This window comes from Vibrio superstes (assembly GCF_003569005.1).
In the GTDB taxonomy this organism is placed as follows: Bacteria; Pseudomonadota; Gammaproteobacteria; order Enterobacterales; family Vibrionaceae; genus Vibrio; species Vibrio superstes.
The window spans coordinates 57,672-115,342 of record NZ_BCUR01000001.1; the positions used below are offsets into that span (position 1 = coordinate 57,672).

Genomic DNA, 57,671 nt, shown 5'->3' on the forward strand with positions numbered 1-57,671 from the left:
TGTTGCTGATTTTGGTACGGTAGAAAAAGTGTGGAATGGAGATTCGCTTGCGTTATGGCAAGAGAGTGAGCAGCACAGTGCGCTACTGACCGCTAAGGTCTCTGAACGACATCCCAATTATGCTATGCGAAAAATGAAGGTAGCGGGGCATGCGCTATGGGTTCCTGATCAAGCGTTTGAGGACAAGCAGGACGAATGTATGCGCATTAGGATTGATGCTAGAGATGTTTCTGTGACACTGTCACCTGTTGTTGGCAGCTCAATTCGAAATGTAATCCCCGTGCAAGTAATTGACATGGAAGAATTAAACGATCACTCTTGCCTGTTAACTTTAGCGTTGAATGAAGAACTAGCGTTAAAGTCGATACTGACTCAATGGGCTACAGCAGAATTGAAGCTTCAGAAAGGCAGTAAAGTTTTTGCCCAGATCAAAGGCGTGAGTTTTACACAGCAAAACCTTGCTACACACTAAATCTTAAATCTTAAATAGAGCAATAAGCCACTATTTTATTTCGGCAATAAAAAACTCGAGCTGAACTAACAACTCGAGCTCACTTTAGGCGATAGCTTCTTAGTCTTTTAGAAAGACACTATTGAAATCGCGCTTAAGGATAGGGTCACGACGAGCTTTCTTCATTTGCTTGACCATGTCCTTAATACAGTTGAACAGAACTTGGTCTAACAATTGTGCTTTGTAAGCGTTAGTTTGTTCTTCCGTCATGTTTTCAGGAATGTTAAGCGTTGGGAACTCTTCTAGTAGTCCAACACCTGCAAAGGCTTGGCTTACTGAGGTTAGAGCGTGAAATTGCTCGAAGTTGTCTACTACATTCTGTGCACTGGCTGGCAGTTCGTCCCACGCTTTGCGTACTTCTGCTTCACCGGCCTCATGTATAGAAACAACCATTTGGAACATCTGCTCAGGTACTTCATCAAACTCGATGACCTGACGCAATTCCGCTGATACTTCGCTTAGATCGATGGTTTGATCTTCAATTATTTCTGACATAAGGGCATACCTTGTATTGATGGTCACCTTATCGTAAAAAGTTACCTAAAAAAGTCAAACTATAAACGCGTATTGGGTGATGGGTGCTCAATAAATAAGGCGTCGAGCTTATATGTTGGTGGCTATTTGTACTACAGGGTGGGTATTTGTGCAAAATGACATTGAATACCTTTATCTAGATTGAACTCGAGGCGTACTATACTAATCTTGAACTTATTGTAATGGTTAACAATAAAGTTTAATTTTTAGTCACAAAAGCTAAATGGAAACAGTTGTTCAAATGGAGTTGATTTGAAACAGTACGCACTCATTCCGCTAGTGTTGCTTGCTAGCTCTTATGCTAAAGCTGACGAAACCTTGCAAAAAGTATTAGAGCAAACCTTTGCGACAGCGGTTCTGCTCAGTGACAGTGATGCCATCTCGTTTGGTTTTAAAGACTTCGACCCGAATGATTTCGTTACTGATAATGATAATATAGGGACTGAAGAGTCACTAGAGCTGCGTAAACAAATTTCTATTTACACCATTCCTTACACCTTTGATTTGAACGACTTATCTTTTGATAACAAAAGTTTGAAGCAAAACGTTACTGTTGTGGGATCTTATCTTAGAACCAAGCGCGACCTTTCTTTTGGGGATGATCCAACTGACCCAGAAGATACTGCGAGGGAAGAGACATATACTCTAGCAGCTCAATATTGGGTTCAGTACCCACTGTCTAAGAATTGGAGCCTTAATACAGGGCTGGGCACCAATTTAATGTACTTTCGAAATGAATACACCTATCGAAACTCACTCACTACTTCTTTTAGAGATGTGCTTGATGGCTATGCGTTTAATACAGATGCATGGGCGTTAACCTTCAAACCTAGCGTAGAATTTCATTATGATCGCGAACATGACTGGGGCCACTGGGAAGCCTTCACTGAAATGAAGTACTTCTATGGCTTTGGCTGGGGTGAGGCTAATGAAGGTGATGTCGGTAACCCCGAAGGGTGGTATTGGATTAACGGCGTAAAGGGATTTTATGATATCGCGCATTGGGGCGGATATGGGCAAACCGTCTATAGCAGCATTCGCCGTATCGATGTCGGTAAGGACCTGCGTGAACCGATGGGTACTGCTCATTACTATGAATGGAGCTTAGGCTGGCTCGTATCTCCTCCCTTCTTGAAGGACTATTTAGATAATGTTGGTCTTGGCATCAACATCAACTACGGAAGTAGCTTAAAAGGTGGAACCTTAGTCCTACTGATTAACGAAGATTAGTGATTTAATTTTTGGCTATTCGCTATAACCAAGTAAATGTTTTGTTGCTTGTGTGTTGCGTTATCATGTCCCCATCACTCTTTTAAGTCGATATGTAGTTTTAATACAAAAAACACCCGTATCATCTTCAAATTCTTGATATTAATCCTCGCCTTTAAACCTTGTTTAACATAGATTTAGTATCAGTAAGTCTAAGATTTTTGGAGATTTTATGGGATGGTTTAGTCGTCTCTTTGGTTCGTCTGAAGCACCTAAACAGGCTGTTGTAGAACCAATAGAGTACAAAGGATATTTAATTTACGCTGAACCCATTGCTGAGGGTGGCCAGTACCGCATTGCTGGACGCATTACACTGGGTGAGGGCGGTTCAACTAAGACTCATCGCTTTATTCGTTCTGACTTACTTGGCAATGAAGGTGATGCCAATGAATTGATGATCAAAAAAGCACAAATGTTGATCGACCAAATGGGTGAAACCATCTTCAACCACTAAGCTCAGGCTAGCTAGTCTGATGAGTGCTCTGTAAGACAATGAGATGTTGTTTTCTTACAGATATTGATGATATTTTTTCTGAATTGGTGGTGCAGATAAAAGTGGTTAGCTTTTATTGGTGGGCCAAGGAAGACTTTTTAATTTTGTTTTTTATTTTTGTGCCAATAGTAGGGAATAGCTATGCAAATTGGTGTGCCTAGAGAAAGCCTCGCGGGTGAAACACGCGTAGCTGCAACGCCTAAAACGGTAGAGCAGCTTATAAAACTGGGATTTGACGTCTCAATAGAAGGGGAAGCAGGGGCGTTAGCCAGCTTCGACAATCAAGCGTTTGAAAGTGCGGGAGCAACTATTGTTGATCACGCTGCTGTTTGGAACGCGGACTTAATTCTGAAAGTAAACGCACCTTCTGATGAAGAGATTGCGCTTCTCAAGGATGGTGCGAGCCTGGTTAGCTTTGTATGGCCAGCGCAAAACCCTGAATTAATGGAAAAGCTTTCGAGCAAGAACATCAACGTGATGGCAATGGATGCGGTACCTCGCATTTCTCGTGCTCAAGCGTTAGATGCATTGAGCTCAATGGCGAACATCGCAGGTTATCGTGCTGTAGTTGAAGCCGCTCACGAATTTGGTCGTTTCTTCACAGGTCAAATTACCGCTGCAGGTAAAGTTCCGCCGGCTAAAGTCTTGGTTGCGGGGGCGGGTGTTGCAGGTCTTGCAGCTATCGGTGCTGCGGGAAGCCTTGGCGCTATTGTTCGTTCATTTGATGTTCGTCCTGAAGTAAAAGAGCAAGTTGAATCTATGGGCGCTGAGTTCTTGGAAGTGGATTTCCAAGAGGATACTGGCGCTGGTGACGGCTATGCAAAAGAAATGTCAGACGAATTCAACAAGAAAGCGGAAGAGCTTTACGCTGAACAAGCGAAAGACGTTGATATCATCATTACAACAGCACTTATCCCAGGTCGTCCAGCACCTAAGCTAATTACCAAAGAAATGGTAGATAGCATGAAGTCGGGTAGTGTGATCGTTGACCTTGCAGCTGCTAATGGCGGTAACTGTGCTTACACAGAAGCAGACAAGGTAATTACTACGGCAAATGGCGTTAAAGTCATTGGTTATACCGATATGGTAGGTCGCCTACCGACCCAGTCTTCTCAACTTTACGGTACTAACATTGTCAATCTGCTTAAACTGCTTTGCAAAGAGAAAGATGGCAACATCGATATCGACTTTGAAGATGTAGTGCTTCGTGGTGTGACGGTAGTGAAAGAAGGTGAAGTTACTTGGCCTGCGCCGCCAATTCAGGTTTCTGCACAGCCACAGGCTGCACCTAAAGCAGCACCAGTAAAACCAGAGCCTAAAAAAGATGAGCCAGTCTCACCGGTTAAGAAGCTTGCTGGCCTTGTCATTGGCCTTGGTGCATTTGCATGGGTAGCTTCAGTAGCACCTGCTGCATTCCTAGCTCACTTCACTGTATTCGTGCTGGCTTGTATCGTAGGTTACTACGTAGTTTGGAACGTAACGCACGCTCTGCATACCCCGCTAATGTCGGTGACTAATGCCATTTCGGGCATCATCATTGTGGGTGCATTGCTACAAATAGGACAAGGTAATGGTGTCGTAACCTTCCTTGCATTTATTGCCGTGTTAATTGCTAGCATCAACATCTTCGGTGGCTTTACGGTCACTAAGCGTATGCTAGAAATGTTCCGTAAAGACTAAGGAGTAATATATGTCTGCAGGATTAGTTCAAGCCGCATATATTATTGCTGCTGTGTTCTTTATTATGAGCTTGGCGGGTCTTTCTAAACAAGAAACGGCTCGTTCAGGTAACTATTATGGTATTGCAGGTATGGCTATTGCCTTGCTTGCAACTATCTTTGGCCCACATTCGAGCGGTATTGCTTGGATTCTTTTGGCTATGGTTGTTGGTGGCGGTATTGGTATTCATTATGCCAAGAAAGTTGAAATGACCGAAATGCCAGAGTTGGTTGCGATCCTACACAGTTTCGTAGGTATGGCAGCAGTACTAGTAGGCTATAACAGTCTTTTAGACGCACCAGAAGCAGCAACTCATGCTGAGCATGTGATTCACCTTGTTGAGGTATACCTTGGCGTATTCATTGGTGCAGTGACATTTACTGGTTCTATCGTTGCCTTTGGTAAATTGCGTGGCATCATTTCTTCGTCTCCACTGAACCTTCCGCACAAGCACAAGCTAAACCTTGCTGCTATCGTAGTTTCAGCACTATTGTTGAAATGGTACTTAGGTGGCGATGGCGCTCTATTTCCATTGTTCCTAATGACTCTGATAGCGTTCGCTTTTGGTTACCACTTGGTGGCTTCAATCGGCGGTGCGGATATGCCAGTAGTGGTTTCAATGCTTAACTCATACTCTGGTTGGGCAGCAGCTGCGGCAGGCTTCATGCTAGCAAACGATCTTCTGATCGTTACCGGTGCACTAGTAGGTTCGTCAGGTGCAATCCTGTCTTACATCATGTGTAAGGCAATGAACCGTTCATTTATTAGTGTTATCGCAGGTGGCTTTGGTCAAGAAGTTGCAGTATCTACTGGTGACGAAGAGCAGGGTGAGCATCGAGAATCAACCGCTGAAGAAGTGGCTGAAATGCTTAAGAACTCTAAGTCAGTGATCATCACTCCTGGATACGGTATGGCAGTAGCGCAAGCTCAGTACCCAGTGCATGAGATTACCGATAAGCTTCGTGCTCAAGGTATTGAAGTGCGCTTCGGTATTCACCCAGTAGCGGGTCGTTTACCTGGTCACATGAACGTACTACTAGCAGAAGCTAAAGTGCCTTATGACATCGTATTGGAAATGGATGAAATCAATGATGATTTCACTGAGACTGATACTGTACTGGTTATCGGAGCGAACGATACGGTTAACCCGGCTGCACTTGAAGATCCAACAAGCCCAATTGCTGGCATGCCAGTACTTGAGGTGTGGAACGCACAGAACGTAGTTGTGTTTAAGCGTTCAATGAATACTGGTTACGCTGGCGTTCAAAACCCGCTTTTCTTCAAAGAAAACTCATCAATGCTATTTGGTGACGCTAAAGACTCTTGCTTGAAGATCATTGAGCATCTTTAAGGCTGTTAGTTAGCGCAAAAGGGAGCTTCGGCTCCCTTTTTTATTTGTGTCCTTTCCTACAGGTAATCGTAATCACACTAAGTAAGTGATCAGAAATCGCGTAGGAAAAATTCTCGAGGACGAGGCAGAATTTTTCGATAAGTCGTTATTCTACAATCAAAAATTCTGACGCAGTCATCGAGTATTTTAACAAACTAGGATGACCAGTTACTTAGTACGATTGGTATAAGTGTCATTTCATTGTCAATAATGGCGTACGGTTTGGAATGCCTGACTGTTTACGCGTATAGTTAGCACATTCAAGTTAAAACATGTTGTACTCTTTGAGAACTTTACTTCTATTCATAAGCTTAGTGACTGTTAGCCCAATGCTAGCGGCGAAAACACTACCCCAAAGGTTAGATACTTTGGTGAGCTTATTTGTGTTTGAAGATGCGAAAGATGTGTATGACATGCAAGTGATTCAAGCCGATTTCCCGACGTCTTTAATCAATCCAAATTCTATGCTGCCACAGACCAGCAAATATCCTTTAAAAGATATACAGTTGCTGTATCAACTAGACCAAAGCTGTAAAGGCAAGCTACCTCTTAGCCCAACAGTTACCGAGCCATTAGTATTTACGCGGGCCATGTGCAGAGGCACCAAACTACCTCTAAAATGGTTTGCTCGTTCAAATCATATTCATCCCGGCGGCGGCACCTATGCGGCTCGCTACGTGAAAGCCCATCCAGACCGTTTTGATGAACTGCAACAGTACATGCACATCAATGAGAGACAATTGGCAGAGCCTGATAGTCTGCTAGGGCGGTTGCAACTGATGCACCGTGATTCGATCTCTGCCTTGCTGTCAGGCGCACCTATGATGTTACAGGGTAACGAATTTTGGCTAAGAAAGGGCGACAGTTACTTTGTGTTTGACGTGGAAACGCTAGAGCATAATGCCAAAGAGGCTGAGTTAAGCTTCAGCCCTGTATCGCAAGTGAGTGAATGTTTCTTTGAGCGTGGCAATATTTGCTGGCAACAACACGACAATAGTCACCTGATAAAGAATCTTCTTTATGCCTTAGTGCTTTTGAACTTGGCTTTGATTATTGGTTGGTCTGTTTATCGCTGGAACAGTAAGCGAGAAGAGATGCGCAGTCGTATGCTCATTCTACAGATACTCACCCATGAATTACGCACTCCTATCGCAAGTTTGTCTATGACAGTTGAGGGATTCAGGAGAGAGTTCGAGCACTTACCAGAAACGGTTTACGATGAGTTTAGGCGTTTATGTGAAGACTCAAGACGTCTCAGGCAACTTGCCGAGGCCAGCAAAGATTATCTGCAATCAGATAACCGTCCTTTAGCGACCGAACATCTGCCATCAATGCAAGAGTGGCTCGATTATAAAGTTGAAAACTATTCAGGGAACGTCTCTCTGAATATAGAAAAAGATATTGAGGTGCGGGTCAACATCTATTGGCTTGGTACCTGTATTGATAATTTGGTCAATAATGCAATTAAGTATGGTGTGGGCAAGGTTGAACTTTGCGTACATCGAAATGACAACACGCTCATCATTGAAGTGCAAGACGAAGGCAACCTAAGCGCAAAAGATTGGAAACAATTGAGAAAGCCGTTTGTAAGTGAAGCGGGTCTTGGACTTGGGCTGACTATTGTTGAATCAATGGTGGGACGAATGGGGGGAAGCATGAAACTTGTTGGTCCCCCTACTAAATTTGTAATGGAGATCCCTTGTGGAACAGACACTACTACTCGTTGAAGATGATAAAAACCTGGCAGATGGCTTATTAGTGAGCCTTGAACAAGCAGGCTACACCTGCCTACACTCTGAAACTATCGCAGACACAGCAGCGCTGTGGGAAAAAGCGGACCTAGTTATTCTTGATAGACAACTGCCAGATGGTGATTCAATTTCTAAGCTCGCAGAGTGGAAAGAAATTAAATCAGTGCCGGTTATCCTTTTAACTGCATTAGTCACGGTTAAGGATAAAGTATCGGGTCTGGATGCGGGTGCTGATGACTATCTCACTAAGCCCTTTGCTGAAGCTGAACTGTTTGCTCGTATTCGTGCTAACTTACGAAGCCCAGGCAGTGAGGCGGGAACCGATGATTCTAAAGTCATCACTGACAACCTAATTATCGATAAGGCCACGCGCGAAGTCGATTACAATGGCGCTAGCATTTCACTGACACGCACAGAGTTTGATCTGCTGATGTTCTTGGCAAGTAACCTGGGCCGCGTATTTACTCGTGATGAATTACTTGATCACGTATGGGGTTACAACCACTTCCCAACGACGCGTACCGTTGATACTCATGTGCTTCAACTTCGTCAAAAATTGCCCGGTATCGATATCGAGACATTGCGTGGCGTTGGTTACAAGATGAAAAGCTAATGAAACCGCTGTTAACCGCGTTGTTACTTTTTCCTGTAGTAGTTCCTGCAACTACCCATGCGCAATGGTTTGAAGAAAACAACGCTGTCACACGAATGCACAAGAAACTGCTCGAAGATGATTTGAGTGGCATGTTTGATCTTATGGTGCAGGTATGGCAACAGGAATCTACGGATAATCTTGAACCACATCTAGAGTCGCTGCTTAAGCAGGCCACCGAAAAAGATTGTGGTAAAAGCCTGATCTCTGAAGGTTTACCTACTTGGCTAGACTCAATCACCATAGAAAAGGTATCGGTGCAGCGACCAGGTCGTTTGTCTCATAAGCTGAGACTGCAAATCGTCTCTGAAGAGTCACTATCTCAGGTGAGATTAACCTTATGGCCTGATACTAGTATCTCTAAAGAGGTTGTAGACCAAGATGCGTTTGAAACTATTACTGACGAAAAGCGTACCTTACAACAAACAGAAGCGACTTACAGTTTAAATAGAGCCCTTAAATCCGGTTTGTATCAGCTGTCTATCGAAGACAAAGCCCAGAATAAATGGTCACATTGGATTGTTATCACTGAAGCCGACCCTGTGCATGTCGTACGTTGGGACTCGCAAGACAGTTGGGCGGTAGACAAGAAGCGCTTACTCAATCGCTACTGTCCATTGCCTGTACAAGAGGTGACGGTGTATGACTATAAAGATGGTCAGTACTTATCGGTATGGAATAAGTCGTATGAGTCTAACTATCCTGTTAAACTGCCTCGCAACGCTGTAGAGCCTGAGCGATATGTTGTGAGCGTATCTATGACGCAGTCACAATGGCAGGGGCCGATACTGTTTAAAGATAAACGAACCATCAGTAAGACTATCGACTATACAGAAGAGTAGGGTAGAGCAATTCGGAGTAATTATGTTAGATGATTTACCACCACTAAGTCATGAAGAACAGCAGAAAGCTGTTGAACGTATTCAAGAGTTAATGGCCAGTGGAATGAGTACAGCACAAGCAATCAAGCAAGTAGCTGAAGACATTCGAGCAGAGTTTAAAAAGGACCAAGAGCAGTAATGCTCTTGGTTTTACTTATGCAAATATAACGCACTATAACTAAATATTTTTAATGCTGTTATCAACACGTATCCACGACATAACGTTAAATTGCACAATATTCTGTATGAGCTAAAGGTTTGTGTTTGCTTGTAAAGTCCTTTTGTAACAATGACTTATGCCTATTTGTTTGGCTATGTGGTGAGCAACATGTAAGTTAGTTACATTAGGTCGGGGGTGTCTAGTGTATTATCCTGTACGAATTTCAAACGTTACATTAGTTTGTACTTACTATGGGCTTGGGTACTATTAATACAGGTTATGAATTAGCCAGTTCGGTTTTATCTACAATCTTCGTTAACCTAGGTTGACCATAATGTGGCGTTCTGTAACAGAAAGTCTTAACACGGTGGAGCCACGAATCCTCTAGAGTCTGCGTGTGTTCAACCGGTTAATTCCATCCAAATTACACTGTAACAAATCTCTGTAATTGCTTAGTTTCCACAGAAGTTGTTGTGCTTTAATCAGAGGAAAAATGGTGTAATGATAGTGAGATAGCTGAAAGTCATGACTGGAGTATTAGATGACGCTAAGAGTTGTACCTGAGCTTTACTGTCAAAACATAGAGGTTAACAAGCAGTTCTTTATTGAGGTGCTGAATTTCTCCGTTAAGTACCAACGATTGGACGAGAAGTTTTTATATCTAACCAAAGATGGTGTCGACTTAATGCTGGAAGGCATTGATGGGAAGAGTCGCAAGTGGTTAGTAGCCGCCGCAGAATTTCCATTTGGCCGAGGAGTTAATCTTCAGTGGGATGTGAAAGATATAGACACGCTATATAGGCACGTATCTCAGGTTGCACAAGATTCTATATACCTAGAACTAGAGACAAAGTCATACCTCTGCGGTGCACATAACGCAGTGCAAAAACAATTTGTCGTCCAAACACCCGACGGTTATCTATTTAGGTTTTGCGAGGACGTGCTAGATTAAATTTTTAAGGTATTGCGTCACGAAATTCACCATAAGATAAAACCATCGCTATTTTTACCCATGACAACACACTAGAACGGCTGCCAACTAGTAATAATGAGTAAATACAGCGCTATGTTAACGGATCACAATTAAATGCGCATAATCAATGTTATGTTAAATATGATTTTGTGAATAGCAAGTGAATCCCTGTAACTCCTCCTCCTCTATCTAGGCCTAGTAGTCTTTTTCTGCTTCTGTCCTTGAACTGTGTTCCAGCATTCTACTAAGTCATGTCATCATTGAGTGATTTTGCGTACTCATCAGTTGTACTGACAAATGATTTTACATCGATCTCTAACCAACACGTGCTGGTTGGAGAGCTTCGACTTAGTTGATTCTTACTCTTTCGGTAACCTACTCCTTAGTACCCGTAACAATATCGATAACCTGTTTGATGCAGTGTTCTTCGAATGGTTGCATTGCGACAATTCCATTAATAATCACGCCAATAGAGAAATGGAACTGCTTTCACGCAGGGCTGTATATATAAACAGTATCACTGGCATTGAGGTAGTTCCAACCATATTAAGGCAGGTCGAATGATTCTTTGCTATCACAAACGTAAGATTCGTATACGCCAAGGGTTTGAACATGGGTGACAATATGGCAAGTGAGAGTCGTAGCGGCGCTCTTAAGGCACTATCCGTTTAATCCCACTAATCAGGGCTTTTCCATTCCGAAGCCCTTTAATTTCCCGCTACTGATCCTTCGCTTTATTTACTGCTTTAGAAATGCAAAAAAATTCAGTTTTAGAACACTCAGATCAATAAGAGCATAAACTGTCCAAAATATAGGTTGAATTACTCACGCAAACGTTTACTATACGCGCCAAATTTAATATATCGAAGCTGTATATGTTTGGTGATTTGGACCAATCGTTTCTACCCTGGAACCTAACTCTGGGACTACAGTTTTCCGGTGCTCATTTTTGTTATGCAGCACCCACCACTCACATGGGCTTCGATGTCTTGTTCCATTTTTATGAAATGGATCAACTACCTAATTGTTTTAGTTAATTAAGGTTATATTGTGAGTCAAGAAACCCTCATCCAGCCAAGCCCGAGTAGTACTTCGGTTATCGACCGTCAGTTCAAGATCAGCGAGCGTAAATCTAGCATTGGTACAGAGTTGTACGCAGGTTTCATTACCTTCTTGGCGATGAGCTACATCCTCGCAGTCAACCCTGCCATTTTAGGCGATATCCCAGGTATGGATCGCGGTGCAGTGTTTACAGCAACCGCTATTGCGGCAGCTATTGCTACCTTGATTATGGGTGTGTTTGGTAACTACCCTGTTATGTTGGCACCTGGCATGAGCATGAATGGTTTCTTCAAGGGCGTATTGTTTAGCGGCTCTGTGGCGCTTTTATGGCATGAGGCTCTTTTTGGTATCTTCCTATCAGGAATCATCTACCTTATCTTCTCTTTAACTAAGATAAGAAAGACCATGATTGAGTCTATTCCGGAAGATCTCAAGCTTGCAATCACCGTCTCTCTGGGCCTATTCATTGCCTTTCTTGGCCTTAAAAACGCAGGCATTATCGTAGCAAACCCGTTCATTCTTGTCAGTATGGGCGATATTAAAGAGCCTCAAGTACTGATTGCTTACATCAGTATCTTTGTTGCGCTTGGCTGTATGATACGAGACATTAAGCTAGCAACCTTTATCTCATTTGTTACCTCTATCGTACTTACCATCGCTGCCGATGTCTTTATGGGTACAGCTAACGCACCAATCCCTGATTCACTCGTATCTATGCCACCAAGCATGGCGTCAAGCTTTGGTGCAATCTTTAACTTTTCAGCCTTTACACCTGAAAAGCTTTTTGACCTGTTATTTATCGTCATCATCTTCTTTATTGTCGACTTCTTTGATGGGTTAAGCACCATCGTTGGTGTAGGTCGCGATGCCGGTATCATTGATAAAGACGGTAAGGTACCAAACGCAAAGTCTGCACTGGTTGCCGATGCTGGCGGTACTGTGATTGGTACTGTATTGGGCACAACCTCGATTACCGCTTTCTCTGAGTCCGGTATTGCGTCTTCTCAAGGTGCACGAACGGGCCTAGCAGCAGTGGTAGTGTCAGGCTTATTCCTTGTATCTTTATTCTTGTTCCCACTATTTTCGATTTTCTCTACTGCAATCGTTGCGCCAGCAATGGTGGTTGTAGGTATCTATATGGTTGGAAGACTAGGTAGCATTCAATGGGAAAAGAAAGAGTCGCGCATTGCCGCCTTCTTTACCATCATGTTTACTATTCTTAGCTTCTCGCCTGCGAACGGCATGGCAATGGGCTTTATCAGCTACTCTTTCTCTATGGTTGTTGCGGGTAAGGGTAAGGAAGTCCACCCAATCATCTATGGTTTATCAGCAATCTTTGTTACTTACTTGGTATTAATGTAACCGCTAGTGACGCTGTCACCTAGGTAACCATTTGATAACTAATAAAAAGGGCGATACTAGTGTATCGCCCTTTTCGATTCTAAAGTAATGAACTCAGCCACCCGCCAACTTAACAGTATGACCTTTCTTCTCTAAATGCGCTTTGATTTTGTCTCGACTGTCACCTTGGATCTCGATAACACCGTCTTTTACTGAACCACCACAGCCACACACCTTTTTAAGCTCTGCAGCCATTAGTTTGAGACCCACGTCGTCCATATCTAGGCCAGTTACAAGACAAACGCCCTTGCCTTTTCTGCCCTTGGTTTGACGTTGAATACGCACAACACCATCGCCCTTTGGACGTTCTACTTTTTCTTCTTCAGGCTTGATGCGCCCGACTTCCGTTGAATATACAAGAGACATAACGTGCCTTATTTGTGAACTTATGAGCCAATTTTACCACTGATCTATCACAAGGTTAAACACCGTTATTTTAGCCACTTGAAGAATTGTCGTTAAATAGTTCTTCCAATCAGTATTTTAACCGTTATTATAAACACTACACCTCACTTAGTTATAGTGCATCAAAATGAGAAAGAAGTGCATTCCAATCACTGATCCACAGTTAAAGCAGCAAAGCTGTGTCTTATTCAATAAGCGCATAATGCTAGACGACTTCGACACCCTTACTCAGCAACAATACAGTCGGAACTCTCTGCTCTCTATGTTTAACGACTGGAATCACTTTGTAGAGTTTTGTGGACAGCGCAAGGTAGCCGCTCTTCCCGCCTCCACTACTGCAGTGCGCCTATTTCTTGAAAAGCAAAGTGAAAACAGAAAATACGCCACCTTAAAACGCATGGCCATAACTCTAAGTCTTGTGCATCGATTTCACGAGTTCCCCGACCCTTGTAACCACCGACAAGTGAAGATGTTACTGGCTCAACTACGCTTGGATAAAAAAGGCGACGCTAAGCAAGCGGAGGCTTTTAACTCTCAGCACCTAAAAGAGATTCATCAGCAACTCGACTCTGAAAGTAGCCTTAAGCAATTAAGAGACGCCGCCATTTTATCTGTGATGTTTGAATGTGCCATGAAACGAAGTGAGCTAAGAGCCCTACTATTTCATCAAGTACAGTTTGAATTGCTGGACGACAGCCCAATTAATATCAGCATTAACGACAACACCTATCAACTTTCATCGGCCAGCAGTGAAATCGTTAAGCGTTGGTTACTAATGATTCCAGACCACCTAGGTCCTATTTTCAGACGTATCGACCGCCATGGAAATATAGGCGATGACGCATTGGATGCATCGTCGATCTATCGAGTATTTCGAGCCACAGAATCACAACTGGGGCTATCTCTTAAATTATCTGGTCAATCGGCCCGCGTGGGTGCTGCCAAAGAACTGGCTAAACAAGGCTATGGGGTCAAGGATATTACTGATTTTGGGCGTTGGATAAGCCCAGCAATGCCCGCGCAATACTTGGGTAAACAGGTATTGGCAGACAGTGAAAGGCTAAAATTCAAGGTCATAAAACCTTGGGATTGAGTTACACCAATAGTACTAAATAACTGTTCACCTAGCAGGTTAAAACCCTCGATAACAGCGGTAGGGTTTTATATTGTAGAATAACTACTTTTCGAAGAATCCTGTCTTGCTGTCTAAGCTGATAAGTTATGGAGGATTCTAAGCACTGCTTAGATCCTTTTTTATGCTTTAAATTCAGTACATTAGAATTGAACTTTCAATTCTATTCCGTAGGATGATGAAAAATAACACAATAAAAACAATTACTTAATTGTTGAACTCGAAAAGCTAACTACAATTATCTATTCGAAAATTGATGTATGGTTAGGTTTATGGGAATAGTCATTGATACTGATACCACCGGTCTTGGACTGGACTCAAACACCCCATATTTAATTCAAAATGCAATCTACCCTACAGAGTGCTCTAACTTATTTCCTTCCAAGTATTATTTAGCGAAAAAGCATCAGGTAAATACAAGCTGCAACATATCCTTACATATTACAGGGGTATGCGTCGCATGTTCTTTCTTGTTGTATTGAGTAAGTTGTCGACATTTTTCATTCTTAATAGTTAATTTATAACTCATTGTTTTATATTGATTTAACCACATAATATTCCATTTCTAATGAGGTTAAATTCATTTGGGTTTATCGATTGAGTTAGATTTTTTAGCACGTCACATTCACCCGCTGAATATATTTGCATAGAAATGCGAGGTTAGTTTAATTTTTATCCACATTTCCTGTCTAGAGTGAAGCGAACAGCATTCTAAATAAGGATATGTCTATGAAGTTATTAAGGAAAATACTCGCTACGTCTCTCGCTCTTATTGCACTACCCAGTGCAGCAGTCAGCTTCTCAACCCCTGTGGCTGAAGAAGATTATGAAAACCACATTGTGCATTTCTTGTCGAAAGGGCGAGGTGACCAAGATAAAATGGGTACATGCTCCGGCATGTTGATGGGCGGCAAATATCTACTTTCGGCAGGTCACTGTTTTGATGGTGACATTGTTGATGTGGAGATTTTTCAGGGCGTAGACCGTTACTCCCCTGATGCATCTTATAAACGTGTTGGTCAGGTGTACCAAGCTTCTCGTACTTTTGGTGCAAATCTGGCATGGCAATACTACTTGCAAGAGCTCTTTTCTCGCTGGGTAGAACCGATCAACCCATCCGCGTTATCGGGTGATGTTCGAACTCTGTGGACCTCTGAATGGTGGTATTCTCAGCTTGAATATGGCATCCCGTGGCTGCTTTCTTGGTCAGACGAAGATAAGGCTAATCCAATCAGGCAGCATCATAATGATAACGATTTTGCTTTCTTAGTTTTGGATGAATCGGTACCCCATCATTCTGGGTTGTTGATTTCGCCGCTATTGGATTTGCAAACAAGTGAACTTCATTTTACGGAGGAAGATGAGTTTGTGTTCCGTGGATACGGGTATGAAGCTCGTGAACCCGCTACGCCCTCTCAGACGCTAAGAGAAGGGACGATGCGTATGTATCGACCTTACTTGCAATCGCATATCGTCGTGTCAAGTAGTCAACCAGCAGCAGGTCAAGACCGAATTGATATGTGTGATGCGTATTCCACTGAATGTTTCTTTCGACCTCAGTCATTCATTGACTTGGTGGGTATTGATACAGGGTTAGGTTATCCAGCGAGTTTGCCTGGTGATAGTGGTGGTGCGATTACGCGCGGCGACTATTATTTCGGTAGTATGTATGGTGGCGATAAATCCCCCATTGATGGGAAATACCTTTCGGTGTTCAGTGACGTATCCTACTTGATGGATTGGTTTAGCGGGTACATTCAGGACGTTGTTTATCCAAGTGATATTGGTGTAACGATTGCTGAGGGAGATTCGCAAGCGCATGAAATTAAAATTCCAGTGCAGAACTTCACAGATGATGATTTAGTGGTATCGAAAGCCTCTGTTCAGGGCGCTGACTTTACGCTACTCGAAGATTGTGAAGGGATTTTGAGAGACACCGAAGGTTGTATGATCACGGTGCTGTTCAATGGCAGTTACGATCCGGTAAATAGTGAGGTGTTCTCAACCATTAATCTAGGGATTACAGGAGCAAACGCCCTGCCAATCTCGGTACGATTTAAGGCTGAGGATGTTGTTGATCCTCCAGAAGTTCCGGATATTTCATGTGATGAAGACCCGTGGCAACCAGGTTGCTTCGATATGTGTGACTTAGACTGGTATGCGCCAGGCTGTCCGCCAGTTGAGTGTTCTGTGGATCCGTATCAAGACAAATGTACTGATACGTGTGAATTCAATCCTCTAGCTGATGAGTGTACTGACAGCGTTCCTACCAATCCAGATAATGGTAATGATGGTAACTCAGGTGATTCAGATGACTCAGGTGGTTCGGGTGGTTCGGGGTCACTGGCTATACTAACGTTGCTGATAAGTATGCTAGCTCGTAGAAGACTACGAGAGTCAGAACGATCCGTAAGTCTGAGCCAATAACGGCTAGGGTATTATTAATCGTTCGAGTAAACACGTAAACACAGCGCCGACTATAGTCGGCGCTTTTTTTAAAGGGTTACATTCCATTTCTAGCATTGGGAACTCGTTCTCTCGGTGTTATACCCGCAAGTCGAGTGAAAGATGAGACTTCTGGCTAGATCACTTGATATATAATTGATTAAAAATTCAAGTTAGTAACTTATCTATCTGATTTTATTGAATAAAACAAAATCACCCTACGCCTAAATACCAAATTAATATTATTAAGTAATTGATTTTATAGGTATAAAAAAGGACCTAAGTAAAACTTAGATCCTCCATAACTTATCAGCCTACTTGCTGTCGAGTATTTTTCTAGCGCTACTTTTGATCATTGACCTAGTGTGATTGATATTGCCTTCTAAAGCGCCGTTTTCACCGCTTGAGCTAGGTAGTCAGAAAACACGTGGCCGTTGTTGCTCAGCATTTTAGGGAACATAGAGATCGGCGTCATTCCAGGGAAGGTATTCACCTCATTGAGGTATATCTCTCCCTCTTCAGTTAGGAAGAAGTCTATTCGAGAAAGGTCTTTAAGGCCCATCTGAACGAAGACTTTACGCGAGTATTCCGCAATTAGTTCAAGCTGCTCTTCAGTTAAACCCTTTGCAACAATCTCAGTCGTTGAGTGACTGTCTGAGCTGTACTTCTCTTCATAAGAATAGAAGGTATCTGAAGGTGCAATCACCTCACCTGGTGGCGTGATGAACAGCTCACCTTGGTATTCGTAGGCTGCAACCTCAAGCTCCCTTGGTTTTACGGCTTTTTCCACCAGAACTTGCTCTGAATAGTTAAATGCATCGCTAACCGCACGCTCAACGCCTTGAACATCGGTGACCTTGTAACAACCAACCGATGAACCTTGGCGAGCCGCCTTAACAAATAGGCCACCCCAGTCGTTAAAAGCATCCTCAGTCTTCTGCACACTGATTTGATTGTTCTCAGTTAGAAACAAATAAGGTGTGTTCTTAACACCTATTGCGTCATACCAAAGCTTAGAAGTGATTTTATTAAAGCTGTTACTGCTCGCTTCTGGCCCACAACCAAAGTATGGAATCCCTGATAGTTCAAACAGTGACTGTATATCGCCCGTTTCTCCAGGGTAGCCATGAATACAAGGCACAATGTAGTCAATCTTACAGCGATCGTTTCCTTCCACGAGCTCAGCCGAATGTATGTCTAGATAGCAATCTTGGGCTTGTTGATTACGCCAGTTTTCGCTAGTGATCTCAACGCGAATAACGTTAAAACCTGTAGTAGTTTCCAGTTGCTGTTGTACATAGTCAGCTGAAATCAAAGACACCTCATGCTCTGAGGAAGCGCCGCCACAAAGCAAAAGAATATTAATGTTCGACATCTAGATAAACCCAATCAATCTTAGTAATAGTTATTTTAACAGCTGAAAACTGTCTGTTGCTGCTAATTCTTTGTCAGTAAAGTTTTTAACGAATGGCTTAAGCTTTTGCAATCCTTCAGGCAGTGCGGCAACCGCAGCTTTAGCTTCATCGTAATCACCGAAATCACCCATCAAAACAGAGTAAACTGGCTTGTCGTTGATCTCTTTTGCTTGCAGCCACAAAGCAGACTCCGTATTCAGCGCTTTAGCAAAGGCTTTGGCTTTTTCTTCATCTGAGATAGTGGCAAGCTGAATTGAGAAGCCTTCCGTCGGTGCTAGCGCAGATGTCTTTGCAGGCGCTTCTGATTCTTTAGCCACTTCTTCTGTATCTGCAGCATCTTGCTCTTTAATTTCAGAAGCTTCTTCTTCAACGATAGCAACATCTTCTTCCACGATTTCAGCTTTGTTCTCATCGACTTCAGTTTGATTGGTCTGATAGTTCTCTTGATAGCTTTCTGATTGAACGTCAGATTCGTAGTCGCTTGAACTACATGCAGCCAATAATAAAGCCAATGACACAATTGCGGTTTTTTTCATTTTTGATTCTCTTACGCACTTAGTTGTGAAAATCATGCCCATCATCGGTTGCATAATCAAGGGTAAGCGGGTGTCTAAATGCAATTTGACGTGATCAACGGCTCAGTTTTCAGCCTTTAACTACTGAAGTGGCTAAAAATGTCACACTAGTTACTGAAACAGCTTTAAAATTAAACAGATACCATACAGAGGAATGACAAGTATGAGCCCGATGGATTCGCTGTTTAACCCAAATGCAATTGCCGTGATCGGTGCGTCAAATCGACCGATGTCTCCTGGAAAGGTCATTGTTGATAACCTCCTTCACTCTGGCTTTAATGGCACCGTTTTGCCGGTAAATCCGAACCACACCTCAGTCTCTGGTGTGCTGTGTTATCCAAACCTTGAATCACTGCCGTTGATCCCAGAATTGGCCATTATCTGCATCGACCATCAAGAGCTCACGACGTTGTTTGACGATCTTGATAACAAAGGAATTCGAGCCGCTATTTTGATAGCCAACTCGCTGTTTGATGAAGCTCACGCCAACGAGATCAAACGCCTCTCTAAACAGCACAATATACGCATGATTGGTCCAAATAGTCTTGGTATTTGTATGCCTTGGACTAACCTAAATGCCTCTCTTTCACCCGTGAGCGTACAACCGGGCAAAATCGCCTTCATTTCCCAGTCTGGTGCAATTGCTACGACGGTTCTCGATTGGGCAAATGACAAGCAAATAGGCTTCTCCGCATTTGTATCTATTGGCAGTATGGCGGATGTCAATGTCTCTGAAGTCATTGATTACCTATCTATGCACAGTAAGACGGAAGCGATTCTTTTGTATGTGGAGCATATTCAAGATGCTAGACGATTTATGTCAGCAGCTCGTGCGGCCGCTCGTAATAAGAGAGTATTAGTTCTAAAGGGAGCCCGCTCCCAAGTGGGCAAAGATCTATCTATGTTGCACCATGGGGGAAGTAAGTCTCTCAACATAGTGTATGACTCTGCCTTTGACCGCTGCGGTTTGTTGCGGGTGCATTCCACCCATGAGCTGTTTGCCGCTGCGGAAACTCTGACTCACTCCATCCCACTTAAGGGGAAACGACTAGCAATGATCAGTAATGGCTCAGGCCCTGCCGTCATTGCCAGTGATGTCCTTAACCACTTAGGAGGAAAACTGGCTGAGTTTTCTGAAGAAACATTAGCTGCTCTAGGTAAGATTTCAAGCGAGTGCACCATCAACCCCTTAGATCTCTCGGGGGATATGCAAAGCACAAAATTACTACGTGCATTTAGTCAGCTGTTAGACAGCAAGGACATGGATGCCATACTCATCATGTTCAGCCCATCTGCAATTGCGGATCCACTTGCTACCGCAACTCAGTTACTTGAGATCTATCAAAAGCACCCAAATCGCAGACGAGTCAACCTGCTCACTAACTGGTTAGGGGAAACCTCAGCTAAGGAAGCAAGAAGCCTATTTTCAAGGCATGGGGTGCCTACCTATCGCACTCCTGAAAGCAGTGTCATGGCGTTTATGCATCTTGTGCGTTACCGAGCAAGCCAAGTTCAGTTAATGGAAACTCCGCTCTCTATTGAGCATGAGGCTGAAGCGGTACTGAGGGCTAAGCAAATTTTGTCTCAAAGCCCTACTGATACGCTTAACACAGATAAGACTGCACAGCTGCTGAACTGCTATCAGATTGAAACCGATCAGGGCCTAAACACAGACGTTACTTTGCACCTACAATGTGATGCCACTTTTGGTCCCGTCATATTGCTAGGCCGTAAGGGTGAGGTCTGTGATAAACAGTTTGTCGCAGGGTTTCCGCCACTCAACCAGAAATTGGCAGAAACACTGATTAAAAAGGCATTAAGACGCGGGAAGTTACCGCCGGTCAGCACCGGACAGTTTGAATCTTTAACACAAACGCTAGTCAGGTTTTCTCAGCTTATTGTGGATTTAACCGAGATCCAATCGATACACCTCAGTGGAGCATTTAATGACTCTTCGCATCTTCAACTTGAGCCTCAGTCCATTGAGCTTGGAGAGACCCGCAACCGCGTTTTAGCCATTCGACCTTATCCTGTTGAGCTGGAATCAATAGTTAGCCTCAAAGATGCTAGTGAGGCTCTGCTTCGCCCAATAAGACCAGAAGACGAACCCTTACACGCCCAGTTCATCAATAACGTCAGCAAAGAGGATTTATATAAACGCTTCTTTAGTGATGTCGGAGAGTTTGATCATCAAGCGCTCGCCAACCTGACACAGATTGATTACGACAGAGAGATGGCATTAGTTCTTGAAAAAGAGTCACAAATTATCGGCGTTGTGCGCGCCATTACCGATATTAGAAGTAACAGCGCAGAATTTGCCGTGCTTATTCGCTCAGATATGAAAGGACAAGGACTGGGCCGGATTCTGATGCAGGCCATCATCGATTACTGTCGAGATAAGGGCATTGCTCGAATAGAAGGCATGACCATGCCATCAAATAAGGGCATGGTGACCCTAGCACAGAAGCTAGGGTTTTCTGCTCACGTAGACTTTGAAGAAGGCGTTGTAGAGATGGCGCTGCCCCTTTAAAGGCAAACCACCAGCAGAGCCTTAAGCGACGCCTTAAATGAGTTCGCCATCACTTAAGGCTCCATTGCTTTGGCAGGTTGCGAATCATCCAGCTTTTAGCCTTGCCCATCTGATTTCGCTTCCACGCCATTATTACCGGTAATTCAGACTCTTCACTGCCACTGATTTGCTTAAGAAGCCCTGCTTCTATTTTTGCTTTGGCAATATGCGTGGGTATTGTGCCTATGCCCAAACCGCTCTCTAATGCCTCTATCTTAGAGGCAAAGTTAGTTACCGTGAGGCGCTGCTGCTTCTCAAACACATTGATACTGCGTGTAGGCTTAGTTCTTGCTGAATCGGCGATAGCTATGACGCGATAGTTCGATTGCGCTTCTTGATCAAATTCGCCGGCGCGTTTATGAACAAAATGCTCTGGCGCTGCCACCCAGGTTAACCCTATGCTGCCTATTGTTTCTATTTTTGCCTCAGGAAGGGAAATGTCCGTCATAGGAGCCACAAGAATATCAGCGCGATCGTAGGCTAATGCCTCCCAACCCCCTGCAAGTATCTCTTCTTGGAGTTTCAGGCGTGTTTTGCTTTGTTTTGCCAGTTTTTCAACTAAAGGGAAAAAATGTCCTACCGGAATCACACCATCAAAAGCAATGGTAAGGTCTAGCTCCCAACCATTGGCAAGACTGGTGGCATCATTAATCATATCTGCTGTAGCTGCGAGAATTACTCTGCCCTGCTCTAACAATATTTTGCCTGCAGGCGTGAGTTCTGCCCTGTGCCCTGAGCGGTCGAAGATAAACAGATCCAGCTCTTGTTCGAGCTTTTGAATCTGATAGCTAAGAGACGATGGCGCTCGATTTAATTCTTCTGCAGCTGCTGAAAAACTGCCACGACGATCGATTGCATCAAGGATGTGCATGGCTTCAAGAGTGATTGGCGTGATCATTGACTTCCTTATCAAGGCTTATTTCGTGTTATTTAATCACTATCAAATATAAAGTCACTGAATTTCATCAATTATATTGAAGCAAGACAAACAAAGTAAAGAGGGATCAAAAAAGGACGGTCGCTATAAGCCATTGATTTTATGAACAATTAGTGGGGTATAGAAACGAAAAAGCCAACTCACATGGAGTTGGCTTTGGAATTTTGCAATCAATAAAAGAAAAACAAAAAGTTGGATTATTGCAAAATAAACCGTGCTTACTTGTTTGCTTTTATTTCTTTAGTAACCATTACTACTGAAGCTGCGATAAATGTCACGATTAGCGCTAGTTCCATAATGTTTCACCACCTGATATCAAAGAGTTATTAAGATTCGTTAAATTCTAAAACCAATTGTAACACTCTGTGGCGAAAAAAGTATCTAGTTATTCGGAATTATTCGGGGTAACCCTTCGGATTTTCCGATTGCCAGCGCCAAGTATCTTCGCTCATTTCTTGCAAAGTACGCGTTGCTTTCCAATCTAGAACCGCTTCAGCCTTGGCAGGATCCGCCCAGCACTCGGCAATATCACCGGGTCTACGAGGGGCAATCTTGTACGCAATAGTCGTACCGCTCGCTTGTTCAAAGGCTTTTACCATATCCAAAACACTCGAACCATTACCTGTGCCTAGGTTAAAGATGTGCAAACCTGATTCACTCCCTACCTTCTGCAGCGCTGCAATGTGACCATCAGACAGATCCATTACATGAATATAGTCACGAACACCGGTTCCATCAGGCGTCGGATAGTCATCACCAAACACAGACAGATATTCGCGGCGACCCACCGCAACCTGAGAGACAAATGGCATAAGGTTGTTTGGGATCCCTTGTGGATCTTCACCTAAGTGCCCGGTTGGGTGAGAGCCTACAGGGTTGAAGTAGCGTAGCAAGGTGATGCTCCAATCAGGATTCGCCCCCTGAAAATCAGTCAGACACTCTTCTACCATTAGCTTGCTACGCCCATAAGGGTTAGTCGCGCTTGTAGGGAAGTCTTCGGTAATAGGCACTGAGGCTGGGTCCCCATAAACCGTTGCAGAAGAAGAGAACACTAATCTCTTAACACCCGCCTCTCGCATCGCATCCACCAGTACAAGAGTGCCGTTGACGTTATTGTCATAATACTCGAGGGGTTTAGCCACCGACTCACCGACGGCCTTCAAGCCAGCAAAATGAATAACCGCATCAATATTAAATTGTTGCATCGTTTTGACTAGTAATGCTTTATCTCTGATATCGCCTTCGACGAACTCAACATTTTCACCAGAAACTAGGCTGATGCGCTGATTTACGCTCGCCTTGCTGTTATATAAGTTGTCAAAAATTACAGGTGTCATCCCTGCTTCTAGAAGCTGTATACAGGTATGGCTGCCAATATAGCCCATACCACCAGTTACAAGTACATTCATGAGTTTTACCAACTGATTGATTTATAAATAAGAGTACCTCATTTTTGTTAATTTTTAAATTTGCCAATGCGCTTTCACTGCTTGAAAGTGCGGCGTTCAAATCCTTAATTGGCCAAATGCTCTCGTTTGTTGTTATTCTTTACAATACACATCTGGAACGTAATAAATCGCAACAACATCATAGAGTTGCTGTGAGTGGATTGATCTCCGAGTGCAAGAGAGGAAGGGATGAAACTAAATTGTGATATGGGCGAAAGCTTAGGGGCATGGACAGTGGGTAATGATGCCCAGATCATGCCCTATATCGATATGGCGAATATTGCCTGCGGTTTTCATGCCTCAGATCCCGACACTATGTCGACTACTGTCGTACTCGCCAAGCAACACGGAGTGTCTATTGGTGCCCATCCAGGATATGCGGACTTGCAAGGCTTTGGCAGGCGCTCTATTCCCCATACTCACGCTCAAATTACCCACCTTATCCTCTATCAAGTAGGCGCTCTGCAGGGGATATGCCGGTTACATCAAGCCAATGTCGACTATATAAAGCCCCATGGCGCCCTCTATAACGACATGATGAAAGATGTAGCGCTATTTTCTTCCGTTATAGAGGCTGCTAGGCAACTGCAATTACCTTTAATGGTGCTAGCAACCGACAACGCCGACTATTTACACATCGCACAACGGGCAAATGTGACTCTCATTCACGAAGGCTTTGTGGATAGACGCTACACCAAGGGTAAGCAGCTTGCCCCGCGCACTTTAAAAGGCGCGGTCATGACCGAGCTTGATGAAGTGAAACATCAAGCACAAGCTTTGATTAGCGGTAGCACATTTAGCAGTATTGATAATGCGCCAATTCAAGTGGTTGCCGATACCTTGTGTGTTCACGGTGACGGTAGCAATGCCCTTATCTTTGCTCAACATCTGCGTGATTTAATTAATGAGCAAGCGAAGTGACCCTGACTCCTAACCGTAAGCCATATATTTATCAAGTGGGTGAATGCGCCATCCTGCTTCGATTTTCAGATGACATCGATGAGTTTCTGCCCTCTTACATCGCTCGTGTTGCTTCGATTGTTCGATATAAACTAACGCCCAAACCCGTTAACTGTGTGCCTTCTTATACTACTTTATTGATCGAGTTTTCTGGGTTGAAGTTCGATTACAAGCTCATCCATGAGCAACTGATGTCACTGTTACTGGAACTAAGTAGTAACCCCGCTCCTTCATCAAAAAACATCATTGAAATTCCGGTGTATTATGGCGAAGAAGTCGCGCTAGATGCGGCTCGTTATTCTAAAGAAAAGGGATTGTCGCTACAGCAATTACAAGAAATTCACACCTCAGCAGAGTATCAAGTGCACGCTTTAGGGTTTGCCCCGGGGTTTGCCTTTATGGCGCAAGTACCAGAGATGCTGCAACTACCCCGCCTAGATGCACCAAGACCAAGAATTGCAAAAGGCAGTGTGGCTATTGCTGGCCCGCAAACGGCTGTGTATCCGGAAGAAAGCCCTGGTGGCTGGAATATCATTGGCAGAACCCCCATAGAGTTATACAACCCACAACATGATCCAATGACTGTATTGTCACCTGGTGACAAGGTTCGCTTCATCGCTATCTCTAAACGCCAATTTATTGAGCTTGGAGGCCTGTTGTGACTAAGGTACTCACCCTGCTTAAAACCAATGCGCTAACAAGCATTCAAGATAATGGACGCTTTGGTTACGCCCATCTGGGGATTACCCAAGGTGGAGTCGCTGATGAGTACTCTTTTCATTGGGCGAATAAGCTGCTGGAAAACCCTTTTGCTAGTTCAGTTATCGAAACCAGCCTTGGCGGCCTAGAAGCAGAATTTGCACAAGATTCTTGGTTTGCCGTTACTGGAGCGCTTGATAACGTCTACTTAGATGACGTTATTCTGCCAAACTGGAGTCGAGTATGGGCTAAGCGAGGTCAGCGCCTTAGCGTTAGGATGCCACGCACTGGCTTAAGGAATTATATTGCCCTTCCTAACGGTATCAAAGCGCCTTTGCATCATGGAAGCCGATCAACAGTAACCAAAGACCGTTTAGGTGGATTACACAGTGACGGACAAGCACTAAAAGCGGGCGACGCAGTGTGTTGCATTGCCCCTTCATTGAAACAATGTAAGCCAACCTCTGTTGCACCCCAGTTCATCCCAGACTTTGCACCAACATCGATCATACCGCTTCGACTTTTGCCCGATTCTCAACACGCCTTATTTGATCAAAATGCAACACAAACCCTGTTTGAAACACTTTATAGCGTTGACAGTCAAAGCAACAAAATGGGCTATCAATTAGCAGGAAACCCCATCTCCGTCCCTAAAAAACATCTAATCTCAGAACCCATCGCCCTCGGTGCCGTACAGGTACCACCAAGTGGTCTGCCTATTATCATGCTGTGTGAACGGCAAACTATCGGTGGGTACCATAAGCTAGGCACTATCGCTAGGCTTGACCTTGCTACACTCGCACAAGCTAAACCGGGAACAAAAGTTCAGTTCATCCCATCAGATGTAAACACTTGTCTTTCAGAATACAAAAACTGGTTAAAATTTTTCCAAAAAGAAGCACCATAAAAAAGCGCAAATTAATAAAAAAAATACTTGACCTATTTCAGCCAAAAAACCGTTCTAACGACATTGTGAATAACGAAGTTTGCTAAGCCTTGAATTGCTAAAGGCTAAGCTCTAGCTCGACGATTTATTGTGAAGAGTTATCCAACTAGTTATCCACAATTCGTGTGGATAACCATTTTGGTGCAAATGCTTGATTCACTTAGAATGCTAGTGATTTGCAATAACATTAGTGGATAAATATTACCTAATTTTGTTAACTTTTTTACAATACAGTTTCTCATAGCCCTAATGGGTATTGGGCTGAGGGCTTTTTGTTGTTTAGTAACAGTTTAGGCACAGATCGTAAATCTATGCCTTACTGCCTACAATGAGCCATTTTTTACTGGTAGTAATAACTGCTTAATTAAACTGTTTACCACCAAGGCTAAAATCACAAAGGTCAGTACAGGAAGTGCAAACCACAGCTGTGGATGCATTCGAACTGATAAATCAAAGCCCCAATACAGTAACCCACTAACACTTGCCTCGGCGCCTAAACTTGCCACTAAGCCTGCGATAAGCGCCATTAACCCATACTCGCACCATAACGTGGTTGAAATGCGCTTTTTGCTGGCACCCAACGTACGATATAAGCGTATTTCCAACTGTCTTTGTGAAATGCTTAGACGCAGTAGCGTAAATATCAGCAGTAACCCCGCCACTACACCAAGAGCCGCCAAGACGGTAATAGACCAAATTATCTGAGAGAGAAGCGACTGGATCTTGTCGCCCATCTTTCTAATATCAAGCAAGCTTACTGTTGGATGCTGAGATGACAGGGCTTGGATCATAGCGTCGTGCTCTGGCTCTATTCGATAAGACACCATAAATGCTCCAGGCATTTGTGGTGCATATTGAGGCGCAAAGATGAAATAGAAATTGGGCTTCATTTCACGCCATTCCACCTTACGAATACTATTAACCACAGCCTTCACCTCTTGGCCACTGATCACAAATTCGAGTTCATCGCCAATTCTGAGGTTAAGCGCGGCAGCTACCTCCGATTCCACTGAGACGCCATTGTCACTTCCCCACGTACCTTCTAACAACTCATTGTACTCTGGTAGTTTGTCAGCCCAAGTGAGATTGAGTTCTCGACGCACTGCATCCGTGTCTTGGTTGTCTTTTGATACCTGTTTGGCATCCACATCATTAATCTTGGCTAAACGACCGCGAATAATGGGAAAGGCTTGGGAGCGTTCAATATTTTCGGCATCTAATTGACGCAGGTATCCATCAACCTCATAAGGGGCAATATTTATAGCAAAAGCATTCGGTGCATTCTCTGGAAGCGTGCTGCGCCAATCTTGCAAAAGATCTGTGCGAACCAACCATACAATCGCTAGTAGCATCAGTGATAATGCTAATGCGCCAAATTGTAGTCCACTGGCTAACGATGAACGATTAAGGCGACTTACCGCAAGAGCCATAGCCGGGCTCAATTTCAGCTTTCCAATAAGCTTTGAAATCATCATAGCTACACCCGCTAGCACCACAAACAGCACGGCCATGCCCGCGAGCACTATCCAAACTAAGGTGTTGGATGCATACACTATCAGCATTGGAATGATGGGCACCAATACTAGCCACCAGCTTTTACCGTGACGCTGCTCCACAGGTTGCAGCACGTTCGTTGCCGAAGTGTTCAATAGATTTATCATTGGGATACCCAAAGCAGGTACGCCAATTAAGAAGCAGCTTGAGATGGCGACCAACATTGGAGTGACGCCGTAACTTGGTAGTGGTTCAGGGAGCAGATCCGCTAACGGTACACGCAGCAATACTTCGAGCACATAACCAATAGCCACGCCAAACACAACACCAGTCACGAACAAAAGAAGTACCTGAATCATAAGCCAGCGACCTATCCACTTCTTGCTTGCCCCTATGCTCTTTAGCATTGCAATGGTTTGGCGACGCCCAGCTACATAGTGCTGGCAGGTTAATACTAAGGTGGTCGCGGCCATGATCACCACTATCGCGACGGTCAAAGACAGGTACTGAGTCGTTCGCGTGAACATATCATTGGTACGACTGCGGCTGTTTTGATCTCGCCAGCGATCACTGGGGGAGAGTTCTACCTGACCTTTCAAGGCTTGTAATTGCGCGTCTGGTCCGGTAAAAAACTGTTGATAGCGCACTCTAGAGCCCAATTGCAACGCTCCAGTACGCGCGATATCACTGGAGTGTATAAGCGCTGTAGGCATTTGTTGGAATGGATTAAAACTGAGCCCTGGTTGCTGCTCTATCATACCGTTTAATGTAAAATCCGCATCACCAATAGTGACAGTGTCACCTTGCTTAACATCTAATGCCAACATAGCTCGCTCTTCAAGCCATAGTTCTCCTTTATTGAGATGGGAGGTACTACGTTCGTTAGATGCCAGTACTAGATCGCCGCGCAATGGGTAGGCCTCATCAACGGCCTTAACCGAAACCAGTAGCATCTCTTCATCGCCAAATGCCATAGTGGCAAAGCTCACCATCGAAGCAACATCAATGTCCGGTGACAATGACTCCGTATTTAACGCTTCGGGAACGGGATTTGCGGAGCGGTACACTAGATCAGCGGTTAGGGCATCTCTACCCTGCTTGACGATGACCTGCTCCATCCTCTCAGCTAAGGCTGATAATGCAAACACACACGCAATAATGAGGGTGAGTGCCACCGATATAGGCCACAACTGACCATGGCGAATTTCTTTAAAGCTCCAAGCAAGCAGACGTCGGTTTAGCTTTGCATTGACTTGCGGGATTGAGGCCGTTTGTGACTGTTCCATAGTACCCCCTAAGCCAATTGCGCAGAATCTGACTCTTCACTGTGCACGGTACCACCCTCTAGATGTCCCGATTGCATACTAAAGACTCTGTCACAACGAGAGGCTAACGTATTGTCATGAGTGACCATGATTAAGGTCGTACCATGTTGCTTGTTTAACGCAAACAATTGCTCAACAATATTCTGCGCAGTGTGCTGGTCGAGATTACCGGTGGGTTCGTCAGCAAACAATATTTGAGGGCGTAACATAAAAGCTCTTGCTAAGGCCACTCGTTGCTGCTCTCCACCAGAGAGTTGAGATGGAAGGTGGTCTAAACGATTTTCTAGGCCTACGGACGCAAGCAGTTCTTTAGCTCGCTGTTCATCTTCGGCTTCGCCTCTTAACAAACAAGGCAAGGTTACATTCTCCAAAGCGCTTAGGCTTGGGATCAAAAGAAAGCTCTGGAATACAAACCCAATGTACTGACTGCGCAGATCGGCACGCTGTTCATCATCAAGTTCAGACAGCGCATGTCCCAGTAACTCAACCTCGCCCTCACTAGGAACGTCTAATCCTGCCAACAGCGTCATTAGCGTCGATTTACCCGCGCCAGAGGCACCAACAATAGCCACACTTTCTCCGGAATGAATATCCAAATTTACATTCTGCAGGATTGTTAAATGCTCTTGTTTGGTAGAGACTGTTTTAGTAACCGATTGAGCCTTAATTACGGATGTGGTCATGATACGTGTACTTTCCTTTGTTTTTCTATTTTTATCCATAAACGCCAACGCAGCGAGTTTATTGGTCCTCGGCGATAGCCTCAGTGCTGGCTACCAAATGCCTATCGAAAAGGCTTGGCCCACTCTATTGCCTGAAGAGCTATCCGAGCGTGGCCATCAAATGAGAATCATTAACGGTAGCATATCTGGAGATACCACAGGTAATGGTTTAACGAGGCTACCTGCCCTTTTAGACAAACATCGCCCCGATTACGTGCTGATTGAACTTGGTGCTAATGATGGTTTACGAGGCTTCCCCCCTAAACTGATCAAAGATAACCTAACCAAACTAATTGATCTCAGTGAAGAAAGTGGCGCTAAAGTCATTGTTATGCAAATCCAAGTCCCACCCAATTATGGTAGGCGCTATACGCAATCATTTGAACAAGTCTATCCTAGCGTAACTGAAGACAGAGGCGTTGATTTAATTCCATTTTTTCTGGCTGAGATCATCACCGACCCTGATTTGATGATGCAAGATGGCCTGCACCCTAAGGCGAATGCTCAGCCATGGATCGCGGAGTTTGTCGCACTGCAACTGTCGCCATTACTGTAATTGCAGACTTTCTTCTAACACCTGACACTCAACACTTAATACAGAGAGAATTGATTAGATGAAGATTGAACCCATCATCAAAGGCGTCGTTGCTCGCTCTGCTCACCCTGCAGGTTGTGAGCAAGCTATCAAGAATCAGATAAAGTATGTTTCGCGCTCAAAAGCGATAACCCAAGGCCCTAAAAGGGTGTTGATTCTGGGTGGTTCATCAGGCTTTGGGCTGGCTTCACGTATTGCACTTACCTTTGGCGGAGCAAAAGCGGATACCATCGCAGTGTCCTTTGAACGAGGTCCTTCAGAAAAAGGGGTAGGCAGTGCTGGCTGGTACAACAATATCTACTTCAAACAGCAGGCTGAGAAGGCCGGCTCTAAGGCGGTTAACATTATCGGTGATGCGTTCTCTGATAAGGTTAGGCAGCAGGTCATCGACACTATACAACAAGAGCTTAATGGCAAGGTTGATCTTATTGTGTATAGCCTGGCAACCGGTGTTAGGCCAAAACCCAATTCCGATGAAATGTGGCACTCAGCCATCAAACCTATTGGCGAGCCTCTCAAAGGCGCCAGCATAAACTTTGAACACGATTCATGGATTGAATCTGAACTTCCACCAGCAACTGAGAAAGAAATAATAGACACCCAAAAAGTCATGGGTGGCGAAGATTGGGAGAGCTGGGTGGACTTCCTTATTAACCACGATGCTATCGCTCCGCAATGCCAGACTATCGCCTTCTCTTACATTGGACCTGAATGCACCCATGCTATCTATCATCAGGGCACGTTAGGCAGAGCTAAGGTCGATCTTCATCAAACGAGTCACGCATTGAATCTTAAGCTTGCAGCCTTTGATGGTGGCGCGTACGCCAGTGTGTGTAAGGCGCTGGTCACCAAGGCAAGCGTCTTTATTCCTACATTCTCTCCATACGTACTAGCGCTGTACAAGTCGATGAAAGATCAAGGGCTTCACGAAACCTGTATTGAGCAGATGCAGCGCTTATTTAACTCTAAGCTCTACCCCACGCCTATCGTTGATGGCGAACGCTTGATTCGAGTGGATGATTGGGAGCTAAAAGATTCCGTTCAGCAACAAGTCGCCGAGATACTGCCAATGCTTAATGAGGCTAACTTTAAACAACTGGGGGATTACCAGGGGGTTAAAACAGAGTTTATGCAGCTCAATGGTTTTAACATAGACGGGGTCGATTATGATCAAGAATACTCGCTAGAAACGTTAAAATCGCTTATTCCCTAACGGCTCTTTTACCGCAGTTCAATTACTTACGGCTATCAAACTTGGTAGCCGTTTTATGTTTCAAACGAACTGAGTAATTCAGACTATCCTTATACAAGAGAGCGCATCTTGAATAGATGGAGTTTTAAGGCACTCACTTAGTATTCATTGTAAAGGTAACGGATTACGTAATGGCCAGAGTCAACACGCAGAAGCTAGAGGTGCCCGACAAGATCTACGGTTCTTGGCAAGACATGCTTGATATCCTTGCCCAATATGCTCACGTTCCCGTAGCCATGCTCAACCGACTCAATCAAAGTCACTTGGACATCTTCTGTAGCAATCACCATACCGATAACCCCTTCAAAATGGGCGATTCATTTGCCCTAGGTGGACATCACTTTTGCGAAACCACACTGAAGACAGATTCCATTTTGGTGGTTAACGACAGACATAAAGACCCTACTTGGAAAAACATCACCGAGCCACTGGACGACAGCATGGTGTCTTACTTAGGCATTCCATTACATTGGCCAAATGGCACTCCCTTTGGAACCCTGTCCATCTTAGATAGTAAACCCAACAACTTTAAGATTTCCGTTAGAGAGTTACTGTCAGTGTTCAAAGACTCAGTGGAAGCCCAGCTCACTGTTATTTACCAAAACCAAAAGCTGCAACTCATTAACCGAGATCTACAATCGAGAATCCAAAACCGCACCGTAGAACTGGCCAATCTAAGTTATCAACTCGATAAAGAAGCCACTAAGCGAAAGCAACTGGAACGAGAGGTGCATTATCAACAGCACCATGATGTAGGTAGTGGCCTTTTAAATGCAAAGGCATGGGAATTAGAAACTAATCGGATTGTTAATCATGCTGATCTCTACAATCAAGAAGTCGCTGTATTCTACTTGGGCATTAGCAACGGACATCGCATTCAAATCGATATGGGTGCAGAAACCCTAGATCAGATCATTAAGCAATTGAAAGATAAGCTAGGACAACTAAGCCCCCACAAGCAACTTTGTGCCAGGCCTCGCTCAAATGATATTGCTTTTACCCTACTCTCAAACAGTAGCAGCAAGAACTACGACACCATCATTCAGCGGATCATGGACATTACCACTCAGGACTTTGATGTGCCATCCGGCAAGATTCGCTTGCAAGTTTATGTTGGGGTTTCTTTGAGTCACCCACAACACAGCCAACAAAACCTTGCCCTAACCGTTCAAGCCTTTCAAGCGATGCAAAATGCACGAGAATCGGGTAAACGGATTCTGTTTTATGATGATAACCAACTAGACAGAGGCACTCGCTTAAATCGCTTGGAAAGTTATTTCATGGAGTCCATCCGTGATGATGCAATCAAGTTGTTTTACCAACCCCAGATAGCACTTGATAATCGTCAATGGAATAGTGCGAGCACTTCCATTCGCTGGGATCACCCTATCCTTGGCAATGTGTCTGAACTGTCTATCAATCAACTGTGTGACCAACCCGAAATCGCAGACGCCATGTGCCATTTCATTATCAAGAAATCCATACAAATTGCGCAACAATGGCGAGCTATTAAACCGTCCTTTCGAATCGCAGTGAAACTAAACGCGTGTCAGCTGGCATCTCAAGATTTACCCACTCTCCTAGCCAACTGGCTTAAATTGGCACAGTTATCCGGCGACTGCCTGGAGGTTGAGGTCTCAGAGAAACAACTGTTTGCTAATGAAGGATCCTTACAGCCTACACTAGAGCAGCTTTCAGCCTTAGGTGTCCATCTCACTCTGTGTGATTTTGGACACGGGCATGCTTCATTCAGTTATCTAAAGCACAGTCCTTTTAAGCGCATAAAAATCGATAAGTCGTTCACAGATAATCTGCAGCATAGCTCCGAAGACAGAGACTTTTTACATTCACTGATGCAAATCACAACCAAACTCGGCCTTGATACTGTGCTCACGGGTGTTGAAACCAAAGAGCAAGAGCAATGGCTACTGCAGTTTGATACCCCTTATGCAGAGGGAAAAATGTACTATGGTCCTATGACTCGTAGAGACTTTGAACAAACCTTGTGCAGGCAAAGTGAGATTAACCTTCATTAGTCGCTGAAGCTGTGCAATTTTCTAAACATCTATAGCGCAGGATTGTTATAATCGCTAAATGCTTGAAATCTAGGGTTCCAAAATGGATCTGCTCACCGCTAAACTGAAAAAACTCGAAAAACAAAACTATCGCGCCTATCAACAGATAAAGGGAAGCTATGACTTCACGGACTTCACCTTGCACATCGATCAGGTTCAAGGCGACCCTTACGCCTCTGCGTCACGCTTTAGAGCAGTAAGACCTTGGTCAGTGACCGGCTTAGATTTCATTAAAGAGAAGTCGCCCGCTTATCAATTAGCCGCGCGTGATTTCATTGCTCGTAATCTGGCTGAATACGCTAAACAAGACAATGCGATATCGGTAGCAACCACTGGACAGGTGGTGCTGGATAACACTGCAGTATTATTTACCGATGAAGGAATCGAGCTACGTTTTCGCATCAATCTTCCAGCTGATGGTCGCTCCATATTGGCGAAGAAAGCACTCAATATCATTACCTTCTACCTGCCAAAGTACCTGCGTAAGGCCACGCTGTGGAGAGAACTACCGCAGGAGCGCTTTACTCAGCATTGTGAGGTGATAGAAGATCAGTTTGCGCTTCGAGAGCAGTTACAAAAACATGATTTGGTCAGCTTTATTGCCAACGATAGCATTCTACCTCGCCTATCGGGTGAGAGTGATATGCCAATGAAGGATGCGTTGCCAATGCAGTCGCCTACTGAGTTAGCTATCACACTTTCTACGCCAAACCGCGGTGAGATAACGGGTTTAGGCATCAAAAAAGGCATCACTTTGATCGTCGGCGGTGGCTTTCATGGTAAGTCGACCCTACTTAATGCCATAGAAAAGTCCATCTACGACCATATCCCCGGGGATGGGCGTGAGTATTGTGTCACCGATCCGCTAAGTATGAAAATACGCGCTGAAGATGGCCGATGCGTCCATAACCTCAATATTGCAAACTTCATCAATCATCTGCCAATGGGCAAATCCACTACCGATTTTTCTACGCAAGATGCGTCAGGCTCTACCTCACAGGCAGCATGGCTTCAAGAGTCCATCGAATCTGGCGCTAAGAGTCTTTTGATAGATGAAGATACCTCAGCGACCAACTTCATGATTCGTGATGAGCGCATGCAAGCCTTAGTAGCAAAAGAAGCCGAGCCTATTACGCCGTTGGTAGACCGTATTGCCGAGCTTCGTGATAGTGAGGGCATTAGTTCAATTATTGTTATGGGTGGCTCAGGCGACTATCTTGATGAAGCTGACTGCGTTATTCAGATGCACGAATACCAACCGGTGGATGTGTCAGAAAAAGCCAAACAAGTTATTCTGCAGCACCCAACAGAGCGAACTCATGAGCGCGAACAACCTTTGCAAGAGAGTAAGTCACGCTCATTCAATCGTGCATGCTTGCAAACATTACTCGCAGAAGGCAAGTTCCGTGTAGGGGCAAAGGGCACAACCTCTTTGCGTTTTGGCAAAGAGTTTATCGATATCACAGCGCTAGAACAGCTTCAAACATCAAATGAAATTAACGCGATAGGATGGACATGGTTTCAAGTGGCGCAAGTCCCTGGTTGGAGCCAAGACCTACAAGTTGAATTCGAAAACCTTCTCAACAGCGATGATTGGCATGCACTAATGCCAAACAATGGTGATATTGCGAAGCCGAGAATACTGGATTTGCTAGCGACCCTAAACCGTCTGCGCAAAGCTCAGTTTAAACCTGCGAAGTAGCCTCATCATCACAAAGCGCCATTTAGTTTACCGCTAATGGCGCTATTATCATGCTTTATCCCTCTCTTTGTACCTTGCCCGTCCCTGGCCCATATAAAAGTGATAAGAGTACCTTCTAAAGCCTATCATTTTTACACACCACAAAACTTAATAGTTTAGAAAGTACAAATAATAAAGCCCCGCATATGCGAGGCTAAGTGTTTAAATCTAATACCAATCACAGTAAGTAAGTGGTCAGAAATAGCGTAGGAAAAACCCTGGATAACAAGCTAGGATGACCCGTTATTTACTACGATTGGTATAAGTTAGAATTTTTTAACGAATCGCCCTACCAATCCTGGATGATAACTCCAGTTGTGGCTGAAGATATCTAGCAGTTCCGGATTACCATATTTAGATAAGCTAACCGCATGGAATCGATTGTGCCTTGCTTTAAGATCTTCGACCTTGTTGACCATATCCTCAGATTGTCTCGGTGCGATGAAGTCCGATAGAACCACCATATCCGCATTCAAGAATTTGTCGGTGTGCATTAGGTCAATACACTTTTGCAGTACCGGTTCAAAGTCTGTGCCACCATGGAAGGTATAGGACAAGAAGTCACTCGCCTCTCTGAGGCCATCTTTTTTGGTCAGCTCATAGGTAATCTGCTCGGTAGAAAACATGATTACGAAGCAGTCTCTTTGCTCGGCAAGGGCTATCTGCATCAAAGCAAAAGCAATGGCTTTCGCACACTGTTCAGGGAAACCACTCATGGAACCAGAGGCATCCACACAGACAATAAATGGCCCTTTTTCCAACTCAAGTTCACTCGAGTTAGGCAGTTGCGCATTTATCTTGCGTAGTTTTCGGGATTTCCCCTCAGTACGATAACTCATCAAGCGCTTATCCACTAAGTGCTTATAAAAAATGGTTTCAAGTTCAGGGTATGCCAAAAACATGGTTTCGTTCGGCAACATCTTACTTAGATCGTCGCTCTCATGAATCCCCACGATATCATCGGTGGCTTCATTGGACTGCTCTTCCACAAACTGCAGTTCAGCAACAGGTGCTTTCCTCAAGGAAGGGTCGTCTACCTGACTGGCCATACGACCTAATTCGCTCGCAATCTCTTTTAAGCCACTATGCTTACGCAAAAAGCTCGCATATTTGGCCATAGTACTGACATCGGTTCGACTCAATCGAGCTGCAGCCATATCCCATAAACGGCCCAATTGTGCTTCGTCTCCAGCCTCGCCAATCTGTCGCATGTTCTTCATATTTTCCATGCGATTGTACAGATCTTCTAAGAACTTCTGCTTATCCTGCTCGAGTTCGTCCAATTGCATCTGTTTGATTGTGTTGTATATGGATTGATACCACTGATCACAAAAATAGTGCGCAAACATTGGGTTAGGCGTATGTTTTTGTCGCTCAAGGAGTTTCTTCGCCGGACCACAAAATGGGCTCTTTCCTTTAAGCTCACTCACCACAGATTTGATATCTTTATCAAACTGCTCTTCATCCCAATGAATGACCTTTTGATAAAGGGCGAGCTCGGCTTGGATCTGCTCAGATTCAGAGACCTTACTGATACGTTTCTTGACTGAGCCTTTCCACTTTCTTAGGTGGTTTTTAACTGAGGTCTGCATTCCTGGTTTTTCAGAAGACAACATGACCTGACTACGGCCAATAAGATCATTGACCGCGGTTTCTACCATTCCAGAGTCTGCAACGGACATTGCGAGATTTAATGCGTCAGCACCTAGCATCCCGCTCTCCTATTCCGCAAAGAAACCGGCCAAAAAACCGATTCTTTGTGCTGTTTTCTTTGAGGTGATTTGAGCAGAGCTAAGCGCCTCTGAAAGCTGCTGTAGGCTCGACTCCATTGCAGTTGGAAGTTCCGGTTCAATGAAGTTATGTGGCAATGCGCCGTGGAAATCAGAACGAACCTTTGTTAAAAGTAGCTCAGCATTCATTAGGTTATTCACCGCCTCGTTTGCTTGTGCATGCCACAACTGATGCTTCTCAGGATCAAGGCCTTCATTAGTCACCAAGCTCAGCAAAACAGAACGATTAGCGATGTCTTTAATAACGAGATTATTATCCGCATCAAGTGCAAACTTCAATGACATGAGATTTGGATTTTGATTGACGTAACCATAGACATCACCACCACCATGACTAATAGCATTCACAAGATCCGTTTGTGGCACGAAGACATAGCGGGTATCGCCTTTATCGTGCTCAGATACAGACTGGTTGCTTTGCAACAGCACAAGTTTAACTAGGTTACGTGCATTGCCAACACTATGCGGACGCCAGTCATCAAAGTTAGCTTTAAAGTCTTCTTTGCCCTTGCGTAGTAAACCAGTGCCAGGCTCTGACTCTACTTTCATGGTATGACTGGATTCTATCTCTGCTTGAATATCTTCTAGGACCTGACTGCTGTCTTCGATCGTCTGCAGTATTTCACTTTGATTAAACGCATGCTTAAGAGCAAACTCTCGCATCACGTCACGCACTATCAAGCGAGACTCGGGGCTGTTCCATAAGCAGTCTTGAATCAAAATAAGATCAAGGGCGTTGATCTTTTGACGACCGTTAAAAAACGCACTCGCCTTAAGCAGTTTCACCGCTTTTTTCCAACGACGGTCTGACACGTACAGCTCATCTGCACTCAGGGTTTCTTCGGCATCTTTATGGCGTGCTTCAAGCATTGTCTTAAGTTGATACAACTTATCAAACACTTCATCAGACAATGGCATACTGTCGAGTTCATTGAGCCATTGAGTGTACTCTTCATTAGAAATAGTGAGTTCATCGGGTACTTGCGCTTCTTGCGGTGTCCCAACAGTCAGCATGCTATGGAAGTTTTGTTTGTCTTGGATTCGGTTAACGAAGATGCGTACCAACATGCGATCGTACAGAGCTTCTAGGCCACTATCTTGGTCTGGTAATTCGTTTGAAGCAGAAATAAGCAGGCGCATAGGCACCTTCTCGATCTCGCTACCGTTCTTGAATGTTTTCTCGTTGACTACAGTAAGAAGCGTATTCAATATAGCAGGACCCGCTTTCCAGATTTCATCTAAGAATACGACGTTCGCCGTAGGCAAATAGCCCTTGGTTAATCGAACATAACGACCATGGTCTTTCAGATCTTGGATACTAAGGGGACCGAAGACTTCTTCAGGTGTAGAAAAGCGTGTCATTAGGTATTCAAAGTAGCTGCTGCTCTCAAATGCAGAAATTAAGCGCTTGGCGATAAGGCTTTTTGCAATACCCGGAGGTCCTAAAAGGAAAACACTTTCTCCCGATAATGCAGCTAGTAGGCAGAGTTTAATGGTGTGTTCGCGTTCATAAACGCCTTCTGAAAGCACCTTTACAAGTTTGTTGATACGTTCAGAACGCAATGCACGTTGCGCGTGAGAAACACGAGTCGTTTCCATTATTAAAATGCTCCATAGTACAGCGGCTGTTAATTATTTTTATAGTCAGGTTAATTATATGTTACAAACGCAAATTAACTCTAGCTGTTATAACAACTTAACGAGATCTTACTCACACTGCAAACTAAGATTGCAAATATGGTATTTAACCATTTCAATCAATGCGTTAATTTGAGTTTTGAGATGTGATAAAAGGTCAATACGAAAAGTGTGATCTTGTACATAAACGACCTAAAAATAAAGGCAAAAAGAGTAACAAAGAATGCAAAAAATACTGCATAGCTGGAAAAATCTGTCATTAGTTGAAGAAACACTCACTTTGCCAAATGGAGTCGTTACGAACCATACCTCTATTAATCACCCAGGTGCTGTTGTAGTCTTGGCTAAAACGCCATCGGGTAAGCTGCTACTCCTCAATCAATATCGTCCTTCATTAAAGGAATGGCTGCTTGAAATCCCTGCAGGGACATTAGAGCCTGATGAAGACCCTTTAGCGGCTGCAAAACGCGAACTGGAAGAAGAAACCGGCTTTAGCGCGAAAAAATGGCAAAGCCTTGGAAAACTCACCCCAATGGCAGGGTTTTGTAACGAAATCCAATACCTCTACTTTGCAGAAGATTTAACGCTCACTCAAAGGCTTGAGGCCGATACGGACGAAGTCATTGAAGTACTTGAAGTCTCGATCGATGAATTGCTTCAATGGATACAACAAGACAAGATCAGCGATGCTAAAACGATAGCTGCGGTATCTAAAGCGCTACTTAGCGGAACATTAAGTTAAAAGGAATAAATATGGATTTTCGATCCGATACCGTTACACGCCCGACTCAAGCTATGCGAGACGCAATAGCAAACGCTCCGGTTGGAGATGATGTCTACGGAGATGATCCTACAGTCAACGAGCTAGAAGCGTGGGCCGCTAACACCCATGGTTTTGAAGCTGCCCTATTCACCTCATCTGGCACACAAGCGAACCTATTAGGGCTTATGGCGCATTGTGAGCGTGGTGATGAATATCTATGTGGCCAACAAGCTCATAACTACAAATATGAAGCGGGTGGCGCGGCAGTACTGGGGTCGATTCAACCGCAACCAGTAATGAATGAACCCGACGGCACGCTTTGCTTCAAGAAGCTAGAAGCGGTCATTAAGCCAGAAGATTTCCACTTTGCACGCACCAAACTGCTGAGCCTAGAAAACACCATCAACGGTAAGGTTCTGCCTTTATCCTATCTCGCTGAAGCAAGAGAGTTCGTCAATAAACACGGCCTTAAACTTCACTTAGATGGCGCACGAGTCTACAACGCAGCCGTAGCGTTAGATGTTGATATTAATGAGATTGCTAAGCACTTTGATACTATGACTATTTGCTTATCAAAGGGCCTATCTGCGCCTATCGGTTCACTACTATTAGGTGACGCCGTCACAATAAATAAGGCACGCCGCATTCGTAAAATGCTAGGTGGCGGTATGCGCCAAGTGGGTTTACTTGCCGCGGCTGGCAAGCTCGCCCTAACAGAGCAGGTAGCCCAGCTAAAAGTGGATCATGAAAACGCGCAAAAGCTCGTCCACGGTCTCGCTAAATTGCCCGGTTTCTCAGTAAAACCAGAGCTAGTACAAACCAACATTGTGTTTGCCAAGCTCGACCAAGGTGTTGATATCGACAATATCGCTGCGAAGCTAGAAAAGGAAGGCATCACTATCACCCCTAGCAACCCCATCCGCTTTGTCACGCATAAGGATGTGAGCGCCGATGATATTGATGTGTTGCTAGAGAATTTATCTAACTATTTATAAAGACAAGTGGGAGTGACAAATAAGCGTCGTCTCCGAAGTCTTTTATCGGGGGCCTAGTTACCACTGCAGATTCCCGCGAAAGACAACTGGTAATAACGAATAACCGTCGTCCCCAAAATCTTTTATCAGGGACCTAGTTACCACTACAGATTCCCACTAAAGACACGTGGGAATGACGAATCACCGTCGTCCCCAAAATCTTTTATCGGGGGCCTAGTTACCACTGCAGATTCTCACTAAAGACACGTGGGAATGACGAATAACCGTCGTCCCCGAAGTCTTTTATCAGGTACCTAGTTACCACTGCAGATCCCCACTAAAGACAAGTGGGAACAACGAATAACCGTCGTCCCCGAAGTCTTTTATCGGGGACCTAATTATCACTGTAGATTCCCACTAAAAACACGTGGGAATGACGAATAACCGTCGTCCCCGAAGTCTTTTATCGGGGACCTAGTTACCACTGCAGGCCCCCACTAAAGACAAATAGGAATAACGAATCACCGTCGTCCCCGAAGTCTTTTATCGGGGACCTAATTATCACTGTAGATTCCCACTAAAAACACGTGGGAATGACGAATAGCCGTCGTCCCCGAAGTCTTTTATTGGGGACCTAGTTACCACTGCAGATTCCCACTAAAAACACGTGGGAATGACGAATCACCGTCGTCCCCGAAGTCTTGTATCGGGGACCTAGTTATCACTGCAGATTCCCACTAAAGACACGTGGGAATGACGAATAACCGTCGTCCGCAAAGTCTTTTATCGGGGACCTAGTTACCACTGCAGATTCCCACTAAAGACACGTGGGAATGACGAATGACTATCGTCCCCGACGTCTTTTATCGGGGACCTAGTTACCACCGCAGATCACCACTAAAGACATGTGGGGTTGACGAATAACCGTCGTCCCCGAAGTCTTTTATCGGGGACCTAGTTACCACTGCAGATCCCACTAAAGACACGTGGGAATAACAAATAACCGTCGCCCCCGAAGACTTTTATCAGCGGCCTAGTAAACATGGAACTATCAGCCGCGACTCTTACCTCGGTTCTTGTGTACACCCATTTTTGCTTTCATTTTGCGCTTTTCAGCGCTGCGACTGCGGCGGTGACCACCCGTTTCTTCAAGGACTTCAGATTCTGGGCTTGGTTCAAAGCCTGCTAGCCATTCTTGAGGGAGCTTTGCATCAAGCAATCTTTCAATCGCTTCTAGTAAATACTGCTCGTTGTGGCTCATTAAAGATACAGCGTGACCTTTGTTTCCTGCACGTCCACTACGGCCTATTCGGTGTATGTAGTCTTCAGCTTTATACGGCATATCGAAGTTAATCACATGCTCAAGCTCTTTCACGTCAATGCCCCGTGCCGCAACGTCCGTTGCCACCAGCGCCCTCACCTTACCTATTTTAAAGTCATCTAGTGCGCGCTGCCTTGCTCCTTGGCTTTTATCACCATGCAAAGACGCCGCTTTGATTCCGTCCAATTTAAGCTCTTTTGCAACAGACTCAGCCCCTTCTTTCGTGCGGGTAAATACCAGTACCTGTTGCCAGTTTCTCGAGCCAATCAGGTACGAAAGTAGCTCTCGCTTGCGCTTCTTATCTACAGGATAAACAATTTGTTCGACAGCATCAGCGGTTGAGTTTGCAGGGCTGACTTCGACTTCAACAGGATTATCAAGGATCTTATAGGCTAGATTTTTTACGCCTTTTTTGAACGTTGCTGAGAAGAATAACGTTTGGCGATCAGGGCTGAGTTTTTGCAAAATACGTTTAATATCTGGCATAAAGCCCATGTCTAGCATGCGATCAGCTTCATCAAGCACTAGATATTTCGTATGTTGTAGAGTGAGTGTCTTATTAAACAAATGATCCAGTAAACGGCCTGGCGTGGCGATTAAGATGTCACACCCCTTGTTTAGGTTATTCGCCTGCACGCTAAAGCTAGTACCGCCATACACAACCACCGTTTTCACTTCAGTTGGCTCAGCGTATTGCGTAATAGCGTCAAATACCTGCTGAGCTAGCTCTCGTGTTGGCACGAGAACCAATGCCTTTACCTTGCAGGGTGATTGAGTGTTATGAACGCTCACCTGACCCATCAAATTTTGAATAATAGGTAGACCAAATGCTGCGGTTTTACCTGTGCCTGTTTGCGCTGCTGCGAGTACGTCTCGCCCCTCAAGAACATGAGGAATTCCCTCAAGTTGAACGGGGGTAGGAGTGACAAAGTTCAGCTTATCTAGCTGCTCAACGAGAATAGCATCAAGGCCAAGTGCAGCAAATTGTGATGAAGACATAGGTAATTCCGTACTGTTTGGTCATTTTAGGGCGTGAGTCTACTCGAATTTAGTTTCAGTTACAGCCTCTATTACGTCTGGATAAAAATCGATAAACACCTGATCTAATTGTTTATAGTGCTTCTCTAACGTTTCAAAGCAATCGGCTAGCGGTCCCATACGCGGGCTTCGGTTTGACATCCGCGCCAATGCATAACCAATATTATCCAGATCTCTGTAGGAATCTATCCAGCGATTATCCCACATTGAGCTGATCACGCGCTCATATTGTTCAGGCAAAGACGCTTCAACACACAGAGGATGAGTAGCTTGCTGGGCTTGATCGCAAAAGTGTTCTAGGGAGTTTTCATGAAATTTGTCCCAATGATTGGCGAGACAATGATCCCAAAACACATCCAAAGCTATGGGCGAAAAGCGTCTCGTTGCGCCAAATAATGGCTTTATCTCAGCAATTAACGGGTGACTGTCGGTAAAGCTATCAACAAAACGATGTATGCGAATGCCTCGCGTTATTTCTTGAGGGAAACGCCCTTCTGGGTTTCCGCGTACAAAATCTCCGAGAAGATTGCCTAGAAGACTGCTATTGCTTGCATCCGCAAGATGCAGGTGACCTAAGAAATTCATACATTAACTCGCAGAAGTCTTTGCGTCTGACTCTCTAAAGCGTTTTCGATATTCTCGTGGTGAGCATCCAAAATATTTTCTAAACCTATGTGTAAAGTTATAGGGATCATTGTAGCCCAGTCGCTGAGCTATCAAAGCGATTGCCCAGTCTTCATAGCGTAGAAGATCCGTCGCTTTATCCATACGCAGCTGAATAAGCTTACTTCTTGGGGGCATCCCATATAGGGATTTGCACACTCGATTAAGCTGTTCCTGACTAATAAAGCACCTCTCGGCAATCGACTTAACCGTCCAATCATGATGCAGCTGTGCTTCTATATCGTTAAATGTGGTTTGCACTCGAATCGCAGAGCTATACGGCTTTGCTTCAAACCGAGCCAAGATCCGGCTTACCTCACTAATTAAAAGGCGTCGATATGCAGGTCTGCCATTGATCTCCAAGTGAAGTAGGTTCATTAGCGACCATACCTGTTCGCTAGATTCAAACGGCATCACTGCTTGACCCCCGGAGATCAGATCATCCCATTTAGGAAGTTTCTCTAGCAATATCCACACCATCTTCCAGTGGCTGAAGTCTGGGTGCAGCTCAAAACGATAAGGTAAGCCTGCAGGTAACACGGTCAAACTGTACGGTTTGAGCTCTTTGACAAACTCTGGCGTGATTAGCACGCCACTACCTTCTAAGGTCACTAGCAGAGTATGAATGCCAATACCTTCACGCTCGATTTCATAGCCTGCCTCTAGGTCAGCTAAACCAGCCATAAAGTAGCCACTTTCACCGAGCTCAGGAATATCCGTGTTGGTTAGAAACCGTTCTTTACACTTATCGCTTAAATAGACTTTGTCTGACCACTCACTTTTAGGTGAAAAGAGTTGCATGACAGATTTGCACAGGTTTTGGCTTTCTTTGAACATGCCTTTATCCATTCAGTGTGGCTATAGTTACCCTGATTTTCGGGGAGGTTATTATGTCAAGTCAAAAGCAAAATGTTGCAAGTGTGAATTCCATGCCAAATGGTTTTTTCTCTAAGGTTGCACGCCTCGCCGTACCTGTCGCTTTACAAAGTGCGCTAGTGGCTATGTTGCAGCTAGCAGACGTTCTCATGGTAAGTGATTTAGGTAAAGAGGCACCAGCCGCTGTAGGGATCGCCACTAAATGGCATTTTGTCATTATCATGGTCTCTGCGGGTATCGCCACTGCAAACGGCATCCTTGTTGCACAATATTGGGGACGCCGAGACGCAAGCTCTGCCAAAACGGTTAATATGCTAGCGCTGAAGTATGGCACCTGGCTGATGGTTCCGCTCACCTTTATTATTACGGTTTTCTCTGGCTACATTATGCTACTGCAAACCAGTGATCCTGACGTTATAAGCCTAGGTTCCACCTATTTGTGGTACAGCATACCTGTGCTGGTGCTAACACACTGGATCATTGTTGCAGAATCTAGCCTTCGCAGTTCAGGCAATGCAATGCTGCCTCTTTATTTAGGCGCGGCAACGGTCTTCTTAAATATTGGCTTGAATTTTTGGCTAATCAAGGGCGGCATGGGCCTTGAACCTATGGGCGTTGCAGGAGCCGCTTTAGCGACCTCGATTGCACGGATCTTCCAAGTCGTCGCTATCCTTTATGCCCTGTTCAAGATAAACCACTGGTTAATAAAATCAGACGTGTTGCCAAACCCACAAAGGTTAGCAACGTCATTTCGTAAATTGGCGATTCCATCAACCGCTAATACCATCATCTGGGGTATGGGTACCCTATCCTATCAGGTGATATTCGGGCATATGGGCACTACAGAGCTAGCGGTATTCAGTATGCTCGGTCCTTTTGAAGGCTTGTGTTATTCAGCCTTCTTTGGAGTGGCAATTGCGTGTGCGGTTCTCATTGGACAATCTTTGGGCAATGACGAATTCGATGAAGCCCGAAACATGGCAAATTGGTTTATCAAAACGATTTTTGGTTGCTCAGTCGTGCTTGCATTAATGGTCTTTTTGTTCAGAGAGTCTATTTTGGTTGGCCTTAATCTACACCAACCAGAGCTTTATGAACTGGCATCCCCAGCGATTATGGTATTCACCGTATTGCTCGGCATTCGCATGCTTAATATGGTGATTATTGTCGGGATCTTGAAAGCAGGCGGAGAGAACTCGTTCTGTTTGAGGATGGACTTTATCGCAATGTGGATGGTGGGTATTCCATGCCTTGCGTGGGGAGCATTCATCGCAGGATGGAGCTTTGAATATGTTTACGCATTAATGCTCACTGAAGAAATAGTTAAGCTTGCGCTGTGTTTCCACCGGTTCTTGAAGCGCATATGGATAAAGAACCTGACACTCTCACCAGCATAACCTTAGAAATACCACCGCCCATCTTTACGATGGGCGTTTTTAAGCAGAATAGTTATAAACCCTTGTCGTCATAAACAGCTAATCAAACAGCTCAATCACCAACTTATTGTCCTTGATAGCCATACTGGGCTCAGCGGATTTAATTAAAGCCTCTTGAACGACATTACTATCAAGCTTGTAAACGGGCTGCTGCGATAAACCATAGCCAATCATCGACACCGCAGGTTTTAAAAGTTGTTTAATCTCTGGAGCTAAGCGCTGATCGCCCTTCTCGTTAAACTGCTCTAGACGTATCGACTTTAAAAATACCTCACCACTTTGCGCGTCATACTCAGGGACAGCGCTAAATTCTAAATCCAAATCTAGGCTTTGGTTTTGATTTCCCCACATTTGAATGTTTGCCAGGGTACTGGCAAATACGGACACTCGATCCACATCTGCCCGCCCGATTCTTACCTCTAGATCATCCACCGACACTTGAGCATAAAGCAGATTCTCAACGCCTACAGACTGCTCAAAACTCACATTGTCCTGCAGATAGTTGGTCATTTCTTTTTCGGTAATGCTGTAACTAGCACAACCACTCACAAGCAGCCCTAAGCCAACAACACATCCTTGTAGCCATTTTTTAATCATGAACTTGAGCTCTCATAGAGTAATTAAACCTAACTAGAGCTAAGAGTGAAACCTCATTTGAGTCAAGTTTTCTTTCACTCCTCACTCTTGCAACCTCCTAAGACCTCATCCTTTGACTGTTACTAAAAAAGATAAAGTCATTAACATTTACGCAACCAAAGTCACACTCCACAAGAGTTTGTATTGATCCACCTGATTAGACCAGTATATTGTTTGTTACAACCATGCAACATATAGGTGTTATGTATGCACATAGATGAGCTTTTAAATATGGCCGAGCGGTGCGTTTCCGGCAACACGAGCATGGTCGTGTCCCCGCATTGGTCTCAGGGGGATAGCGTGTTTGGCGGACTGACCGCCGCGCTGTTGTTCCACGTAACCTCTCCCCTTGCCACTCTAGGTAGACCCCTTTATTCAGTTAAGACCAATTTTATTAGCTCGCTACTTATCGACCAGCCGTTTACCTTTGAAATAGAGTTGCTACATGAAGATAGTAGACACTCTAAAGTGACAGGGCGCATAGTGCAAAATGACGAGGTTGTAGTGGTTCAACACTCTTGTTTTGGTCAGGAAACAATGGCAAATGCTTCTTTATCGAGTCACCCTCAGCAAACACCAGCGCTACCGTGTGTAGGACAACTTCCCAAGTTCAATGGTCAAGCGACAGATATCACAGCGAGTAACCTTCTTACTTACACTCAACAAGTTGATTTCGCTATAGCGAAATCGCCTCAACCCAGTACCACTAAAGATGTTTCTCATAATCACGGGTGGATGAAGCTAAGAACCTCACCAATGCGAACCACTGGGGCTCATCTTATCTGCCTCATTGACGCATGGCCGACGCACTCGTGCTCAGAAATGAATGCTCCAAAATCCGGTACTATCATGATGTGGAACTTAGAATTTCCCGCTGCCAATCATGAAGATCTAGGTACGCAGTGGTTTGCCTATCAATCAGACATAAGAAAGATGGCTGGAGGTTATGCTCACGTTGAGGCGAATATCTGGAGTGAAGACAATCGACTAGTAGCAATTAGTCGTCAGAGTGTTGATTTAGCAGGTTAAATTTAACGTTTGCACATAGTATTGTTCAAGTATTAGGCAAGTAGCCGCAATGTAAGTTTCAGTTTTATGACGTCTAGGTTAAGCGCGCTACAATACCGGCCCATGAATTAGGAGCGAAGCTAGACGATGCAATTGCAATACTGGAAAAATAATAGAGCTGGGCTGCTCATCTTGGGCGGATTTTTGCTCGCTATCGGACTACTATCAAGCGTAATCCCTAACATCGACTTACTCAGTCCTGAATCAAACTACGTTGGCGCTATCCTTACCTATCTCACCTACTCTGCTGGCTCACAGGGGTTTCTTATTACTTTGGCCTTTTTTGTTGTCATAACTGCGCTCGGCACCGCTAACAAGAAGCAACTCTTGCTATTGATGATCCAGCTAGGTGTTCTATTGGTGCTCTCTTTTGCGGCAAAAACAGCGATGAAAGAGTTAACACAAAGCCCTCGCCCGTATACCGAGGCACTGACCCAGTTAAACCTGGTTGATTCTCCAAGTCGCTTTTACACGCTCGATTTCCCTACACAAAATAGCATCATAGAGCTCGCATCTGAAAAGGTCTCTCACTGGCGAACCATTCACTGGCAGGGTGAAACGGATTATTCGTTTCCATCGGGTCATACTGTATTCGTGGCTTTATGTCTGTTCTTCTTTGGCGGTTTATTCGTGAAACGAAAACAATACCTAATGCTAGGCATTGTTTTCGCTTGGGGTCTCGCGGTCGCCTATAGCCGGTTATGGCTGGGAATGCATCGTCCAGAAGACCTGATCGGCTCAAGCGTAGTCGTTGCTGTTATCGCCACATTGATACCTGCGCCGATATCTATACCTAATCAAGCCAACCGCTCTCAGCCGAACTAGAGTAATCGGACTCTATCTAGATGAGATCCAATGCAGCCTTAAACAGCTGCATATGGATGGGTATAAGGTCGCAATGATCACTGCGATAGCCCCCACCGACTACCGCAGCAACGGGAATGCTGCGCTCCGTTGCAATCTCAAGCATTAATCGATCCCTTTGATAGATAGCCTCAGTGCTAACTTCAAGAAAGCCGAGCTCATCCCCCTCGTGAATATCCACACCTGCGTCATATAAAATAAGATCAGGTCGATAAAGATTCACCGCCATTTCAACCACTGAGGTAAACGAAGCCAAAAATTCCTCGTCTGTAGTTCCCCTCGCCAATGGGACATCGATATCTGAGCTTGGCTTGCGAGCTGGAAAGTTCTTCTCACAATGAAAAGATACTGTCGTAATATCTGGGTTATCAGCACATAAGGTGGCGGTACCATCGCCATGATGCACATCGCTATCAATGATCATGACCGAATCGACATCAGGGTGCTTTAGTGCTTCATTGGCTGCGACCACTAAGTCATTAAACAGGCAAAAACCACTACCGTAGTGCGCATGTGCGTGGTGATAGCCACCGCTAAGGTGTATCGCCACACCCTCTTCAATGGCTTTTTGCGCCGTCATTACGGTTCCAGCCGTTGAGGTCAGCGTTCTTTTAATTAATTGCTCACTCCAGGGAAAACCGATGCGACGCATTTTAAGCGCAGGCAGGCCTCCAGCAACGAGCTGATTGATGTAATCTAAGTCATGACATTGTGAGACAGTGCCTATAGATAAAGGCTCGGGTTGGTAGAAGCACACACGCTCTACGCCTATTCCCCTTTGTCGCAACTCTAGATCCACGGCCTCATACAGCAGCTTATATTTCATGATCGGATAACGATGCCCATCGGGAAGAGGCAGATCTGAATAGATAGGGTGATAAATTAATGGCAGCATCTAAGACTTTGTTTTACCTAGGTCTGTATATTCTTATTGATGTCTCTCACAAAAGAAAGCAAAATGGCGCCCCTTCCTAAGAAGGTGAGCGTTTTTCACATTATTCAACTACGCTCCTACTAGCTTATTTGCAGGCAAATCCGCCTTCACTACTTCACATCGAGAACATCTATGAGTTTTGACTCCCTTGGTCTATCAGCCCCGATCCTTCGTGCTATTGACGAATTAGGCTATACAAAGGCTTCTCCTATCCAAGAAAAAGCCATCCCAGCCATTATTGAAGGCAAGGACGTTATGGCCGCAGCTCAAACGGGTACAGGTAAAACCGCTGGTTTTACTCTACCTCTGCTTGAGCGACTAAGTTCTGGGCCAAGACCAAAAGGAAATCACGTTCGCGCTCTTGTTCTAACGCCAACTCGAGAGCTTGCCGCTCAAGTACATGACAGCGTAGTAAAGTACGGCGCACATCTGGAAACAACCTCTACTGTTGTATTCGGTGGCGTTAAGATCAATCCTCAGATGTTTAATCTTCGCAAGGGTTGTGATGTATTAGTGGCAACGCCGGGTCGTTTATTGGATCTGCACAGCCAAAATGCGGTGAAGTTCTCTGAGCTAGAAGTATTGGTGTTAGACGAAGCCGATCGCATGTTAGACATGGGCTTTTTCCGTGATATTAAACGTATCCTCAACCTACTGCCTAAACAGCGTCAAAACCTATTGTTCTCAGCGACCTTCTCTCCAGAGATCAGAGACCTTGCTCGTGGCCTAGTTAACAATCCAGTAGAGGTTTCAGTAAACCCACCAAACTCAACCACCCAGCTGGTGGAGCAGAGTGTTTACGTATCTGATAAACGTCAGAAATCAGCTATTCTTGCCAAACTCATTAAAGAGGGTAACTGGCAACAAGTTCTGGTGTTCAGTAAGACCAAGCACGGCGCGAACCGTCTCGCTCGCTTCCTTGAAGCAGAAAAAATCTCAGCTCTACCGATTCACGGTAACAAGAGCCAAGGGGCACGTACTAAAGCACTGGAAGAGTTCAAAACAGGTAAGATTCGCGTTTTAGTTGCAACCGATATTGCCGCGCGTGGTCTCGATATCCCTCAGCTTCCTCAAGTGGTTAACTTTGATCTGCCCCACGTATCTGAAGACTATGTGCACCGCATTGGCCGTACCGGTCGTGCTGGTGAGACGGGCAAGGCGTACTCTTTGGTATGTGCTGACGAAACAAAAGAGTTGTTTGCGATTGAAAGACTGATTGGTAAGGTACTAGAGCGCCATGAAATGGAAGGGTTCAAGCCTGTTAACGCCATTCCTGAATCAAAGCTCGATACACGCCCTATTAAGCCTAAGAAACCTAAAAAGCCAAGAGTTGAACACAAAGATGGTCAACGCTCTGCTGAGAACGCTCAAGGACACAAACCAGCGAACAAGAACAAGCGTCATTCTACACGACGCGGGTCGGGCCAAGGCAGTGAGTCCAAGGGCAACCAACAAAACAAACCTGCAACAGCTTCTCGTGATGGCGCTAAACCAAAGCCAAGACGTCGCCCGCAGCGCAATACCAATGCTTAAACCTGACAGTCTGACTTTCTTGCACAAGTGTTCGTGTGGTTAATAGCCGTCGTCCCCGAAGCGTTTTCCGGGCTGGCGTACCCGTCGGGGACCTTACGATAAGGTTAGGTCAAATAAGATTCCCGATAAAACCACTCGGGACTCATACAGCAAAGCTCGATTTGTGAGCAAGAGACAAGCTGTAAGCTTACAACTTGTCGCTACTTTTCCTTAGGTGTCGATTAGAGACATTCTTTTTCGGCACCTCTGGCACCTCTTTCTTTTCATGCCGCAAATGGCGAATGGCAAGTAGTGGGTGTTTGAACAACATTCTTGGCCCAGAAAAACGCATTACAGCACGCATATTCTCTTTGGGTTCTGGTCGATAGCAGTGCACCGGACAACGATTACAGGTTGGCTTGTTCTGACCAAATACACAGCGATCCAGCTTAGTCTTAGCGTATTGACTGAGCTCAGTGCACTCCTCACATAAGCCATGCAAAACCCCATGATGCTTCCCGCAATAGATCTCGATCATTGCGTGCACAGTCTTAAATTCTTTAAGCAATTCACCACTTAATATTTCGTCTAGTTGCTGCTGCCTTTGCAAAACCATTTCTCATAACCTGTAAGATACATTTAGTATATAACTTAACAAGCCCGTATCGCCATACCCATTTTCTTGAATTAGCTGCAAGTCTCTTTTTGTTCAATGCGGACAAAACACCGCCACTCAATTTCCTAGATGGAACTAACTTCTGAGCCGACACTCAAAATAAAACCAAGATTTATCACTATTATTGAAATACTTAGCTTTGTTTTGGCTAAGATAATAGAATGACTAGCAAGAGCACATTGCCCCACTCAACGATACATTCGGGCAATATATAGACAGGGAAACGGAGAGTTACATGCTTAAAAGGACGCTGCTCACAGGCGCTATTCTTTGCTCACCATGGCTTCACGCAGAGGTGATCGAATCAACCTATTTATCCGGTTTTGGCGAGGCCAAACACCCTTCTGGTTTTGAACATCTAGACTACGTTAATCCTTCAGCGCCCAAAGGTGGCCACGTCACGTATGGCGCGATCGGCACCTACGATAGCTTTAACCGCTACGGTTCTCGCGGTAAGCCTGGCGCTATGACAGGAGAAATCTACGACACCTTGATGTTTTCTCCTACCGATGAAATCAATACCTCCTACCCACTGATTGCTGAGAAAGTGCGTTATGAAGACGATTTTTCTTGGATGGAAGTGGATATCAACCCAAAGGCTAAATTTCAAGATGGTGTGCCCATTACCGCCAAAGACGTTGAGTTCACTTTTCAAAAGTTTCTAGATCAAGGTGTGCCTCAATACAAAACCTACTTTAAGAAGATAAAGTCCGTTAAAGCAATAAACGACAAGACAGCAAGAATCGAGATGGCAGAGCCAGACAGAGACGTGCTATTCGCTTTAGTGCAAGGAATGGCGGTTCTTCCACAGCATTTCTGGAAAGACAAAGACCTTAGTCAGCCTCTATCCCAACCTCCGGTAGGAAGCGGGCCCTATAAAATTGATTCCTTTAAGTCTGGTCAAAGCATTACCTATGCTCGCGTGACTGATTATTGGGCTGAATCCTTGCCAGTAAACATCGGCAGAAATAATTTCGATACCATACAGTACGACTACTATCGCGATGACACTGTGATGCTTGAAGCGTTTAAAGCAGGGGAATACGACTTAAGACAAGAAGGTACAGCTAAGTTTTGGGCCACCTCATACACAGGCACCAATTTCGATAAAGGCTACATAATCAAAGAAGAGATCGCTCATCAGATCCCTCAGAGCATGCAAGGCTTTATCTACAATACCGAAAGCGACATTTTCAGTGACCCTAAGGTACGCGAAGCCTTAACCTATGCATTGGATTTTGAGTGGATGAACAAGAATATGTTCTACCACCAATACGCTCGTACCAGCAGCTACTTCCAAAATACCGAGTACCAAGCAAAGGGTAAGCCAAGCGCAGCGGAGCTTGAAGTACTAGAACCTATTAAGGATCAAGTACCAGAGCGCGTGTTCGGCGAGTCATACGCGCCACCAAAAAGCGATGCTTCTGGTCGAATTCGTACGCAAATGCGTACCGCAATTAAACTCCTCAAAGAAGCAGGATGGGAAACCAAAAACGGTGTGCTGACCAACAGCAAAACCGGTAAACCATTCGAGTTTGAGTTGCTGGTCTACAGCCCAACAACAGAACGCATTGCTGACCCGTTGAAAAAGAATCTGAGCAATATTGGTATCAACATGAAGATTCGTACGGTTGATACGACTCAATACCTTAAACGCTGGCATGAGCGCGATTATGACATGATCTTTTCATCGTATTCCGCCAATGCCTACCCAAGCACCAGCCTGAAGATTGCATGGAACAGTCACTTTATCGATAGCACCTATAACCAAGCCGGTGTTCGAAACAAGGCTATCGACTATTTAACAGAAGAGATCGATACCCATCAGCAAGACCCAGAAAGACTCAAAGCCTTAGGCCCTGCCCTAGACCGCGTACTGACTTGGAACTTTTACGCTATTCCGGCATGGCATACTGGCGCATTTAGGGTTGCAAGCTGGGATAAATTCGCTAGGCCAGACATTCGACCAGAGTATGATCTTGGTTTAGATACTTGGTGGGTCGACACAGAAAAAGCGAAGAACTTGCCTGCTAAACGAAGGTAGAAAGACTTATAGCTGTAAGCTTCTAGCTGCAAGATACGAGCAAGAAGCTAGCAGCTAAAATATTATTTGGGCTCTGCCCTTTGTATCCATTCAATCATAGAGAGTTATGTCAGCTTATATAATAAGACGCCTGTTGCTCGTCATTCCCACCCTATGGGCAATCATAACCATAAACTTCTTTGTCATTCAGATCGCACCTGGTGGCCCTGTTGAGCAAGCTATTGCTCAAATGGAAGGGTTAGACTCAGGGGTAATGGAGCGCTTTACTGGCGGTGGCCAAGAGGTTGAACTTAGCGCTGGCAACGCCGATGCACAAACCACCGGCTATCGCGGGTCTAGGGGAATGGACCCCGAAGTTATTGAAGAGATCAAAAAGCAATTTGGTTTCGATAAACCGATTCACGTGCGTTATTTTGAAATGCTCAAGAACTACATCACCTTTGATTTTGGCCAAAGCTTATTCAAAGGAGGCGATGTCATCGACCTCATTGTCGAGCGATTACCGGTTTCTATCTCCCTGGGACTCTGGAGTACCCTGATCATCTACCTGATCTCTATTCCACTCGGGATAGTAAAGGCCATTCATCACGGTTCTCGCTTCGATATTTGGACCAGCGCATTAGTCATTGTCGGCTACGCGATCCCGGGGTTTTTGTTTGCCATATTGCTTATCATCGTCTTTGCTAGCGGTAACTACCTCGATTGGTTCCCTCTGCGAGGCTTAGTATCCTCCGACTTTGATCAACTTAACTGGTATCAAAAGGTCATTGATTACTTCTGGCATCTGACCTTGCCGACTCTTGCTATGGTCATTGGCGGCTTTGCGACCCTAACGATGCTGACCAAAAACTCCTTCTTAGATGAAATTAACAAGCAATATGTGGTCACTGCCAGAGCCAAAGGTCTGGATGAGAAAAGTATTCTCTACAAACATGTATTTCGAAACGCTATGTTGATTATCATTGCTGGCTTCCCAAGCGCCTTTATCAGTATCTTCTTCACCGGTTCTATGCTGATTGAGGTGATGTTCTCTCTTGAGGGCATCGGTCTTCTCGGCTTTGAATCCACCATTCAACGAGACTACCCTGTGGTATTTAGCTCTTTATATATCATGACCTTACTTGGATTATTACTCAGCATTATCTCTGATCTCACCTATTCGTGGGTAGACCCGCGCATTGACTTTGAGGCCAGATAAATGAATCCATTACTTAAACTTCGCATAGATCGCTTTAAAGCCAACAAACGTGGTTTCTGGTCGCTATGGATTTTCACTCTGTTGTTCACGGTAACCTTATTTGCTGAACTCGTCGCCAATGATAAACCCCTGTTTGTTAGCTTTGACGATGGTTGGTACTTCCCTATTGCAAAGCAGTACTCAGAGATTGAATTTGGTGGGGAATTTGCTGCCGAAGCGGATTATACCGACCCGTACGTTCAAGACCTCATCAATGAAAAAGGCTATATGGTTTGGCCAATCATTCGCTTTAGCTACGACACCATTAACTACAACCTGCCTGGTCCTGCGCCCTCCGCGCCAGATTCCATTAACTGGTTAGGCACCGATGATAGAGGACGAGATGTTTTAGCCCGAATCATTTATGGATTCCGTATATCCGTTTTATTTGGTTTTGTATTAACCATTGTCAGCAGCATTATTGGTGTTGTTGTGGGTGCAACTCAGGGCTATTACGGCGGCAAGCTGGATCTTATCGGTCAGCGTTTTATTGAGGTTTGGTCAGGAATGCCTACTCTATTTTTGCTGATTATCTTATCGAGTTTTGTAGAGCCGAGCTTCTGGTGGCTACTTGGTATTATGGTGCTGTTTAGCTGGATGAGTTTAGTGGGTGTGGTGCGCGCAGAATTCTTGCGCTGCCGAAACTTTGACTATGTTAAAGCCGCTCATGCGCTAGGGGTTAGTGATAAACGAATCATCAGCAGGCACATGCTTCCAAACGCTATGGTAGCAACACTGACTATGATTCCATTTATTCTTTCAGGGTCGGTTACCACCCTAACCTCTTTAGATTTCTTAGGGTTTGGCTTGCCTAGTGGTTCCCCTTCGCTGGGCGAACTGCTCGCTCAAGGTAAGGCTAACCTACAAGCACCATGGCTGGGCTTTTCGGCATTTATCGTTTTGTCGATAATGCTAAGTCTACTGGTGTTTATTGGGGAGGCGGTAAGAGACGCGTTTGACCCTCACGCCCAAGCATAAGAGATAAAAAAAGAGGCGTTAAAACGCCTCTTTAATAGAAAATTGGATTGCTTATTAGCTTGTTTGCTCTGAAAGCTTAAGACGTTCGATAGATTGTTTCAGCTCGTTAGCAAGGTCCGTTGTAGCCGATAGGCTAGATTCGTTTTGGCCAGCAATAGCATCAACCACAGAGGTTGCTTGCTGTAGTGCCTCATTAACGGTCGCATCTAGAGAGCGTAGACATTTTTGCGCCAATTGAAGGTGCAGTTCCGCTTCTTTTGCGAGGCTGTAAGCTGATTTGTAGATTTCTTTTGGCATATTAGCCTCCTGAGTCAGTTTAGGGGGGTTACAAGACAGAGTTTTCGAAACCGTATTGTATTTAAATACTACAAATAAGATATATTAAATTATTTGAATGAGCTACATATTATTTGAGAAAATGAGAGCCTTGGCACAAGTTTTGATTAGTATCTGTACATCTATTTGCAAGAACAATTCGCTTAACTAAAACCAATCCAGATGTTTTATCCGTTGAGCCGACAATACCACTACAAGGAATGACATGACGCAGGCGCTACTACACATTGAAAATCTTTCCGTTGCCTTTGGTGGGAAAAACAACCCAAGGACGGTAACACACAACGTGAGCTTGTCTGTTAACAAAGGCGAAACGCTCGCCTTAGTGGGTGAAAGTGGTTCAGGTAAGTCAGTTACTGCTAATGCCATTCTGCGCCTACTACCAAAAGCCAGTACCGTCTATCAAACGGGCACTATCCATTTTGACAAAGAAGAGCTACTCACTCTCTCAGAGCGTCGTATGCGTGGCGTGCGCGGTGGTCGTATCGGCATGATATTCCAAGAGCCTATGGTGTCACTCAACCCTCTTCATAAGATTGGTCGTCAACTAGTGGAAACCGTTGAGATACACCGTGGTCTTCGTTCAAATAAAGCCAAAACACTTGCACTCACTTGGCTAAACAAGGTCGGTATTCGAAACCCAGAGCAGAAGATTAACGCTTACCCTCATGAATTGAGTGGCGGAGAAAGGCAGCGTGTAATGATTGCTCTGGCGTTGATAAACGAACCAGAATTGCTGATTGCCGATGAACCCACTACAGCACTGGACGTGTCCGTACAAGCACAGATACTGGATCTGTTAAAAGATCTTCAGCAAGAGCTTGGCATGGCTATGCTCTTTATTACACATGATTTAAGCATTGTTAGGCGTATTGCTAATCGTGTTTGTGTCATGAAAGAAGGAAAGCTCGTAGAAACCGGCGAATGCCAATCTTTGTTTAGTGACCCAAAGCATCCCTATACTAAGATGCTCATTGATGCCGATCCTTCCGGCTCTCCTGTAGAAGCGCCCGGCACCAACGCCAATTTGGTCGAGGCACACGATCTTAAGGTGTGGTTCCCGATTACTGGTGGGATCTTTAAGCGTGTCATCGACCATACCAAAGCGGTCACAGGGGTTAACTTCACCCTTAAGAAAGGTCACACGCTGGGTTTGGTTGGCGAGAGCGGCTCAGGTAAATCTACAACGGGTATGGCGATACTTCGGCTAGTTAATAGTGATGGCGGCATCGTATTTGATACCAAAGAGCTTTCTTCACTAGATAGAAAACAGATGTTGCCACTGAGAAGCCGAATGCAGGTGGTCTTTCAAGACCCCTTCTCTGCTCTCAATCCGCGAATGTCCGTTGCACAGAT

Annotated in this window: 48 protein-coding genes and 1 riboswitch (2 of these 49 cut by a window edge); of the genes, 31 read left to right on the top strand and 17 right to left on the bottom strand. The window is 44.7% G+C overall.

The features are described from left to right. Positions 1–472, top strand: partial view of a molybdenum ABC transporter ATP-binding protein gene (gene modC, locus D5I41_RS00280; RefSeq protein ID WP_119007953.1) — the final stretch only. It extends 623 nt beyond the left edge of the window; only the last 472 of its 1,095 coding nucleotides appear in the window; its start codon lies off the left edge, out of view; it ends in the stop codon at positions 470–472. Positions 473–571: 99 nt separating this feature from the next. Here the strand turns inward: modC and D5I41_RS00285 are convergent, their stop codons facing one another. After that, positions 572–1,006 (bottom strand): DUF3069 domain-containing protein, encoded by a 435-nt coding sequence (locus tag D5I41_RS00285; RefSeq protein WP_017029949.1) that lies wholly within the window; start codon positions 1,004–1,006, stop codon positions 572–574. Positions 1,007–1,297: 291 nt separating this feature from the next. Between D5I41_RS00285 and D5I41_RS00290 the strand changes: the two genes are divergently transcribed. The 10 genes from D5I41_RS00290 (at position 1,298) to D5I41_RS00340 (ending at position 12,757) form a co-directional block, all read left to right on the top strand. Then, positions 1,298–2,275 (top strand): Solitary outer membrane autotransporter beta-barrel domain, encoded by a 978-nt coding sequence (locus tag D5I41_RS00290; protein ID WP_119007954.1) that lies wholly within the window; start codon positions 1,298–1,300, stop codon positions 2,273–2,275. A gap of 211 nt (positions 2,276–2,486) precedes the next feature. After that, positions 2,487–2,768 carry an HlyU family transcriptional regulator gene (locus D5I41_RS00295; RefSeq protein WP_119007955.1) on the top strand — a complete coding sequence of 94 codons (282 nt, stop codon included), beginning with the start codon at positions 2,487–2,489 and terminating at the stop codon, positions 2,766–2,768. Between the two features lie 180 nt (positions 2,769–2,948). Then, positions 2,949–4,487 (top strand): Re/Si-specific NAD(P)(+) transhydrogenase subunit alpha, encoded by a 1,539-nt coding sequence (pntA, locus tag D5I41_RS00300; protein WP_119007956.1) that lies wholly within the window; start codon positions 2,949–2,951, stop codon positions 4,485–4,487. Positions 4,488–4,497: 10 nt separating this feature from the next. Continuing rightward, positions 4,498–5,877 (top strand): Re/Si-specific NAD(P)(+) transhydrogenase subunit beta, encoded by a 1,380-nt coding sequence (pntB, locus tag D5I41_RS00305; RefSeq protein ID WP_065210713.1) that lies wholly within the window; start codon positions 4,498–4,500, stop codon positions 5,875–5,877. A 311-nt stretch (positions 5,878–6,188) separates the two neighbouring features. Next, positions 6,189–7,643 (top strand): sensor histidine kinase VxrA, encoded by a 1,455-nt coding sequence (gene vxrA / locus D5I41_RS00310; protein WP_162892764.1) that lies wholly within the window; start codon positions 6,189–6,191, stop codon positions 7,641–7,643. Further along, positions 7,618–8,280: a response regulator transcription factor VxrB gene (vxrB, locus tag D5I41_RS00315; protein ID WP_119007958.1), complete on the top strand. Its 663-nt coding sequence runs from the start codon at positions 7,618–7,620 to the stop codon at positions 8,278–8,280. Before vxrA ends, vxrB begins: the two co-directional genes overlap by 26 nt. Continuing rightward, positions 8,280–9,161, top strand: coding sequence for a DUF2861 family protein (locus tag D5I41_RS00320; protein ID WP_119007959.1), 882 nt, complete (start codon positions 8,280–8,282; stop codon positions 9,159–9,161). Before vxrB ends, D5I41_RS00320 begins: the two co-directional genes overlap by 1 nt. A 22-nt stretch (positions 9,162–9,183) precedes the next feature. Continuing rightward, entirely contained in the window at positions 9,184–9,339 is a 156-nt protein-coding gene (locus D5I41_RS00325; protein WP_017029941.1) for a YoaH family protein, read from the top strand. Positions 9,340–9,901: 562 nt separating this feature from the next. Further along, on the top strand, positions 9,902–10,312 hold the full coding sequence (locus D5I41_RS00330) for a bleomycin resistance protein (protein WP_119007960.1): 411 nt from the start codon (positions 9,902–9,904) through the stop codon (positions 10,310–10,312). A gap of 870 nt (positions 10,313–11,182) precedes the next feature. Next, a riboswitch (purine riboswitch) is annotated at positions 11,183–11,282 on the top strand. 101 nt (positions 11,283–11,383) lie between these two features. Further along, positions 11,384–12,757: an NCS2 family permease gene (locus D5I41_RS00340; RefSeq protein ID WP_119007961.1), complete on the top strand. Its 1,374-nt coding sequence runs from the start codon at positions 11,384–11,386 to the stop codon at positions 12,755–12,757. Positions 12,758–12,850: 93 nt separating this feature from the next. Here D5I41_RS00340 and yciH read toward each other — a convergent pair whose 3' ends face one another. After that, positions 12,851–13,162, bottom strand: coding sequence for a stress response translation initiation inhibitor YciH (gene yciH / locus D5I41_RS00345; protein WP_017029934.1), 312 nt, complete (start codon positions 13,160–13,162; stop codon positions 12,851–12,853). A gap of 166 nt (positions 13,163–13,328) precedes the next feature. Here yciH and D5I41_RS00350 point away from each other — a divergent pair, with 166 nt between their 5' ends. Together D5I41_RS00350 and D5I41_RS00355 are read left to right on the top strand one after the other, a co-directional pair. Beyond that, on the top strand, positions 13,329–14,294 hold the full coding sequence (locus D5I41_RS00350; protein ID WP_119007962.1) for a tyrosine-type recombinase/integrase: 966 nt from the start codon (positions 13,329–13,331) through the stop codon (positions 14,292–14,294). A gap of 768 nt (positions 14,295–15,062) precedes the next feature. After that, the gene (locus D5I41_RS00355) at positions 15,063–16,760 is read left to right on the top strand and encodes a hypothetical protein (protein ID WP_119007963.1); all 1,698 of its coding nucleotides are present in this window, start codon (positions 15,063–15,065) and stop codon (positions 16,758–16,760) included. A gap of 400 nt (positions 16,761–17,160) precedes the next feature. On the opposite strand, the gene D5I41_RS00360 is transcribed toward D5I41_RS00355, so the two are convergent. Together D5I41_RS00360 and D5I41_RS00365 are read right to left on the bottom strand one after the other, a co-directional pair. Beyond that, the gene (locus D5I41_RS00360; RefSeq protein ID WP_119007964.1) at positions 17,161–18,153 is read right to left on the bottom strand and encodes a D-alanine--D-alanine ligase; all 993 of its coding nucleotides are present in this window, start codon (positions 18,151–18,153) and stop codon (positions 17,161–17,163) included. Positions 18,154–18,183: 30 nt separating this feature from the next. After that, a complete protein-coding gene (locus tag D5I41_RS00365; RefSeq protein WP_119007965.1) occupies positions 18,184–18,729 on the bottom strand; it encodes an SPOR domain-containing protein in 546 nt (181 codons plus the stop codon). Between the two features lie 202 nt (positions 18,730–18,931). On the opposite strand from D5I41_RS00365, the gene D5I41_RS00370 reads away from it, so the two are divergent. Continuing rightward, positions 18,932–21,298, top strand: coding sequence for a bifunctional acetate--CoA ligase family protein/GNAT family N-acetyltransferase (locus D5I41_RS00370; protein WP_119007966.1), 2,367 nt, complete (start codon positions 18,932–18,934; stop codon positions 21,296–21,298). Between the two features lie 49 nt (positions 21,299–21,347). On the opposite strand, the gene D5I41_RS00375 is transcribed toward D5I41_RS00370, so the two are convergent. Further along, positions 21,348–22,235 (bottom strand): LysR family transcriptional regulator, encoded by an 888-nt coding sequence (locus D5I41_RS00375; protein ID WP_119007967.1) that lies wholly within the window; start codon positions 22,233–22,235, stop codon positions 21,348–21,350. Positions 22,236–22,669: 434 nt separating this feature from the next. Beyond that, positions 22,670–23,683 carry a UDP-glucose 4-epimerase GalE gene (gene galE / locus D5I41_RS00380; RefSeq protein WP_119007968.1) on the bottom strand — a complete coding sequence of 338 codons (1,014 nt, stop codon included), beginning with the start codon at positions 23,681–23,683 and terminating at the stop codon, positions 22,670–22,672. Between the two features lie 228 nt (positions 23,684–23,911). On the opposite strand from galE, the gene D5I41_RS00385 reads away from it, so the two are divergent. From D5I41_RS00385 to D5I41_RS00395, 3 genes are read left to right on the top strand one after another with little or no spacing between them, the layout of a single operon-like run. Further along, positions 23,912–24,643 (top strand): 5-oxoprolinase subunit PxpA, encoded by a 732-nt coding sequence (locus tag D5I41_RS00385; RefSeq protein WP_119007969.1) that lies wholly within the window; start codon positions 23,912–23,914, stop codon positions 24,641–24,643. Next, positions 24,640–25,344, top strand: a complete 705-nt coding sequence (gene pxpB, locus D5I41_RS00390) for a 5-oxoprolinase subunit PxpB (protein WP_119007970.1) — start codon at positions 24,640–24,642, stop codon at positions 25,342–25,344. The genes D5I41_RS00385 and pxpB overlap by 4 nt, the downstream gene beginning before the upstream one ends. Then, entirely contained in the window at positions 25,341–26,288 is a 948-nt protein-coding gene (locus D5I41_RS00395) for a 5-oxoprolinase subunit C family protein (protein WP_119007971.1), read from the top strand. The genes pxpB and D5I41_RS00395 overlap by 4 nt, the downstream gene beginning before the upstream one ends. 362 nt (positions 26,289–26,650) lie before the next feature. Here the strand turns inward: D5I41_RS00395 and D5I41_RS00400 are convergent, their stop codons facing one another. Both D5I41_RS00400 and D5I41_RS00405 read right to left on the bottom strand, forming a co-directional pair. After that, on the bottom strand, positions 26,651–29,107 hold the full coding sequence (locus D5I41_RS00400; protein WP_119007972.1) for an ABC transporter permease: 2,457 nt from the start codon (positions 29,105–29,107) through the stop codon (positions 26,651–26,653). Positions 29,108–29,115: 8 nt separating this feature from the next. After that, positions 29,116–29,829, bottom strand: coding sequence for an ABC transporter ATP-binding protein (locus D5I41_RS00405; RefSeq protein ID WP_119007973.1), 714 nt, complete (start codon positions 29,827–29,829; stop codon positions 29,116–29,118). On the opposite strand from D5I41_RS00405, the gene D5I41_RS00410 reads away from it, so the two are divergent. From D5I41_RS00410 to D5I41_RS00425, 4 genes are all read left to right on the top strand, one after another. Then, complete coding sequence (locus D5I41_RS00410) at positions 29,828–30,424, top strand: arylesterase (RefSeq protein ID WP_119007974.1); 597 nt, start codon at positions 29,828–29,830, stop codon at positions 30,422–30,424. The two genes, D5I41_RS00405 and D5I41_RS00410, sit on opposite strands and share 2 nt — an antisense overlap. Positions 30,425–30,482: 58 nt before the next feature. Next, complete coding sequence (gene fabV, locus D5I41_RS00415) at positions 30,483–31,676, top strand: enoyl-ACP reductase FabV (protein WP_119007975.1); 1,194 nt, start codon at positions 30,483–30,485, stop codon at positions 31,674–31,676. Between the two features lie 170 nt (positions 31,677–31,846). Then, complete coding sequence (locus D5I41_RS00420) at positions 31,847–33,751, top strand: sensor domain-containing diguanylate cyclase (protein ID WP_119007976.1); 1,905 nt, start codon at positions 31,847–31,849, stop codon at positions 33,749–33,751. 82 nt (positions 33,752–33,833) lie between these two features. Further along, the gene (locus tag D5I41_RS00425) at positions 33,834–35,492 is read left to right on the top strand and encodes an ABC-ATPase domain-containing protein (protein WP_119007977.1); all 1,659 of its coding nucleotides are present in this window, start codon (positions 33,834–33,836) and stop codon (positions 35,490–35,492) included. Positions 35,493–35,797: 305 nt separating this feature from the next. Here D5I41_RS00425 and viaA read toward each other — a convergent pair whose 3' ends face one another. Together viaA and D5I41_RS00435 are read right to left on the bottom strand one after the other, a co-directional pair. Then, positions 35,798–37,243, bottom strand: coding sequence for an ATPase RavA stimulator ViaA (gene viaA / locus D5I41_RS00430; RefSeq protein WP_119007978.1), 1,446 nt, complete (start codon positions 37,241–37,243; stop codon positions 35,798–35,800). Positions 37,244–37,252: 9 nt separating this feature from the next. Continuing rightward, entirely contained in the window at positions 37,253–38,923 is a 1,671-nt protein-coding gene (locus D5I41_RS00435) for an ATPase RavA domain-containing protein (protein WP_371860100.1), read from the bottom strand. A gap of 259 nt (positions 38,924–39,182) precedes the next feature. Here D5I41_RS00435 and D5I41_RS00440 point away from each other — a divergent pair, with 259 nt between their 5' ends. Then, positions 39,183–39,701 carry an NUDIX hydrolase gene (locus D5I41_RS00440; RefSeq protein WP_119007980.1) on the top strand — a complete coding sequence of 173 codons (519 nt, stop codon included), beginning with the start codon at positions 39,183–39,185 and terminating at the stop codon, positions 39,699–39,701. A gap of 11 nt (positions 39,702–39,712) precedes the next feature. Further along, entirely contained in the window at positions 39,713–40,717 is a 1,005-nt protein-coding gene (gene ltaE, locus D5I41_RS00445) for a low-specificity L-threonine aldolase (protein ID WP_119007981.1), read from the top strand. A gap of 1,030 nt (positions 40,718–41,747) precedes the next feature. On the opposite strand, the gene D5I41_RS00450 is transcribed toward ltaE, so the two are convergent. Genes D5I41_RS00450 through D5I41_RS00460 form a run of 3 tightly spaced genes read right to left on the bottom strand, consistent with a single transcriptional unit; the run spans position 41,748 to position 44,555 of the window. Next, positions 41,748–43,016: a DEAD/DEAH box helicase gene (locus D5I41_RS00450; protein ID WP_119007982.1), complete on the bottom strand. Its 1,269-nt coding sequence runs from the start codon at positions 43,014–43,016 to the stop codon at positions 41,748–41,750. Positions 43,017–43,055: 39 nt separating this feature from the next. Beyond that, on the bottom strand, positions 43,056–43,640 hold the full coding sequence (locus D5I41_RS00455) for an acyl carrier protein phosphodiesterase (RefSeq protein WP_119007983.1): 585 nt from the start codon (positions 43,638–43,640) through the stop codon (positions 43,056–43,058). A 3-nt stretch (positions 43,641–43,643) separates the two neighbouring features. Next, positions 43,644–44,555, bottom strand: a complete 912-nt coding sequence (locus D5I41_RS00460; RefSeq protein WP_119007984.1) for an AraC family transcriptional regulator — start codon at positions 44,553–44,555, stop codon at positions 43,644–43,646. A gap of 53 nt (positions 44,556–44,608) precedes the next feature. Here D5I41_RS00460 and D5I41_RS00465 point away from each other — a divergent pair, with 53 nt between their 5' ends. Continuing rightward, positions 44,609–45,991: an MATE family efflux transporter gene (locus tag D5I41_RS00465; RefSeq protein WP_119007985.1), complete on the top strand. Its 1,383-nt coding sequence runs from the start codon at positions 44,609–44,611 to the stop codon at positions 45,989–45,991. Between the two features lie 78 nt (positions 45,992–46,069). Here D5I41_RS00465 and D5I41_RS00470 read toward each other — a convergent pair whose 3' ends face one another. After that, the gene (locus D5I41_RS00470) at positions 46,070–46,627 is read right to left on the bottom strand and encodes a YceB family lipoprotein (protein ID WP_119007986.1); all 558 of its coding nucleotides are present in this window, start codon (positions 46,625–46,627) and stop codon (positions 46,070–46,072) included. A gap of 246 nt (positions 46,628–46,873) precedes the next feature. Here D5I41_RS00470 and D5I41_RS00475 point away from each other — a divergent pair, with 246 nt between their 5' ends. Further along, positions 46,874–47,695, top strand: a complete 822-nt coding sequence (locus D5I41_RS00475) for a thioesterase family protein (protein WP_119007987.1) — start codon at positions 46,874–46,876, stop codon at positions 47,693–47,695. A gap of 126 nt (positions 47,696–47,821) precedes the next feature. After that, positions 47,822–48,559: a phosphatase PAP2 family protein gene (locus D5I41_RS00480; protein WP_119007988.1), complete on the top strand. Its 738-nt coding sequence runs from the start codon at positions 47,822–47,824 to the stop codon at positions 48,557–48,559. Positions 48,560–48,575: 16 nt separating this feature from the next. On the opposite strand, the gene D5I41_RS00485 is transcribed toward D5I41_RS00480, so the two are convergent. Further along, on the bottom strand, positions 48,576–49,493 hold the full coding sequence (locus D5I41_RS00485; RefSeq protein WP_119007989.1) for a histone deacetylase family protein: 918 nt from the start codon (positions 49,491–49,493) through the stop codon (positions 48,576–48,578). 171 nt (positions 49,494–49,664) lie between these two features. Between D5I41_RS00485 and D5I41_RS00490 the strand changes: the two genes are divergently transcribed. Further along, positions 49,665–51,065: a DEAD/DEAH box helicase gene (locus D5I41_RS00490; protein WP_119007990.1), complete on the top strand. Its 1,401-nt coding sequence runs from the start codon at positions 49,665–49,667 to the stop codon at positions 51,063–51,065. 187 nt (positions 51,066–51,252) lie between these two features. On the opposite strand, the gene D5I41_RS00495 is transcribed toward D5I41_RS00490, so the two are convergent. Then, positions 51,253–51,660: a nitrous oxide-stimulated promoter family protein gene (locus D5I41_RS00495; protein ID WP_119007991.1), complete on the bottom strand. Its 408-nt coding sequence runs from the start codon at positions 51,658–51,660 to the stop codon at positions 51,253–51,255. Between the two features lie 295 nt (positions 51,661–51,955). Here D5I41_RS00495 and D5I41_RS00500 point away from each other — a divergent pair, with 295 nt between their 5' ends. The 3 genes from D5I41_RS00500 to D5I41_RS00510 all read left to right on the top strand — a co-directional run bounded on the left by D5I41_RS00500 (position 51,956) and on the right by D5I41_RS00510 (position 55,979). After that, the gene (locus D5I41_RS00500) at positions 51,956–53,764 is read left to right on the top strand and encodes an extracellular solute-binding protein (protein ID WP_119007992.1); all 1,809 of its coding nucleotides are present in this window, start codon (positions 51,956–51,958) and stop codon (positions 53,762–53,764) included. Between the two features lie 106 nt (positions 53,765–53,870). Next, complete coding sequence (locus D5I41_RS00505) at positions 53,871–54,962, top strand: microcin C ABC transporter permease YejB (protein ID WP_017032288.1); 1,092 nt, start codon at positions 53,871–53,873, stop codon at positions 54,960–54,962. Continuing rightward, complete coding sequence (locus D5I41_RS00510; protein WP_017243246.1) at positions 54,963–55,979, top strand: ABC transporter permease; 1,017 nt, start codon at positions 54,963–54,965, stop codon at positions 55,977–55,979. 54 nt (positions 55,980–56,033) lie between these two features. On the opposite strand, the gene D5I41_RS00515 is transcribed toward D5I41_RS00510, so the two are convergent. After that, on the bottom strand, positions 56,034–56,276 hold the full coding sequence (locus D5I41_RS00515) for a hypothetical protein (protein ID WP_065598902.1): 243 nt from the start codon (positions 56,274–56,276) through the stop codon (positions 56,034–56,036). 244 nt (positions 56,277–56,520) lie between these two features. On the opposite strand from D5I41_RS00515, the gene D5I41_RS00520 reads away from it, so the two are divergent. Next, positions 56,521–57,671, top strand: partial view of an ABC transporter ATP-binding protein gene (locus tag D5I41_RS00520; protein WP_119007993.1) — the 5' portion only. The gene runs 442 nt beyond the window's last position; 1,151 of the gene's 1,593 nt are visible here — the first part of the coding sequence; the start codon lies at positions 56,521–56,523; its stop codon lies off the right edge, out of view.

What these genes read in the sequence shown, in the direction of transcription:
- D5I41_RS00480 (WP_119007988.1), top strand. Translation starts at nt 47,822, where the DNA reads ATGCAATTGCAATACTGGAAAAATAATAGAGCTGGGCTGCTCATCTTG.
- D5I41_RS00515 (WP_065598902.1), bottom strand. Translation starts at nt 56,276, where the DNA reads ATGCCAAAAGAAATCTACAAATCAGCTTACAGCCTCGCAAAAGAAGCG.
- D5I41_RS00455 (WP_119007983.1), bottom strand. Translation starts at nt 43,640, where the DNA reads ATGAATTTCTTAGGTCACCTGCATCTTGCGGATGCAAGCAATAGCAGT.
- D5I41_RS00485 (WP_119007989.1), bottom strand. Translation starts at nt 49,493, where the DNA reads ATGCTGCCATTAATTTATCACCCTATCTATTCAGATCTGCCTCTTCCC.
- D5I41_RS00465 (WP_119007985.1), top strand. Translation starts at nt 44,609, where the DNA reads ATGTCAAGTCAAAAGCAAAATGTTGCAAGTGTGAATTCCATGCCAAAT.
- D5I41_RS00450 (WP_119007982.1), bottom strand. Translation starts at nt 43,016, where the DNA reads ATGTCTTCATCACAATTTGCTGCACTTGGCCTTGATGCTATTCTCGTT.
- D5I41_RS00410 (WP_119007974.1), top strand. Translation starts at nt 29,828, where the DNA reads ATGATACGTGTACTTTCCTTTGTTTTTCTATTTTTATCCATAAACGCC.
- D5I41_RS00295 (WP_119007955.1), top strand. Translation starts at nt 2,487, where the DNA reads ATGGGATGGTTTAGTCGTCTCTTTGGTTCGTCTGAAGCACCTAAACAG.
- D5I41_RS00325 (WP_017029941.1), top strand. Translation starts at nt 9,184, where the DNA reads ATGTTAGATGATTTACCACCACTAAGTCATGAAGAACAGCAGAAAGCT.
- D5I41_RS00510 (WP_017243246.1), top strand. Translation starts at nt 54,963, where the DNA reads ATGAATCCATTACTTAAACTTCGCATAGATCGCTTTAAAGCCAACAAA.
- pntA (WP_119007956.1), top strand. Translation starts at nt 2,949, where the DNA reads ATGCAAATTGGTGTGCCTAGAGAAAGCCTCGCGGGTGAAACACGCGTA.
- D5I41_RS00470 (WP_119007986.1), bottom strand. Translation starts at nt 46,627, where the DNA reads ATGATTAAAAAATGGCTACAAGGATGTGTTGTTGGCTTAGGGCTGCTT.
- vxrA (WP_162892764.1), top strand. Translation starts at nt 6,189, where the DNA reads ATGTTGTACTCTTTGAGAACTTTACTTCTATTCATAAGCTTAGTGACT.
- viaA (WP_119007978.1), bottom strand. Translation starts at nt 37,243, where the DNA reads ATGCTAGGTGCTGACGCATTAAATCTCGCAATGTCCGTTGCAGACTCT.
- D5I41_RS00355 (WP_119007963.1), top strand. Translation starts at nt 15,063, where the DNA reads ATGAAGTTATTAAGGAAAATACTCGCTACGTCTCTCGCTCTTATTGCA.
- D5I41_RS00420 (WP_119007976.1), top strand. Translation starts at nt 31,847, where the DNA reads ATGGCCAGAGTCAACACGCAGAAGCTAGAGGTGCCCGACAAGATCTAC.
- D5I41_RS00285 (WP_017029949.1), bottom strand. Translation starts at nt 1,006, where the DNA reads ATGTCAGAAATAATTGAAGATCAAACCATCGATCTAAGCGAAGTATCA.
- D5I41_RS00400 (WP_119007972.1), bottom strand. Translation starts at nt 29,107, where the DNA reads ATGGAACAGTCACAAACGGCCTCAATCCCGCAAGTCAATGCAAAGCTA.
- D5I41_RS00365 (WP_119007965.1), bottom strand. Translation starts at nt 18,729, where the DNA reads ATGAAAAAAACCGCAATTGTGTCATTGGCTTTATTATTGGCTGCATGT.
- D5I41_RS00405 (WP_119007973.1), bottom strand. Translation starts at nt 29,829, where the DNA reads ATGACCACATCCGTAATTAAGGCTCAATCGGTTACTAAAACAGTCTCT.
- D5I41_RS00375 (WP_119007967.1), bottom strand. Translation starts at nt 22,235, where the DNA reads ATGATCACGCCAATCACTCTTGAAGCCATGCACATCCTTGATGCAATC.
- D5I41_RS00370 (WP_119007966.1), top strand. Translation starts at nt 18,932, where the DNA reads ATGAGCCCGATGGATTCGCTGTTTAACCCAAATGCAATTGCCGTGATC.
- D5I41_RS00460 (WP_119007984.1), bottom strand. Translation starts at nt 44,555, where the DNA reads ATGTTCAAAGAAAGCCAAAACCTGTGCAAATCTGTCATGCAACTCTTT.
- D5I41_RS00495 (WP_119007991.1), bottom strand. Translation starts at nt 51,660, where the DNA reads ATGGTTTTGCAAAGGCAGCAGCAACTAGACGAAATATTAAGTGGTGAA.
- fabV (WP_119007975.1), top strand. Translation starts at nt 30,483, where the DNA reads ATGAAGATTGAACCCATCATCAAAGGCGTCGTTGCTCGCTCTGCTCAC.
- D5I41_RS00350 (WP_119007962.1), top strand. Translation starts at nt 13,329, where the DNA reads ATGAGAAAGAAGTGCATTCCAATCACTGATCCACAGTTAAAGCAGCAA.
- yciH (WP_017029934.1), bottom strand. Translation starts at nt 13,162, where the DNA reads ATGTCTCTTGTATATTCAACGGAAGTCGGGCGCATCAAGCCTGAAGAA.
- D5I41_RS00320 (WP_119007959.1), top strand. Translation starts at nt 8,280, where the DNA reads ATGAAACCGCTGTTAACCGCGTTGTTACTTTTTCCTGTAGTAGTTCCT.
- D5I41_RS00490 (WP_119007990.1), top strand. Translation starts at nt 49,665, where the DNA reads ATGAGTTTTGACTCCCTTGGTCTATCAGCCCCGATCCTTCGTGCTATT.
- D5I41_RS00475 (WP_119007987.1), top strand. Translation starts at nt 46,874, where the DNA reads ATGCACATAGATGAGCTTTTAAATATGGCCGAGCGGTGCGTTTCCGGC.
- D5I41_RS00330 (WP_119007960.1), top strand. Translation starts at nt 9,902, where the DNA reads ATGACGCTAAGAGTTGTACCTGAGCTTTACTGTCAAAACATAGAGGTT.
- pntB (WP_065210713.1), top strand. Translation starts at nt 4,498, where the DNA reads ATGTCTGCAGGATTAGTTCAAGCCGCATATATTATTGCTGCTGTGTTC.
- D5I41_RS00385 (WP_119007969.1), top strand. Translation starts at nt 23,912, where the DNA reads ATGAAACTAAATTGTGATATGGGCGAAAGCTTAGGGGCATGGACAGTG.
- D5I41_RS00360 (WP_119007964.1), bottom strand. Translation starts at nt 18,153, where the DNA reads ATGTCGAACATTAATATTCTTTTGCTTTGTGGCGGCGCTTCCTCAGAG.
- ltaE (WP_119007981.1), top strand. Translation starts at nt 39,713, where the DNA reads ATGGATTTTCGATCCGATACCGTTACACGCCCGACTCAAGCTATGCGA.
- D5I41_RS00425 (WP_119007977.1), top strand. Translation starts at nt 33,834, where the DNA reads ATGGATCTGCTCACCGCTAAACTGAAAAAACTCGAAAAACAAAACTAT.
- D5I41_RS00500 (WP_119007992.1), top strand. Translation starts at nt 51,956, where the DNA reads ATGCTTAAAAGGACGCTGCTCACAGGCGCTATTCTTTGCTCACCATGG.
- D5I41_RS00440 (WP_119007980.1), top strand. Translation starts at nt 39,183, where the DNA reads ATGCAAAAAATACTGCATAGCTGGAAAAATCTGTCATTAGTTGAAGAA.
- D5I41_RS00505 (WP_017032288.1), top strand. Translation starts at nt 53,871, where the DNA reads ATGTCAGCTTATATAATAAGACGCCTGTTGCTCGTCATTCCCACCCTA.
- galE (WP_119007968.1), bottom strand. Translation starts at nt 23,683, where the DNA reads ATGAATGTACTTGTAACTGGTGGTATGGGCTATATTGGCAGCCATACC.